Annotated in this window: 49 protein-coding genes and 2 tRNA genes (2 of these 51 only partly in view); 30 read left to right on the forward strand and 21 right to left on the reverse strand. The window is 66.9% G+C overall.

The features are described 5' to 3' along the window. Positions 1 to 609: the 5' portion of a LacI family DNA-binding transcriptional regulator gene (locus tag H9L16_RS04435; protein WP_187553358.1), read on the reverse strand. 465 nt of this gene lie to the left of the window's left edge; 609 of the gene's 1,074 nt are visible here — the first part of the coding sequence; its start codon is at positions 607 to 609; the stop codon falls past the left edge of the window. A 396-nt stretch (positions 610 to 1,005) separates the two neighbouring features. Between H9L16_RS04435 and H9L16_RS04440 the strand changes: the two genes are divergently transcribed. The 3 genes from H9L16_RS04440 to H9L16_RS04450 all read left to right on the forward strand — a co-directional run bounded on the left by H9L16_RS04440 (position 1,006) and on the right by H9L16_RS04450 (position 5,252). Then, a complete protein-coding gene (locus H9L16_RS04440; RefSeq protein WP_187553359.1) occupies positions 1,006 to 3,366 on the forward strand; it encodes a glycoside hydrolase family 3 protein in 2,361 nt (786 codons plus the stop codon). Positions 3,367 to 3,368: 2 nt separating this feature from the next. After that, positions 3,369 to 4,391, forward strand: a complete 1,023-nt coding sequence (locus H9L16_RS04445) for a glycoside hydrolase family 16 protein (RefSeq protein WP_187553360.1) — start codon at positions 3,369 to 3,371, stop codon at positions 4,389 to 4,391. Positions 4,392 to 4,517: 126 nt separating this feature from the next. Next, positions 4,518 to 5,252 (forward strand): glutathione binding-like protein, encoded by a 735-nt coding sequence (locus H9L16_RS04450; RefSeq protein ID WP_187553361.1) that lies wholly within the window; start codon positions 4,518 to 4,520, stop codon positions 5,250 to 5,252. 85 nt (positions 5,253 to 5,337) lie between these two features. Here H9L16_RS04450 and H9L16_RS04455 read toward each other — a convergent pair whose 3' ends face one another. Further along, positions 5,338 to 7,659: a S9 family peptidase gene (locus H9L16_RS04455; protein ID WP_187553362.1), complete on the reverse strand. Its 2,322-nt coding sequence runs from the start codon at positions 7,657 to 7,659 to the stop codon at positions 5,338 to 5,340. A 117-nt stretch (positions 7,660 to 7,776) separates the two neighbouring features. Here H9L16_RS04455 and H9L16_RS04460 point away from each other — a divergent pair, with 117 nt between their 5' ends. The 5 genes from H9L16_RS04460 to aroE all read left to right on the forward strand — a co-directional run bounded on the left by H9L16_RS04460 (position 7,777) and on the right by aroE (position 11,954). Then, positions 7,777 to 8,604 (forward strand): glycosyltransferase family 2 protein, encoded by an 828-nt coding sequence (locus H9L16_RS04460; protein WP_187553363.1) that lies wholly within the window; start codon positions 7,777 to 7,779, stop codon positions 8,602 to 8,604. Positions 8,605 to 8,642: 38 nt separating this feature from the next. Further along, positions 8,643 to 9,644, forward strand: a complete 1,002-nt coding sequence (locus H9L16_RS04465; protein WP_187553364.1) for a chorismate transformation FkbO/Hyg5 family protein — start codon at positions 8,643 to 8,645, stop codon at positions 9,642 to 9,644. 48 nt (positions 9,645 to 9,692) lie between these two features. Then, positions 9,693 to 9,941: a hypothetical protein gene (locus H9L16_RS04470; protein WP_187553365.1), complete on the forward strand. Its 249-nt coding sequence runs from the start codon at positions 9,693 to 9,695 to the stop codon at positions 9,939 to 9,941. A 134-nt stretch (positions 9,942 to 10,075) separates the two neighbouring features. Continuing rightward, positions 10,076 to 11,083 carry a porphobilinogen synthase gene (hemB, locus tag H9L16_RS04475; protein WP_223158173.1) on the forward strand — a complete coding sequence of 336 codons (1,008 nt, stop codon included), beginning with the start codon at positions 10,076 to 10,078 and terminating at the stop codon, positions 11,081 to 11,083. A gap of 28 nt (positions 11,084 to 11,111) precedes the next feature. Further along, complete coding sequence (gene aroE, locus H9L16_RS04480) at positions 11,112 to 11,954, forward strand: shikimate dehydrogenase (RefSeq protein WP_187553366.1); 843 nt, start codon at positions 11,112 to 11,114, stop codon at positions 11,952 to 11,954. A 47-nt stretch (positions 11,955 to 12,001) separates the two neighbouring features. Here aroE and H9L16_RS04485 read toward each other — a convergent pair whose 3' ends face one another. The 7 genes from H9L16_RS04485 to H9L16_RS04515 are packed head-to-tail and all read right to left on the reverse strand — an operon-like array spanning position 12,002 to position 19,214. Then, the gene (locus tag H9L16_RS04485; protein ID WP_187553367.1) at positions 12,002 to 13,303 is read right to left on the reverse strand and encodes a DUF58 domain-containing protein; all 1,302 of its coding nucleotides are present in this window, start codon (positions 13,301 to 13,303) and stop codon (positions 12,002 to 12,004) included. Beyond that, positions 13,300 to 14,292, reverse strand: coding sequence for an AAA family ATPase (locus H9L16_RS04490; RefSeq protein ID WP_187553368.1), 993 nt, complete (start codon positions 14,290 to 14,292; stop codon positions 13,300 to 13,302). The genes H9L16_RS04485 and H9L16_RS04490 overlap by 4 nt, the downstream gene beginning before the upstream one ends. After that, on the reverse strand, positions 14,289 to 15,410 hold the full coding sequence (locus H9L16_RS04495) for a DUF4350 domain-containing protein (RefSeq protein WP_229796543.1): 1,122 nt from the start codon (positions 15,408 to 15,410) through the stop codon (positions 14,289 to 14,291). Before H9L16_RS04495 ends, H9L16_RS04490 begins: the two co-directional genes overlap by 4 nt. Continuing rightward, positions 15,407 to 16,993 carry a DUF4129 domain-containing protein gene (locus tag H9L16_RS04500; RefSeq protein ID WP_187553370.1) on the reverse strand — a complete coding sequence of 529 codons (1,587 nt, stop codon included), beginning with the start codon at positions 16,991 to 16,993 and terminating at the stop codon, positions 15,407 to 15,409. The genes H9L16_RS04495 and H9L16_RS04500 overlap by 4 nt, the downstream gene beginning before the upstream one ends. Continuing rightward, positions 16,983 to 17,972 (reverse strand): stage II sporulation protein M, encoded by a 990-nt coding sequence (locus H9L16_RS04505; protein WP_187554050.1) that lies wholly within the window; start codon positions 17,970 to 17,972, stop codon positions 16,983 to 16,985. Before H9L16_RS04505 ends, H9L16_RS04500 begins: the two co-directional genes overlap by 11 nt. Positions 17,973 to 17,979: 7 nt before the next feature. After that, positions 17,980 to 18,660 carry an RDD family protein gene (locus tag H9L16_RS04510; RefSeq protein WP_187553371.1) on the reverse strand — a complete coding sequence of 227 codons (681 nt, stop codon included), beginning with the start codon at positions 18,658 to 18,660 and terminating at the stop codon, positions 17,980 to 17,982. Beyond that, complete coding sequence (locus H9L16_RS04515; RefSeq protein ID WP_187553372.1) at positions 18,660 to 19,214, reverse strand: gamma carbonic anhydrase family protein; 555 nt, start codon at positions 19,212 to 19,214, stop codon at positions 18,660 to 18,662. The genes H9L16_RS04510 and H9L16_RS04515 overlap by 1 nt, the downstream gene beginning before the upstream one ends. Positions 19,215 to 19,261: 47 nt before the next feature. Here H9L16_RS04515 and H9L16_RS04520 point away from each other — a divergent pair, with 47 nt between their 5' ends. Further along, on the forward strand, positions 19,262 to 20,782 hold the full coding sequence (locus tag H9L16_RS04520; protein WP_187553373.1) for a coniferyl aldehyde dehydrogenase: 1,521 nt from the start codon (positions 19,262 to 19,264) through the stop codon (positions 20,780 to 20,782). A gap of 7 nt (positions 20,783 to 20,789) precedes the next feature. Further along, positions 20,790 to 21,563, forward strand: coding sequence for an exodeoxyribonuclease III (gene xth / locus H9L16_RS04525; RefSeq protein WP_187553374.1), 774 nt, complete (start codon positions 20,790 to 20,792; stop codon positions 21,561 to 21,563). An 80-nt stretch (positions 21,564 to 21,643) separates the two neighbouring features. Here the strand turns inward: xth and H9L16_RS04530 are convergent, their stop codons facing one another. Next, positions 21,644 to 21,898 (reverse strand): GlsB/YeaQ/YmgE family stress response membrane protein, encoded by a 255-nt coding sequence (locus H9L16_RS04530; protein ID WP_187553375.1) that lies wholly within the window; start codon positions 21,896 to 21,898, stop codon positions 21,644 to 21,646. A 183-nt stretch (positions 21,899 to 22,081) separates the two neighbouring features. Between H9L16_RS04530 and rsmG the strand changes: the two genes are divergently transcribed. The 16 genes from rsmG (at position 22,082) to H9L16_RS04610 (ending at position 39,797) form a co-directional block, all read left to right on the forward strand. After that, entirely contained in the window at positions 22,082 to 22,729 is a 648-nt protein-coding gene (gene rsmG, locus H9L16_RS04535; RefSeq protein ID WP_187553376.1) for a 16S rRNA (guanine(527)-N(7))-methyltransferase RsmG, read from the forward strand. A gap of 51 nt (positions 22,730 to 22,780) precedes the next feature. Further along, complete coding sequence (locus H9L16_RS04540; RefSeq protein WP_187553377.1) at positions 22,781 to 23,575, forward strand: ParA family protein; 795 nt, start codon at positions 22,781 to 22,783, stop codon at positions 23,573 to 23,575. Continuing rightward, the gene (locus H9L16_RS04545) at positions 23,572 to 24,510 is read left to right on the forward strand and encodes a ParB/RepB/Spo0J family partition protein (protein ID WP_187553378.1); all 939 of its coding nucleotides are present in this window, start codon (positions 23,572 to 23,574) and stop codon (positions 24,508 to 24,510) included. Before H9L16_RS04540 ends, H9L16_RS04545 begins: the two co-directional genes overlap by 4 nt. 13 nt (positions 24,511 to 24,523) lie before the next feature. Then, positions 24,524 to 25,285: a glycosyltransferase family 2 protein gene (locus H9L16_RS04550; RefSeq protein ID WP_187553379.1), complete on the forward strand. Its 762-nt coding sequence runs from the start codon at positions 24,524 to 24,526 to the stop codon at positions 25,283 to 25,285. A gap of 20 nt (positions 25,286 to 25,305) precedes the next feature. Next, the gene (locus H9L16_RS04555; protein WP_187554051.1) at positions 25,306 to 25,629 is read left to right on the forward strand and encodes a lipid-A-disaccharide synthase N-terminal domain-containing protein; all 324 of its coding nucleotides are present in this window, start codon (positions 25,306 to 25,308) and stop codon (positions 25,627 to 25,629) included. A gap of 48 nt (positions 25,630 to 25,677) precedes the next feature. Beyond that, positions 25,678 to 27,480, forward strand: a complete 1,803-nt coding sequence (locus H9L16_RS04560) for a DUF885 domain-containing protein (RefSeq protein WP_187554052.1) — start codon at positions 25,678 to 25,680, stop codon at positions 27,478 to 27,480. Between the two features lie 461 nt (positions 27,481 to 27,941). Then, a complete protein-coding gene (rpmB, locus tag H9L16_RS04565; RefSeq protein WP_187553380.1) occupies positions 27,942 to 28,178 on the forward strand; it encodes a 50S ribosomal protein L28 in 237 nt (78 codons plus the stop codon). A gap of 10 nt (positions 28,179 to 28,188) precedes the next feature. Further along, entirely contained in the window at positions 28,189 to 28,356 is a 168-nt protein-coding gene (rpmG, locus tag H9L16_RS04570) for a 50S ribosomal protein L33 (protein WP_187554053.1), read from the forward strand. A 362-nt stretch (positions 28,357 to 28,718) separates the two neighbouring features. Next, positions 28,719 to 28,856, forward strand: a complete 138-nt coding sequence (locus H9L16_RS04575; RefSeq protein WP_187553381.1) for a hypothetical protein — start codon at positions 28,719 to 28,721, stop codon at positions 28,854 to 28,856. Positions 28,857 to 29,242: 386 nt separating this feature from the next. Beyond that, a tRNA-OTHER gene (locus H9L16_RS04580) sits at positions 29,243 to 29,312 on the forward strand. Position 29,313: 1 nt separating this feature from the next. After that, positions 29,314 to 29,381 (forward strand) — tRNA-Met (locus H9L16_RS04585). A 414-nt stretch (positions 29,382 to 29,795) separates the two neighbouring features. Further along, on the forward strand, positions 29,796 to 30,917 hold the full coding sequence (locus tag H9L16_RS04590; protein WP_187553382.1) for a slipin family protein: 1,122 nt from the start codon (positions 29,796 to 29,798) through the stop codon (positions 30,915 to 30,917). Between the two features lie 56 nt (positions 30,918 to 30,973). Beyond that, positions 30,974 to 31,738, forward strand: a complete 765-nt coding sequence (locus H9L16_RS04595; protein WP_187553383.1) for a hypothetical protein — start codon at positions 30,974 to 30,976, stop codon at positions 31,736 to 31,738. Between the two features lie 58 nt (positions 31,739 to 31,796). Then, positions 31,797 to 33,014 (forward strand): RtcB family protein, encoded by a 1,218-nt coding sequence (locus tag H9L16_RS04600; protein WP_187553384.1) that lies wholly within the window; start codon positions 31,797 to 31,799, stop codon positions 33,012 to 33,014. Between the two features lie 96 nt (positions 33,015 to 33,110). Further along, complete coding sequence (locus H9L16_RS04605; RefSeq protein ID WP_187553385.1) at positions 33,111 to 36,542, forward strand: hybrid sensor histidine kinase/response regulator; 3,432 nt, start codon at positions 33,111 to 33,113, stop codon at positions 36,540 to 36,542. 132 nt (positions 36,543 to 36,674) lie between these two features. Then, positions 36,675 to 39,797: a TonB-dependent receptor gene (locus H9L16_RS04610; protein WP_187553386.1), complete on the forward strand. Its 3,123-nt coding sequence runs from the start codon at positions 36,675 to 36,677 to the stop codon at positions 39,795 to 39,797. Positions 39,798 to 40,067: 270 nt separating this feature from the next. On the opposite strand, the gene H9L16_RS04615 is transcribed toward H9L16_RS04610, so the two are convergent. Next, on the reverse strand, positions 40,068 to 40,730 hold the full coding sequence (locus H9L16_RS04615; RefSeq protein WP_187553387.1) for a response regulator transcription factor: 663 nt from the start codon (positions 40,728 to 40,730) through the stop codon (positions 40,068 to 40,070). A 10-nt stretch (positions 40,731 to 40,740) separates the two neighbouring features. Next, positions 40,741 to 42,678, reverse strand: coding sequence for an acetate--CoA ligase (gene acs, locus H9L16_RS04620; protein WP_187553388.1), 1,938 nt, complete (start codon positions 42,676 to 42,678; stop codon positions 40,741 to 40,743). A gap of 206 nt (positions 42,679 to 42,884) precedes the next feature. Here acs and H9L16_RS04625 point away from each other — a divergent pair, with 206 nt between their 5' ends. The 3 genes from H9L16_RS04625 (at position 42,885) to H9L16_RS04635 (ending at position 46,280) form a co-directional block, all read left to right on the forward strand. Next, complete coding sequence (locus H9L16_RS04625) at positions 42,885 to 44,255, forward strand: DcaP family trimeric outer membrane transporter (protein ID WP_187553389.1); 1,371 nt, start codon at positions 42,885 to 42,887, stop codon at positions 44,253 to 44,255. Positions 44,256 to 44,265: 10 nt separating this feature from the next. After that, positions 44,266 to 45,927: an MFS transporter gene (locus H9L16_RS04630; RefSeq protein ID WP_187553390.1), complete on the forward strand. Its 1,662-nt coding sequence runs from the start codon at positions 44,266 to 44,268 to the stop codon at positions 45,925 to 45,927. A gap of 131 nt (positions 45,928 to 46,058) precedes the next feature. Continuing rightward, the gene (locus H9L16_RS04635; protein ID WP_187553391.1) at positions 46,059 to 46,280 is read left to right on the forward strand and encodes a hypothetical protein; all 222 of its coding nucleotides are present in this window, start codon (positions 46,059 to 46,061) and stop codon (positions 46,278 to 46,280) included. A gap of 233 nt (positions 46,281 to 46,513) precedes the next feature. On the opposite strand, the gene H9L16_RS04640 is transcribed toward H9L16_RS04635, so the two are convergent. Together H9L16_RS04640 and H9L16_RS16600 are read right to left on the reverse strand one after the other, a co-directional pair. Further along, a complete protein-coding gene (locus H9L16_RS04640) occupies positions 46,514 to 48,091 on the reverse strand; it encodes a tetratricopeptide repeat-containing sulfotransferase family protein (RefSeq protein WP_187553392.1) in 1,578 nt (525 codons plus the stop codon). Between the two features lie 47 nt (positions 48,092 to 48,138). Next, entirely contained in the window at positions 48,139 to 48,255 is a 117-nt protein-coding gene (locus tag H9L16_RS16600) for an HU family DNA-binding protein (RefSeq protein ID WP_484600442.1), read from the reverse strand. Positions 48,256 to 48,526: 271 nt separating this feature from the next. Here H9L16_RS16600 and H9L16_RS04650 point away from each other — a divergent pair, with 271 nt between their 5' ends. Beyond that, the gene (locus H9L16_RS04650; protein ID WP_187553393.1) at positions 48,527 to 50,617 is read left to right on the forward strand and encodes a M13 family metallopeptidase; all 2,091 of its coding nucleotides are present in this window, start codon (positions 48,527 to 48,529) and stop codon (positions 50,615 to 50,617) included. Between the two features lie 102 nt (positions 50,618 to 50,719). On the opposite strand, the gene H9L16_RS04655 is transcribed toward H9L16_RS04650, so the two are convergent. The 7 genes from H9L16_RS04655 to H9L16_RS04685 form a co-directional block, all read right to left on the reverse strand. After that, positions 50,720 to 51,370, reverse strand: a complete 651-nt coding sequence (locus H9L16_RS04655) for a YadA-like family protein (RefSeq protein WP_187553394.1) — start codon at positions 51,368 to 51,370, stop codon at positions 50,720 to 50,722. Between the two features lie 118 nt (positions 51,371 to 51,488). Then, entirely contained in the window at positions 51,489 to 53,915 is a 2,427-nt protein-coding gene (locus H9L16_RS04660; RefSeq protein WP_187553395.1) for a serine/threonine-protein kinase, read from the reverse strand. Positions 53,916 to 53,980: 65 nt separating this feature from the next. Beyond that, positions 53,981 to 54,544, reverse strand: coding sequence for an ECF-type sigma factor (locus tag H9L16_RS04665; protein ID WP_187553396.1), 564 nt, complete (start codon positions 54,542 to 54,544; stop codon positions 53,981 to 53,983). Positions 54,545 to 54,603: 59 nt separating this feature from the next. After that, positions 54,604 to 55,020: a lysozyme inhibitor LprI family protein gene (locus H9L16_RS04670; RefSeq protein WP_187553397.1), complete on the reverse strand. Its 417-nt coding sequence runs from the start codon at positions 55,018 to 55,020 to the stop codon at positions 54,604 to 54,606. Beyond that, positions 55,017 to 55,334, reverse strand: coding sequence for a hypothetical protein (locus H9L16_RS04675; RefSeq protein ID WP_187553398.1), 318 nt, complete (start codon positions 55,332 to 55,334; stop codon positions 55,017 to 55,019). Before H9L16_RS04675 ends, H9L16_RS04670 begins: the two co-directional genes overlap by 4 nt. Further along, positions 55,331 to 57,022 carry a TPM domain-containing protein gene (locus tag H9L16_RS04680; protein ID WP_187553399.1) on the reverse strand — a complete coding sequence of 564 codons (1,692 nt, stop codon included), beginning with the start codon at positions 57,020 to 57,022 and terminating at the stop codon, positions 55,331 to 55,333. Before H9L16_RS04680 ends, H9L16_RS04675 begins: the two co-directional genes overlap by 4 nt. Positions 57,023 to 57,076: 54 nt before the next feature. Next, positions 57,077 to 57,671, reverse strand: the 3' portion of a protein-coding gene (locus H9L16_RS04685; RefSeq protein WP_187553400.1) for a DUF3667 domain-containing protein. Its footprint extends 296 nt past the window's final position; only the last 595 of its 891 coding nucleotides appear in the window; the start codon falls outside the window, past its right edge; its stop codon occupies positions 57,077 to 57,079.

Genomic DNA, 57,671 nt, shown 5'->3' on the forward strand with positions numbered 1-57,671 from the left:
ATGGGCGATGCGCCGATGACCGAGCGAGGCGAGGTGCGCCATCATCGAACAGACCGCGCCGTGCTCGTCCACCACCACGCCCACATGCCGGTTCTGCTCTTTCGCCGAGATGCTGGCGTACGGAATCCCCAGCTCCTCCAGGCGGCGCAGCAGGGCCACGTCGTCGGTGATCGGCGGGGTCAGGATCACCCCGTCCAGTTGCGCCTGCACCACCAGCGCCTCGACCTTGTCGATGATGTCGTCGGCGTTGTAGACCAGCGGTGCCAACATCAGGTTGTAGTGCTGCGCCTGGCAGGCATCCAGCACGCCCAGCTCGATCTCCATCAGGTAGTTGTTCGACGGGTTGTCGAACAGCATCGCCACCAGGTACGAGCGCCGCCCGGCGAGCACCCGCGCCGATGGCAACGGCCGGTAGCGCAGCTTCTCGACCGCGGCCTCGACCAGGCCGCGGGTGCGCGGGGAGACGTTGGGTTCGTTGTTGAGCACGCGCGACACCGTCTTCATCGAGACACCGGCCGCTTCCGCCACGTCCTCGATCCGCACGCGCCCGGCCTTCGCACGCACCTGTTCGCTCGCGGCCTCGTCTGCCGCAGGTTTCGTGTCGCCCATTGACTGTTCCCCGCACCGGCTCGCCGACCGCATCGAAAGTGTGCGGCCTTGCCACGCAGCGAAGGCTTGCCGCTTTGCAGCAAGCCTTCGCCGGTCGTACCCGCTATTGTGCGCTGGTGCTGACAACGCTGTCATTGCGCTCCGCACCAATTTAATCCTACCGCCCCGCCGTCGTCCAGGAAACGCAGACATGCCGTTGCATACCTCGAAGCCACGCCTCCCCGCCATGCTTTCCGCCGCAGCCTGCTGGCCATCGCGCTGCTGACCGCGACTGCCGCCTTCGCCGCGGATCAGCGTGCCGCGTCGCCGGCCGCCGCCATCGATCCCGCGCACTGGCCGCAACCGACCTGGCCGCTGCCGGCCGACGCCGCGCTGGAGCGGAAGATCGATGCCTTGATGGCGAAGATGACGATCGAGGAAAAAGTCGGGCAGACCATCCAGGGCGACATCTCCACGATCACCCCGGCCGACCTGCGCAATTACCGGCTTGGCTCGATCCTCGCCGGCGGCGGTTCCGATCCGGGCAACGTCTACAACGCCGCGCCCAAGGCCTGGCTGGATCTGGCCGATGCGTTCTGGGAGGAGTCGATGGACACCTCGCGCGGCGGCAAGGCGATCCCGGTGATCTGGGGCATCGACGCCGTGCATGGCCAGAGCAACATCGTCGGCGCCACGTTGTTCCCGCACAACATCGGCCTGGGCGCCACCCGCAACCCCGACCTGATCCGCGAGATCGGCCGCATCACCGCGGTGGAAACCCGCACCACCGGCATGGAATGGACCTTCGCGCCGACTGTCGCGGTGCCGCAGGATGACCGCTGGGGTCGCACCTACGAGGGCTATTCCGAAAATCCCGGGGTGGTCGCGATGCTCGCGCCGGCGATGGTCGAAGGCCTGCAGGGCAAGGCAGGCGCGAAGGACTTCCTCGACGACCACCACGTGATGACCACGGTCAAGCATTTCCTCGGCGATGGCGGCACCACCAACGGCAAGGACCAGGGCAATACCGAGGTCAGTGAAGCCGTGATGCGCGATGTGCATGCGGCCGGCTACGTGCCATCGATCGCCGCCGGTGCGCAGTCGGTGATGGCCTCGTACAACAGCTTCCACGGCGAGAAAATGCATGGCCACCAGGGCCTGCTCACCGGCGTGCTCAAGGAGCGGATGAACTTCGGCGGCTTCATCGTCGGCGACTGGAACGGCCACGGCCAGGTCAAGGGCTGCACCAACACCGATTGCGCGCAGACCTACATCGCCGGCCTGGACATGCCGATGGCCCCGGACAGCTGGAAGGGCCTGTACGAATCGACGCTGGCGCACGTGAAGTCCGGCGCGATCCCGATGGCGCGGCTGGATGACGCGGTGCGCCGGATCCTGCGCACGAAATTCCGCATGGGCCTGTTCGAGAAGCCCAAGCCCTCGCAGCGCGCGCTGGGCGGCAAGTTCGAATTGCTCGGCGCGCCGGCGCATCGCGCGGTCGCACGGCAGGCCGTGCGCGAATCGCTGGTGCTGCTGAAGAACCAGGGCGGCCTGCTGCCGCTGTCGCCGAACGCGAAGATCCTGCTCGCAGGCGACGGCGCGGACAACCTGACCAAGCAGACCGGTGGCTGGACGCTCACCTGGCAGGGCGATGGCACCAAGCGCGCGGACTTCCCGAATGCCGATTCGATCTGGGACGGTTTCCGCCAGCAGGTCTCGGCTGCCGGCGGCAAGAGTGAGTTGGCGAAGGACGGCAAGTACACGACGAAGCCCGATGTCGCCGTCGTCGTGTTCGGCGAGGATCCGTATGCCGAATTCCAGGGCGACCTGCCCAACCTGATGTTCAAGGCCGGCAAGTCCGGCGACCTCGAACTCATCAAGAAACTCAAGGCCGATGGCATCCCGGTGGTCGCGGTGTTCCTGAGCGGGCGACCGCTGTGGATGAACCGCGAACTCAACGCCGCCGATGCGTTCGTCGCCGCATGGCTGCCTGGCTCCGAAGGCGCGGGCGTCGCCGACGTGTTGTTGCGCGGCAAGGACGGCAAGACACAGCACGACTTCCACGGCAAGCTCAGCTACTCGTGGCCGAAACGCGCCGACCAGAACGACAACAATTTCGGGCAAAGGAACTACGACCCGCTGTTTCCGTTCGGCTTCGGCCTGCGCTATGCCGACAAGGGCGAGCTTGCAGCGTTGAGCGAGGATCCGGGCATCGATCCGGATGCCGCGCGCACCAACCTGTGGTTCGACAACGGCGTCGCCACCACCGGTTCGACCCTGCGCCTGGTCGGTGCCGACGGCAAGGCGATGGACATCGTGCATCCAATGGCGACCACCACCGACGGCTCGCTGGCGATGACCGCGATCAACACCACGATCCAGGAAGGCGCGCGCCAGTTCGTGTTCAAGGGCGACGGCGTGGTCGAGGTGCGCTCGAACACGCCGGTCGACCTGGGCCGCGAGACCAACGGCGATGTCTTCCTGGTCGCCACCGTGCGCGTCGATGCGCTGCCGGCCGGAGCCAAGGCCGCGATCGGCACCGGCTGCGGTGCGGCCTGCAAGGGCGAGGTGCAGATCGGCGACGCGCTGGCCAAGTTGCCGAAGGGCGAGTGGACGCGGCTTGGCGTGCAGCTGAAGTGCCTGCGCGTGGCCGGCGCGGACACCGGCAAGCTCGACATGCCGTTCTACCTGCGCGGCAGCAACGGCGTGCAGTTGGCGCTGTCGAAGGTCGTCGCCAGCACCGATTTCGACTACAAGGTCGAGTGCCCGATCCGCTGAGCATGCACGCCATCGCACTCACCTCGATGTTGTTGCTGGGCAACGATCCCGCCGCCGGTGCCATCGCGCCGGCGCGATGGGAACTTGCGTGGAAGGATGAGTTCGACGGCGACACCATCGACCTGGCCAACTGGGACATCGAGGAGAACTGCTGGGGTGGTGGCAATGCCGAACAGCAGTGCTACACCCGCCGCCAGGGAAAGTTCGCCAACGCCTTCGTCGCCGACGGCCTGCTTTACATCGTCGCCAAGCGCGAGGCGTTCACCGCCAGCAACCAGCCGGAGGGTGGCGGTCGCCTGAAAGCCACCCTGCCCTACACCTCGGCGCGGCTGCGCACGAAGCACAAGCAGGAATGGACCTTCGGGCGCTTCGAGATCCGCGCACGCCTGCCGCACGGGCAAGGTGCGTGGCCGGCGATCTGGATGCTGCCCACCGATTCGTCCTACGGTACGTGGGCGGCGTCCGGCGAGATCGACATCATGGAAGCGGTCAACATCGGCACGCCGACCGATGAACCCGGCGCGGCGTCAGGCACCAGGGAAACACGCGTGCACGGCACCCTGCATTACGGCCGGCCGTCGCCGGGCAATGTGCATACCGGCACCTGGTTTCGGTTGCCGAATGGCGCGAGCCCTTCCGACGGTTTCCATGTGTATGCGCTGGAGTGGGAGGAAGGCGAGATCCGCTGGTACGTGGACGGTGTGCACTACGCGACGCAGCGTGCGGACGGCTGGTTCTCGCAGGTGCGCAAGGGCGGCGATTGGGTCGACTCTCCGCCGGGCGCACCGTTCGACCGCGCTTCGAAGTACCACCTGCTGCTGAACCTCGCGGTGGGCGGCAACTGGGCCGGCAAGGTGAACGCGACCGGCATCGACGAAGCCGCGTTCCCGCAGGGCATGCTGGTCGATTACGTGCGGGTGTATCGCTGCAGCGCCGGCACGCCCGATGGCCACGGCTGCGCGACCGTCGGCTCCGATGCAAAGCTGGTGGTACCGGAAGCCGCGCAAAAGCGCCCCGCGCTGTAACGGGTTCGCTCTTGCTCGTCATTCCCGCGAAGGCGGGAATGACGGATCGGAGCGCAACACTGCGTTGCCGGCACCTGCATCACGCCGGGGCTAGAGTGGCGCTCCCACGTTGGCGGAGCTTCCACGATGATCGACCTCTACTACTGGCCCACCCCGAACGGGCACAAGGTCACGCTCTTTCTTGAAGAGCTTGCCGAGCAAGGGCACGGCCTCGATTACACGATCAAGCCGGTGAACATCGGCAAGGGCGCGCAGTTCGAACCCGACTTCCTGCGCATCTCGCCGAACAACAAGATGCCGGCGATCGTCGACCATGCACCTGCCGATGGCGGCGCGCCGATCAACGTGTTCGAGTCCGGCGCGATCCTGCTCTACCTGGCCAACAAGACCGGGCGTTTCCTCGGCATCCCCGATGGTGCCGACGCAGGTACCGCATTGCGCCAGCGCATCCTGGTCAACGAATGGCTGTTCTGGCAGATGGGCGGACTGGGTCCGATGACCGGACAGTACGGGCACTTCCACGTCTACGCGCCCGAGGACATCGCGTATGCGAAGGACCGCTACCGCAAGGAAGCCGAGCGCCTGCTGGGCGTGCTCGACACGCAGCTGGAGGGCCGCGCCTTCATCGCCGGCGCGGACTACAGCATTGCCGACATGGCCAGCTATCCGTGGATCAGCCCGTACGACAAGGCGCCGCTGGACCTCGCGCCTTTCGCCAACGTCCGACACTGGCAGGCGGCGATCCGCGAACGTCCTGCGACCCGTCGCGCGTATGCGCTGACGAAGCAGGTCAGCCCCGACGCCGGCAAGCCGATGAGCGACGAGCAGAAGAAGATCCTGTTCGGGCAGGGCGCGCGCTGACGCAAAAAAGGCGAGGCCGGGTGCATTCGCTACGCGACTCGAGATGTCGCTGCGCGAACGCCCCCGGCCTCGCCTCTGGCAGACCTCACATCTTCGGCTTCAGCTCGAATTCCTTCGGCGGCGTCGCGCCGAGCAGGTGTTCGACGAAATAGTCCCAGCGCCGACGCATGACGTAGTAGCTGTCCTTGCCGTAGCCGTGGCGCGCATTCGGCAGCAGCAGCAGGTCGAAATCCTTGTTCGCCTTCATCAACGCATCCACCACCAGCAGGGTGGATTGCGGCGGCACGTTGTCGTCCATCAGGCCATGCAACAGGAACAGCTTGCCCTTCAGGTTCTTCGCGTAGGCCGCATTGTCCTGGCCGGTGTAGTTGCTGGTGCCGTCGGCGTTGGTTTCCATCAGGCCGTGGTAACGCTCGCCCCAGTCGTCCTCGTAGCTGAGGTTGTCGTGGTTGCCGGATTCGGCGATGCCGACCTTGTAGACCTCCGGGTAGCGGAACATCGCGGTGGCGGTGGCATTGCCGCCGCCGGAATGGCCCCACATGCCGGCGCGGGTGGCGTCGATCCACGGATATTTCGCCGCGAGTTCCTTCAGCGCGGCGACCTGGTCCGGCAACGTGTTGTCGGCCATGTCGCCGTACCACGCGTCCTGGAACGCCTTGCTGCGCATCGGCGTGCCCATGCCATCAACGGCGATCACGATGAAGCCCAGTTCGGCCAACGCCTGGTGGTCGCCGTGCGCGGGCGTGAAGCTGCGCGAGCGCACCGAACCGACCTGCGGGCCGGGGTAGATGTAGGTGACGATCGGATACTTCTTCGATGCATCGAAGTTGGACGGCTTGAACATCTGGCCATAGAGATCGGTCTTGCCGTCGCGCGCCTTCACGGTGAACGACTCCGGGGCGACCCAACCCGCTGCCTTCAGCCGCGAAATATCCGTGCGCGCGAGTTCGGCGACCTGTTTGCCATCGGCATCGCGCACCAACGCGACCGGCGCGGTGTCGATCGTCGAATACACATCGACGAAGCGCTTGCCGTCTTCGGACACGGTAATCGCGTGGTTGGCGTTTTCCGGCGTGAGCAACTGCACGTCGCCGCCGTCCATGCCGACCTTGTAGTAGTGGACGAAATACGGATCTCGGTCGGCTTCGCGGCCGACGCCCTCGAACCAGAGCGTGCGCGACGCGGTGTCGAGGTGAGCAACCTTGGCCACGTTCCAGTCACCGCTGGTGAGTTGGCGCTTTTCCTTGCCGCTGGCCAGGTCGTGCAGGTACAGGTGGCCCCAGTCGGATTTCTGGCTGAACCACAGGAACTCGTTGCTCTCCGGCAGGTAGCGCCAGTTGACCGAGTCCAGCGCCGGTGCGCTCTGGTACTGGGTGGCCACGGTTTCCACGAACACGTCGCGGACCTTGCCGGTGGCGGCTTCGGCCACGCGCAGGGTCGCGGACTTGTGGCCGCGGTCGGTGCTGACGAAGGCCAGGGTCTTGCCGTCCTTCGCCCACTGCACGTCTTCCCAGCCTTCGCTGCAGACGATGTCGTCGCTGCAGGTCGAACGATGCTGGTCCGGCGGCATTTGCAGGCGGATGGTCTTCGGCTTGGCTCCGGACAGGTCGATGATGACCCGCTCGATCATGGTGACGTCCTTGTCGCCGACGAACGGGTACTTCCACTGCTCGACCTTCGGCACGCCGACATTGGTTGCGACCATGGTCATCGTGCTGGTCTTGCGCTGGTCCTGCTGGAACGTGGCGATCTGCTTGCCATCCGGCGACCACACCAGGATCGCGTTGTCGGTGTGCTTCCAGCCGGCGTTGTCGGTGGCGTAGCCATAGTCCGGCTTGCCGTCGAAGGTGAGCTGGGTTTCCTTGCCGCTGCCGAGGTCGCGCAGCCACAGGTTCCAGTCGCGGATGAAGGCCTCGCGGCTGCCGTCGGGCGATGGCGCGCCGGGCTCCTCACCCGAGGCAGGCTTGGACAACACGCCGCAGCCGTCGGCGTCGCAGCGGAACTCGCCCTGCATGCCGGCCAGGCGCAGGCTGCCATCGGCATTGCGGGAGACCTGAAGCGGCGGCAGTTTGCCGGCATCCACCGGCCGTCCCTTGCCGGCGGCGGCCAGGTTCATCGCATCGGCCAACGCCTGCGCATTGAACGCCGGCGTGGTCTTGCCGGTGGCCGGGTCGAAGCGCAGGACTCGCTCCACGCCAGCGGTGCGCTCGCGGTAGACCAGGGTGCCGTCGTCCAGCCAGCCGATGCCGCTGGTTGCGCGATCCATCAGCGGGCCGGTGCGGTCGCCCAGCATCGACGCGGCGCGCTCGTAATCGGCGGCGGTCAACGCCCGCGCCTGCGCCATCGCATCACCCATGCCGATACCGGTCACCAGCATCGCCCCCAGCCACGCCTGCTTCGCATTCATGCGCCCCATCTGTCCCGTCCCGTTTTCCGACTACTGCCTGAACGCGGATGCTAGCGCGCCGCGTTGGTCGCGGCCCGTGACGAATGGCATGGGAAACCGGCTGCCATAATTCCACGCATGAACGACCAGCCCCAGCCGCTGACCCCCGGGCGGATCGCCGTGGTCGTCCCGGCCCTCAACGAAGCACTGCGCATCCGGGGCGTGGTCCAAGGCGCGCTGCACCACTGCCCGAACGTGATCGTGGTCGACGACGGCTCCGATGACGGCACCGCGGACGCCATCGCCGACCTGCCGGTCGTGCTGTTGCGCCATGCAACCCGCATGGGCAAGGGCGCCGGCCTGCGCACGGGGTTCGCCGAGGCCTTGCGTCGCGGCCTGGACGCGGTGGTGACGATGGACGGCGACGGCCAGCACAGTGCCGACGACATCCCCCGCCTGCTCGCCGCGGCCAACCGCCGCCCGGGCTGGATCGTGATCGGCGCGCGCCTGCGCAAGCGTGCCAACCAGCCGCTGTACCGGCGACTGGCCAACGAATTCGGCGACTGGGGCATCGCCTGGGGCACCGGCTACCAGGTCGCCGACAGCCAGAGCGGGCAGCGCCTGTATCCGGCCGAGGTCTGCCGGCTGGCCTGCACCGGCGTGCCCGGCGAGGACTTCGTGTTCGAGGCGCAGGTGGTGATGTCGGCCGCGCAGGGACTCGGCACGCGATGCGTGTCGATCCCGATCGAAGCCCGCTACAACCTGGTTCACGCGGCACCGGATTTCCGCCCCAGTCACTTCCGCCCGCTCCGCGACCTGTGGCGGATCACCAGCCATATCGTCCTGCAGTGCGTGCGCCGCGGCGGCTTGTGGCAGGTCCACCGGCGCGTCCGCGCGCACCCGCCGGTGATCGACGATCCGGCAGGCGAGTTCGCCACCGACGCGCATGCGGCGCAGCCACGCTGACCGGCGGCGGCGGCCTGCGCGTTATGATCCGCGCCCCGATGCCATCACTTCCCGAGCCCCTGCCGCACGCTGCCGCCACGCTCGCCGTGGACTATCGGCACGATCCGCTGGAGGCCGTGCTGGCCGATCGGCGGCTGCTGGCGGTGTTCGGCTTCGGTGACCAGGCCCCGGCGACGCACGCGGATCCGCGCTATCTGCGGGTAAACCTGCCCGTGCATGGCGGCGCGCCATTCGAATGCTGGCGGGTGCAAGACGAGGTCCGCGATGGCCGCAGCGACGACATCGCCTGGAGCGAGGACGGTCACCTGCAGTTCGGCGCGCTGGACGTGGCCGATGCCGGCGACGGCGACATCGAACAGGCCGCCGAACAGGCCTACGCGCGCCTGCAGGCCTGGCTGGCCGCCGGCGACTATCCGCATCCACTGCGGATCTGGAATTACCTCGACGCGATCACCGCCGGCGAAGGCGACGAGGAACGCTATCGACGCTTCTGCGTGGGCCGCGCACGCGGCATCGGTCGCGTGCTGGGACCCGCGGAATTGCCGGCCGCCACCGCGATCGGCCATCCGCAGGCCACCGGACGGTTGCAGCTGTACTGGCTGGCGGCGAAAACACCCGGCAGCCCGCTGGAGAACCCGCGGCAGGTGCAGGCCTGGCGCTATCCGCGCCAATACGGCCCGCAAGCCCCCGGCTTCGCCCGCGCGATGCTGCCGGCGTCGGCGGCCATGCCGCTGCTGGTGTCCGGCACCGCGGCGGTGGTCGGCCATGCCTCGCTGCACGGCGACTCGCTCGAGGCGCAATTCGAGGAAGTGCTGGCCAATCTGGGCAGCCTGGTCGAGCGCGCGCGCGCAATCCGGCCCGACGTGCCGGATCGCCCCGGCAACGGCACTCGCCTGAAGGTCTACGTGCGCGACGCCGACGCCCTGCCGGCAGTCGATGCACTCTTGCGGCAACGCCTGCCCGGCGTACCCACGCTGTTGCTGCACGGCCACGTCTGCCGGCGCGAGCTGGCGGTCGAGATCGACGGCGTGCATGCTTGAGCCATCCGCCCTTGCAGGGCAACGCGACACAACCGGAGACGCATCGCGATGGGACTGATCAGCATCCTGTGGGGCATCGTGGCGATGGTATGGATGGTGCTGGCGCTGATCCCGCTGGTCGGCATCACCAACTGGCTGCTGATCCCGTTCGCCGCGATCGGCGCGATCGTTGCCGCCATCGGCATGGCCGTCACTTCGGCCGGCAAGCGTGGCCGCGCCAAGACCGGCTTGGTGCTCAATTGCGTGGTCATCGTGGTCGCGACCTGGCGACTGGGTCTGGGCGGCGGCTTGATCTGAAGCCGACGCACAATCTCGCGCTTGTGAATGTCCGATGCATTCGGATTTGGCGCGAACCCGATCGGTCGATGATGCAACATCCCGACCGGCGTCTTCGGGCGCCGGTTTTTTTTGGCCGGCGTAAACTGATGCGCATGACCACGACACCCGCCAGACACTTCCCGATCCGTCCGCGACGGATGCGCCACGACGAGTTCTCGCGCCGGCTGATGCGCGAGCACGTGCTCACGGCGAACGACCTGATCTATCCGGTATTCGTGCACGAGGGCCAGGGCCGCGTGCCGGTGGCCTCGATGCCGGGCGTGGATCGGCTGTCGATCGAGGAATTGCTGAAGGTCGGCGAACAGGCGCTGGAGCTCGGCGTGCCGGTGCTGGACTTGTTCGGGGTGCCGGAGGCATCGGCGAAGACCGCCGACGGGCGCATCGCCTGGGCCGAGGACGGCATCATCCAGCGCGCGATCCGCGCACTGAAGGCGCGCTTCCCCGAACTCGGGGTGATGAGCGACCAGGCGCTGGATCCGTACACCACGCACGGCCAGGACGGGCTGATCGACGAGAGCGGCTACATCCTCAACGACGAAACCATCGAAGCACTGGTGAAGCAGTCGCTGTCGCACGCTGCAGCCGGTGCCGACATTCTTTCGCCCAGCGACATGATGGACGGGCGCATCGGCGCGATCCGCGCCGCGCTGGAAGCCGCGGGCTTCATCCATACCCGGATCATGGCCTACAGCGCCAAGTACGCCAGCGCGTTCTACGGCCCGTTCCGCAGCGCGGTGGGCAGCGCCGCCAGCCTGGGCAAAGGCAACAAGTACAGCTACCAGATGGATCCCGCGAATTCAGACGAGGCCCTGCACGAAGTCGGGCTGGACCTGGCCGAGGGCGCGGACATGGTGATGGTGAAGCCGGGCCTGCCGTATCTGGACATCGTGTATCGGGTGAAGCAGCAGTTCCGCCGCCCGACCTACGTGTACCAGGTGAGTGGCGAGTACGCGATGATCAAGGCGGCCGCGCAGAACGGCTGGCTGGACGAACGAGCGGTGGCGATGGAGTCGCTGCTGGCGTTCAAGCGCGCCGGCGCGGACGGCATCCTCACCTACTTCGCGCTGGACGCCGCACGCTGGTTGCGGGAAACGCGTTGACGGCATTTCCGACCCGATGGAGTCTTCGATGAGCAGGCACTTCGCCGTCTTCGGCACGCCGATCGCGCACTCGCTGTCGCCGCGCATCCACGCAGCCTTCGCCAGGCAGACCGGGATCGCGCTGGATTACGTGGCGATCGAGGCTGGCCATGACGATTTCGCAATGCATCTGGCCGCGTTCGCCGACAACGGCGGCCACGGTGCCAATGTCACCCTGCCGCTGAAGGAATCCGCATTCGCCTTGTGCAGCAACACGAGCGAGCGGGCGCTTCGCGCCGGTGCAGTCAACACGCTGCTGCGCGATGGCGATGGCTGGCGCGGCGACAACACCGATGGCGCGGGCCTGCTGCGCGACCTCACGCAACGCAACGGACTGGATCTGCGCGGACGCCGGACGTTGATGCTCGGTGCGGGCGGCGCGGCGCGCGGGATCGCGCCGACCCTGCTGGATGCCGGCATCGATGCGCTGTACATCGTCAATCGCACGGCACAGAACGCCGACGCGCTGGCCGACCTGCTCGGCGATCCGAAGCGCGTGCATGCGCGCTATCTGGACGACCTGCCCGCGCTGGGCGAATTCGACCTGATCGTCAACGCGACATCGGCCACCCGCGGCGGCGAACTGCCGCATTTGCCGATGTCGATGGTCGGTCGTCGCACCGCCGCGGTCGACCTGAGCTACGGCGAGGCGGCGATCCCGTTCCTCGCCTGGGCGCGGGCGAACCGCTGCCATGACGCGATCGACGGGCTCGGCATGCTGGTCGAACAGGCCGCCGGGAGTTTCGAGGTCTGGCACGGCGTGCGCCCGGACACCGACCTCGTGTACGCCGACCTGCGCGCGCATACCGATTCGCTGGTCACCGCCGACTGAAAGCGGTCGAGCCGCCTGCTGCAGCATGTCGTCTTGCAAGAATCGTCTTACAGCAAGCCGTCGCGCTTGACCGCCAGGTAGCGCTCCACCAGCGCGCCGGGCAATTGCTCGCAGGTCACGTCGAGCACACCGACTCGATGCGAGCGCAGGGCATCGTGCACGGCGGTGCGCTGGGCGATGTAGCGGGCCGCCGCACTCGCGCGCAATGCGCCGCGCAGGTCGCGTACGTCCTCGTCCAGTACGGCGTCCAGGGCTTCCTCGCGCAGGCTGGCGACCACCACGTGGTGGCGCTGCTGGAGCACGCGCACCGCGCCCAGCAGATCGTCGCTGTCCTCGTCGCGCAGGTTGGTGACCAGCATCACCAGACTGCGCCGGCGATGCCGCTGCGACAGTTCGGTGGCGGCAGCGAGATAGTCGGTCGCCACTGGCCGTGGCTGCAGGTCATAAGTGCTGCGCAGGAACACGTCGATCGCGCCCATCCCGCGCTGCGGGGCGACCCAGCGACGCTCGCCGCCGCTGGCCAGCAGGCCCACCGCGTCGCCCTGGCGCAGGGCCAGGTAGGACACCACCAACGCGGCGTTGAGGACATGGTCGAAATGGCTGAGGTCGCCGTCGCGGGCGAGCATCCGGCGGCCGGTGTCGATCACCATCAGCAGGTGCTGGTTGCGTTCGTCCTGGTATTCGCGCGAGATCAGCCGGCGCATGCGCGCGGTGGCCTTCCAGTCGACCTGGCGCAGGCTGTCGCCGACCCGGTAGTCGCGCATCTGGTGGAAGTCGGTGCCTTCGCCGCGACGCCGCTTCACGTGCGCGCCGACCGCGCGCGAGGCGGTTTCCGCACCCAGCAAGGCCAGCCGCGCCAGCGGCGCGAAATCCGGATACACCCGCACCGTGCGTTCCGCACCGACCACGCGCGCGCGCGTCCACAAGCGCCACGGCGAATGCAGGCGCAGGTGCACGCCCTCGAAGCGCGCATCGCCGCGTTCGGTCGGCCGCAACCCGTAGTCGAAGCGCGTGCTGGCGTCGGCCGCCAGCTGCAACCGGCGCGGCAAGCCGGTGGCGATCCAGCCGACCGGATGCAGGTCGTGCACATCGACCCGCTGCGCACGCGCGCCGGCATCCAGCACCAGGGTCACGTTGCGCTCCACGCCCAGCGGCAACGCGTCCGGCAGGCTGCGCGTCATCTCCGGCATCGGCTGGCGGACGATGCGCGCGGCATCGACCAGGGCGACCAGCAACAGCGACGCGCCGGCCGCCCACCATGCCGCCACCGGCAGCACGCGGAAACTGGTCGCCAGACCCAGCAAGGCCCATCCCACGCAGCACAGCACCAGGGGCAGCGTCGGCCTCACTGACGCGGCGCGTCCACCTTGGCCAGCAACGCATGCAACACATCGTCGGTCGACTGGCCCTCGATCTGCAGTTCCGGTGCCAGCGACACGCGATGGCGCAGCACCGGCTTGGCGATCTCGCGCAGGTCGTCCGGGGTGACGAAGTCGCGCCCGCCCAGCACCGCCTGCGCACGCGCGGCACGCACCAGCCCGATGCTGCCGCGCGGGCCCGCACCCAGCGAAATACCTGGCCATTTGCGCGTGGCCGCGGCGATCCGCACCGCGTAGTCGAGCACCGCCGCATCCACCCGCACCAGCGCAGTGCCGAGCTGCATGCCCAGCACCTCGTCATGGCTGGCGACGCGCTGTACCTGGCCGAGGTCGAAGTCCGAGGCCATGCGACCCTCGCTGACCGCGGCGACCATCCGCGTCTCGTCCGCCAGACTGGGGTAACCGATCAATACCTTCAGCAGGAAGCGGTCGAGCTGCGCCTCCGGCAACGGATAGGTGCCTTCCAGCTCCAACGGATTCTGCGTCGCCAGACACAGGAACGGCGGCGGCAGCGGGAAGCTTTTGCCTTCGATGGTCACCTGGCCTTCCTGCATCGCTTCCAGCAACGCGGACTGGGTCTTGGCCGGCGCGCGATTGATCTCGTCGGCCAGCAGGATGTTGGTGAACACCGGGCCCCTGCGCACCTCGAAGCGTTCCAGCTTGGGGTCGAACACGGCATGGCCGCTGATGTCGCTGGGCATCAGGTCGGGAGTGAACTGCACGCGCGCGTGCGCGCAGCCCAGCGCCTGCGACAACGCGCGCACCAGCAGGGTCTTGCCCAGCCCGGGCACGCCTTCCAGCAACACATGGCCGCCGGCGAGCAGCGCCACCATCACCTGGTCGAGGGTGTCCTCCTGGCCGATGAAGGCCTTGCCGACTTCGGCGCGGATCGCGCTGGCGCGTTCGCCCAGCGCCTCGCCGACGAGCGGTGCGATGGACGGGGCGATGTCGATGCTCATAAGCGTTTCCTCAGGTCGATCAGGCGGGCAATGCGATGACGGAATTCATTGGTGTCCACCGGCGGACGCGTATCCAGGGTGGCGCGCACCTGCGCGGCAGGAAGCTCGATGCGCGCTGCCAGCAGGGACGCCTGGGTCTCGCCGTCCTGCGCGGCGGCGAGCGGGTCGCGGCGACGCAGATGGGCCAGCACGGCATCGCGCAGCGCGCGATGCAGCACGCCCAGCTTGCCGTAGCGCAGCAGTTGCTCGCCGCTGGCCTCGACATGCTCCAGCAGCGAGCGTCGCGGCGGCATCGGCGATGGCTGCAGCGGACCGAAGCGCTGCATGCGCATCCACAACCAGGCCAGCAATGCCAGCAGCAGCGGCAGCAGGAACGCCCACGCATGCGTCAGCAGCCAGCGCCACAGCGGCGGCATGTCCGCGGCATACACCAGATGGAAGCGGCCCTTGCCCCAGTTCGGTGCCAGCAACTGGCGGGCGAAGGCCAGGTGCGGGCCTTCGTCCAGGCTGCTGTTGTCGATCATGTCCATGTCGCCGAGCAGGTCGACGCTGCCGTCGCCATACGGGAAACGCGCGAACACGTGGTGGCCGTCGCGGGTACGCCAGGCCGCGGAGACCTCGGCGTCCTCGGCCAGTTCGAAACGCGGCGCGCGGCAGAACTCCACGTGGTCGTCCTGGCGGGGCACGAACAGATCCATGCAATGCGGATCGAGCAGTTCCGGTTCGATCGGCAGCCAGTCCGCCAGGTCGCCGGCAAAGGATTCTTCCGGTTGCCACGACGGCAGCCGCAGCACCAGATGCCCGCCGTCTTCAGCGAACCGGAACAGCGCTTCCAACTGGTCGTAACCGAGCAAACGCGGATCGCTGTAGACCAGCAGGGTGTCGCCGGCGGCCAGGGCCATCTCGTCCAGTTGCAGGCGCTGGCGCGATTCCACGCGTTGTCCCTCGGCGCGCAGGGCCAGCTTGAGCCCGTACAGCGGGTTGTAGCTGGCCTCGCCGCGTGGCGGCAGCGGGATGGTCGTCTCCACGCGGTGGTGGGTGACCAGGAACCAGGCCACGCCGGCGGCGATGATGGCGAGCGCCAGCAACCACGGCAACGCGGTGCGTGTGCGGCTCATGCGGCCCACCCGAAGCGCCCGCCCAGGCCCGCCAGCAGGCCCTCGAAATCACCGTCATCCGGCAAACGCTCGGCATAGGCCGCGTACTGCCACACGCGGACCATCCGGCCGAAGGCATCGCGGTCCTCCTGGTCGCGCAGGCCGCGCGCGGCGCGCAGGCATTCGGCCTCGGTGGCGCCCGGCACCAGCACCGCGCCGGTGCGCGCGACCATGCCGGCCACGCTGGCGCGATACAGCAGCGCCAATGCGCGACGCTTGCGGCCGTCCTGCCAGAGCTGGCGCGCGGCCCCTGCGATGTCGTCCGGCAATGCATCTGGCGAGAGATGCGGTTCGCTGGCCACCGGCGTGGCCGCACTGCGCGGCGGCGGCGCGATCCCGCGCAGCCACGGCCACCACTGCCGATGGCTGACCACGACCAGGCCGACCAGCAAGGCCGCCAGCAACCACAGCCCGTATTCGCCGATCGCCGCGATGATCTTGCCGAAGATGGCCGGGAACTTGCCCGGTTTGCGCGGCTCGCCGGGCTTCGCCGGCTTGCGTCGCTCCCAGTGCTTGTCGGTGCGCTTCGGCGACAGCAACGGATCGGCATACGCGCGTTCGACCGCCTTGTCGAAGCGGGCCGGATCCTGCACCTGCGGGAACACCATCGGCAGCGTGGGCGGCTGGGTGGCGCTGGACTTCTTGTTGTCGGTCTTGGCTGCTGGCTTGGGCGCGTGCTTTGGTGTGGGCGTGGGTGCGGCATCAGCCGGCGTGGTCGGCGCCTGCTGCGCCTGTGCGGCCTTCGGCATCGACAGGCCCAGCACGCAGGCCACCAGCAACAACGGCAGCAGCGCCTGCAGGCGACGACGCATCCGCCGGAACGCGATTTCGATATCCCAGCCTTCGATCTGGGTGCGCCGGTCCAGGTACAGGCCGAAACCTGCACCCACGTAGAACGGCTCGATCAGGCTGACCGCCAGCCACGCCACCGCATTGCCGGCCAGGTGCACCCACGGCGGCGGTTCCTCGGTCAGCAGCGCCCACATGGCCCGCGCCGATTCCGACATGAATTCGACCGGCACGAACACCATCACCAGTGCGTACGCGCCGAACAGCAGCGCGGCCTCGAACCCGATGCACACCAGAGTCGACAGGAAGGCGGTGCCGCGCACCGAACCGCCGATCACCCGTCGTCGCGGGCCGGGATTGGCGCCGCCTTCGAGCAGGTCGACCGGCAGGTACAGCGCGCGGGTCGGTCCCAGCCGCCGCCAGGTCAGGTAGGCCGGCATCGCCCGCCAGGCCCATGTGCGTTGCGCGGCCAGGGTCGCGCGCACGCCGGGGGCTTCGCCGAACAGCGACTGCGACAGTACGAACAGCGGGATCCGGTCGAACACCGGCTTCAGCCACCACATCGCCAGTCCCATCCACGGCAACAACCCGGTGAACCAGCCGATCGCGTTCACCACCGCGAACACCGGCAGGGTCACCAGCAGCCACGGCAACCAGATGGCCCGCGCATGCGTGCGCACCAGCGCGGTGCCCAGCTCCATCGCCTCCCAAGGCGAGCGCGGGCGCAATTCCACCCGCGGCTGGTCAAGGCGCATGCCGGTCCCTCCCGCCGAACCACAGCCACGCGATCACCAGCGCCCACAGCGCGCCGCCCACCGAATACTTGCCCCAGGCCGGGATCCAGCCGATCGACGACCAGAACGCCTCGATGAAAGCCGCGGCCAGCAGCATCGCGAACACGCCCAGGCACAGCCGCGCGCCGCGACGGCCGCCCTCGACCAGCGCATCCACGCGGCGACGGCGACCGGGCGCGATCAGGTCCAGGCCCAGCCGCAGGCCCGCGCCACCGGCGATCACGATCGCGCTGAGCTCGAACGCGGAATGCCCGGCGACGAAGCGCCAGAACGGATCGCCATGTCCGGTCGCCTGCAGGTGCCCGGCCACGCCGCCGATGAACACCCCGTTGAAGGACAGCGCCAGCGCCGGACCCACGCCGGCCAGCAGGCCGCTGGCAAAGGTGCGCAGGCCGATGCTGATGTTGTTGAAGATGTAGTAGCCGAACATCATCAGGTCGGACTCGGCGGCGCGCCCCAGCGTGGCCTTGGCCGGGTCGTACATCGCCTCCATCTCCGCTACCTGCTGCGCGCCCATCAGGGTGTGGATCAGTTCCGGCTTGACCTGCACGCCGATGAAGCTGGCCACCAGCGGGATCGCGAACAGCGCCAGCGCGGCCCACATCACCCCGGCTTCCGCACGCACCAGCCGCGGCATGTCGGCCGCGAAAAACTCGAACGCGCGCTGCCAACGCGGCAGCGGCGGCCGGTACATCAGCGCATGGCCACGCTGCATCAGTTCCTGCAGGCGCGCGACCAGTTGCGGGCTGTAGCCGCGGCGACGGGCCAGGCCCAGTTGCTGGCAGACGCGGCGATACGCCGCCGGCACGTCTTCGTCCGCCAGTCCACGCCAGCTGCGATCGGCGCGCGCACGCCGCGGCCGCGCGCCGCGTGCATCCAGCCATTGCTCGAAGGCCTGCCATTCGGCCTCGTGGCGGACGATGAAGTGTTCCTGCCGGATCATCGCCTCAGCGCTTCCCGAGCAGCCAATGGGCGATGCCGGCCAGCCGGTGCACGCCCTCGCCACCCTGCGCGCCGGTGGCGGGCGCGGCGATGTCGGCCAGCTCCTGCTGGCGCTCCGGTGTCAACCGCGGCGCGCGCTCGGCAAAGGCGACGATCGCCGCCTGTTCCTCCGGGCGCAACGGCAGCACCGGTGCCATCACGCCGTCGGCGGCCATGACCGACAACGGGCGGGACTTCGGCACGTGCACGACCATGGTGCCGGCAACCAGGTCGCCCAGCCGCCGTCCCCACGGATCGAACAGCCCGCTCACCAGGCCGCAGGCGTAACCGAACGGCAGCATGTCCACCGTGCGCATCAAATTGCGCACGCACGCGGCCAGCCAGCCCACCGGCGCGCCGTCGCTGGAGACCACCCGCAGGTCCAGCGCGCGCTTGCCCGGCGTCTGTCCGTCGAACAGGCCCTCGCACAGGATCGGATACAGCCAGAACAGGGCGAACAGGATCAGCAGGTAAACGCCCATGCCGGCCTTGTCGAACGCGCCCAGCACCATCGACGCCGCCAGCAGCAACCCCATGCGAATGCCGAAGTCGATCAGCCACGCCAGCGCGCGCGGCACCGGCCCCGCCGCCGGCAGCCGCAGCGCCACGCCTTCGGGCGTATGCACCTCGCGGACGGTATCCAGCATCAGGCGTGCGCGGTCAGGTAGTGGTCCTTCAGGCGCACGTAGTGCCCGGCGCTGTAGTACAGCGCTTCGATCTCGGCATCACTGAGCATGCGGACTTTCTTGCCCGGGTTGCCCAGCCAGAGTTCGCCCTCGCCGACCACTTTTCCGGGGGCGATGAGCGCGCCGGCACCGACGAAGCCATGCTTCTTCACCACCGCGCCATCCAGCACGATCGCGCCCATGCCGATCAGCACCGCGTCCTCGATCCGGCAGGCGTGGATGATCGCCTTGTGGCCGATGGTCACATCCTCGCCGATCACCGTGGCAAAGCCGCCGAGCTTGGCGTGCGGGCCGTCGTGGCTGACGTGGATCACGCTGCCGTCCTGCACATTGGTGCGCGCGCCGATGCGGATGAAATTCACATCGCCGCGGACGATCGTGCCGGGCCAGATCGACACGTCATCGCCCAGCACCACGTCGCCGATCACGGTCGCGGCGGGATCGACATAGGCGCGCTGGCCCACGGTCGGCAGGATGTCGCGATACGGGCGCAGCACGGGCGTGTTCGAGGTCATGGCCCATTCTAGCGGCCACGCCCGCGGTGCCGGTCTACACTCGCCGCATGAATACCGCCGCCACCATTGCCGCGAATGCGGCCATCACCGCCGCCAACGCCGCCATCGCGGGTGCAGCGCGCCAGCAGGGATCGGGCAGCGCGGGCAGCAGCACGCCGCACCGCGGCGCGGATACCGCCGCGACAGACCTCGCGCCCACGTTGCAACGCCTGCGCGATGCCTGGCAGGCGAACAAACCGGACCACGCCCAGCGGCACGCCGACCTGCAACGCCTTCGCGATGCGTTGAAGCGCAAGCTCGATGCGATGGCCACCACCATCGCCGCCGACTTCGGCCATCGCTCGCGCGAGGAGAGCGTGATCGCCGACGGCATGACCGTGCTGAACGACATCGACCATCTGATCAAGCATCTTCGCGGCTGGATGAAGCCCAAGCGCATCGGCGTGGGCTGGCGCTTCCTGCCGGCGCGCGCGCAGCTGCGGCCCTCGCCGGTCGGCGTGGTCGGGGTGATCGCGCCGTGGAACTACCCGGTCAACCTGTCGCTGATCCCGTTGGCCACCGCGATCGCCGCCGGCAACCACGTGTACCTGAAGCCGTCCGAGCACACGCCGAAGACCAGCCAGTTCCTGCGCGAACTGCTGGCCGAAGTCTTCCCGCCCGATCGCGTCGCGGTGGCGACCGGCGGGGCGGAGATCGGCGCGGCCTTCGCGGGATTGCCGTTCGACCATCTGGTCTTTACCGGCTCTACTGCGGTCGGTCGCAAGGTGATGGCCGCAGCCGCGCCGAACCTGACCCCGTTGACCCTGGAACTGGGCGGCAAGTCGCCGGCACTGATCGCCGACGACTACCCGATCGAACGCGCCGCCGCACGCATCGCCACCGGCAAGTGGTTCAACGGCGGGCAGACCTGCATCGCCCCGGATTACGTGCTGGTGCCGAAGGGCAAGCGCGACGCGCTGGTCAAGGCGCTGCGGGCCGAAGTGATCGCACGCTACGGCGAGCACTTCGAGAACGTCGGCGACTACACCCGCATCATCAACGACGGCCAGTACGCACGGCTCAAGGGCTACCTGGACGATGCCAAGCAGCGCGGCATCGAGAAGGTGACGCTCGCCGGCCATGCCGATCCCGCGCAACGGATCATGCCGCCTACATTGCTGCTGGATCCGGGCGACGATGCCACGGTGATGCAGGAGGAAATCTTCGGGCCGCTGCTGTCGATCAAGAGTTACCGCACGCTCGATGACGCAATCGCCTACATCAACGCGCACGACCGACCGCTGGCGCTGTATCCCTTCAGCCACGACAACGCCGTGGTCGAGAAGATCCTGCACCACACCCTGGCCGGCGGCGTCTCGGTCAACGACACCCTGTTCCATTTCGCGATCACCGACCTGCCGTTCGGCGGCGTGGGGCCGAGCGGGATGGGCGCGTACCACGGCCGCGCCGGCTTCGATGCCATGAGCAAGCAATTGCCGGTGTTGTGGCAGGCACGGCGCACCGGCGGCGACCTGCTCAAGCCGCCGTATTCGAAGGCGAAATGGTTGCTCGACCTGATCGTGCGCTGAGGCCCGGATGAAAATCGCCAGCTGGAACGTCAACTCCCTCAACGTGCGCCTGCCGCACCTGCAGCAGTGGTTGCAGGACTTCGCGCCGGACGTGGTGGGCCTGCAGGAAACCAAGCTCGAGGACCACAAGTTCCCCGAGGACGCCTTGCTGGCCGCCGGCTATCGCAGCGCCTTCATCGGCCAGAAGACCTACAACGGCGTGGCGATCCTGGCGCGGCATTCGATCGGCGACGTGCAACTGGGCATTCCCGGCTTCGACGACGTGCAGGCGCGGGCGATCGCCGCGACGGTCAACGGCGTGCGCATCGTCAACCTATACGTGGTCAACGGCCAGGACATCGGCACCGACAAGTACGCCTACAAGCTGCGCTGGCTCGATGCCGTGCACGCATGGGTGGCCGATGAACTGCAGCGGCATCCGAAACTGGTGGTGATGGGCGATTTCAACATCGCCCCGGACGACCGCGACGTGCACGATCCTGTTGTCTGGAACGACGACCACATCCTCACCTCCACCGCCGAGCGCGACGCGCTGCGCGGGCTGCTCGGCCTGGGCCTGCACGATGCGTTCCGCCTGCACCACGACGACGCCGGCATCTTCAGCTGGTGGGACTACCGGCAGGCGGCATTCCGCCGCAATCTGGGACTGCGCATCGACCTGACCCTGGTCTCCGATGCGCTGAAGGCCGATGCCGTGCAAGCCGGCATCGACCGCACGCCGCGCACCTGGGAACGCGCCAGCGACCACACGCCGGCGTGGGTGCAACTGGCGGCGGGTTGATCTGCAGCCGCCGGTTGAAGCGCAAAGAAAAAGCCCGGCAAGCCGGGCTTTTTCTCACACATCCATGTGTGGATCGGCGCTTAGCGCGCGCGACCGCGGGTGAACAGGTTGACGATCAGCAGCAGCACGACCGCGCCGATGAAGGCGGTGATCAGGAAGCCGACGGTGCCACCGAAGCTCAGGCCGACCATCGGCAGCAGGAAGCCGCCCAGGAAACCGCCGATGATGCCGACGATGACGTTGAGGATGATGCCCTGCGAGCCATCGCGCTTCATCATGATGCTGGCCAGCCAACCTGCGATACCGCCGACGATCAGGTAGATGAGGAAATTCATGGTATTGGGCTCCTGGAAAATGTGGACATGACGCGGAAAGGTCGTTGGACTTCACGGCGCCCCTCGACGTGGGGCGCTCGGGGTGGGCGTAGTCTCCGCGCGCTTGCGTGACGGCGATGTCTGCAATCGCCGGCCTTTCCGCCGACGGTGCACGAACGCCGTGCAGGCCCGCATACTCCGCGCATGAGCGATGACACCGCCGCGCTGCGGCCCGAACTCGAAGCCGGCCTGGGCGCGCTGGGGCTGGATCCGGCACTGGCCACGCCGCTGCTCGACTACGTGGCCCTGCTCGCGCTGTGGAACGCGACCTACAACCTGACCGCGGTCCGCGACCCGCGCGAGATGATCGCCAAACACTTGCTGGATTCGCTGGCGATGCAGCCATACGTGCGCGGGCTGGCCACGCTGGCCGACCTGGGTACCGGTCCCGGCCTGCCCGGCATTCCGCTGGCGATCGCCACGCCCTCGCTGCATGTGACCCTGGTCGAGAGCAACGGCAAGAAGGCGCGCTTCCTGCGCGAAGCGATTCGCCAGCTCAAGCTGGGCAATGCCACGGTGGCCGAATCGCGGATCGAGGCATTCAAGCCGGCCACCACCTTCGATGCCATCACCGCACGTGCGTTGGCCACCCTGCCGCTGATCCTGCAACTTGGCGGCCATCTGCCTGGACCTGACGGACGCCTGCTGGCGATGAAGGGTGTGCTGCCCGTCGACGAGATCGCCGCCCTGCCCGGGGGCTGGCGGCTGGCCGCGGTGCATCCGCTGCGGGTGCCCGGGCTGGTGGGCGAGCGCCACCTCGTCGAAGTCGTGCGGGCGGGCTCTGAGGCATAATCGACCGCCCGGCGTCTCCTGCGCCGGACTCGCGAAGGACACCCACGCCGCATGGCCCGCATCATCGCCATCGCCAACCAGAAGGGCGGCGTCGGCAAGACCACCACCGCCGTCAACCTGGCCGCCGCGCTGGCGCGCACACCCAAGCGCGTCCTGCTGGTCGACCTGGACCCGCAAGGCAACGCGACCATGGGCAGCGGCATCGAGAAACGCGAGCTCGAGACCTCGATCACCAACGTGATGCTGGGCGAAGCGCAGGCGCGCGAGGCGATCGTGCGTTGCGGCGACGGTTACGACCTGTTGCCCGGCAACATCGACCTGACCGCCGCCGAGATCCAGTTGATGGACATGGCCGGCCGCGAGCAGAAGCTCAAGCAGGCCCTGGACACCGTGCGCGACGGCTACGACTTCGTGATCGTCGACTGCCCGCCCTCGCTGTCCCTGCTGACCCTCAATGCGCTCACCGCCAGCGATGCGGTGCTGGTGCCGATGCAGTGCGAGTACTACGCGCTGGAAGGCTTGAGCGCGCTGCTCGACACCATCGATGCGCTGAAGGGCCGGCTCAATCCCGCGCTGGAAATCGAAGGCGTGCTGCGGACCATGTTCGACGTGCGCAACAACCTGGCCAACGCGGTGTCGGCCGAACTCACCAATCACTTCGGTGATCTCGTGTTCCGCACGATCATTCCTCGCAACGTGCGCCTGGCCGAAGCGCCCAGCCATGGCCAGAGCATCATCGGTTACGACAAGGCCAGCCGCGGCGGCGTGGCCTATCTCGGGCTTGCGGGCGAGCTCTTGCGCCGGCAGCGCGAGCGCATGCAGAAATCCAAGGAGAAGGCGGCATGACGGCCGGCACCCAGCCCGCGAAAAGCGCGGCGAAGAAGCGCGGCCTCGGGCGCGGACTGGAAGCGTTGCTCGGCCCCAAGGCCGCTGCGGAAGCCCCTCCGATGCAGGCGATGCCGGGCGACACCCTGCGCACCCTGCCGATCGACGCGATGGTGCCGGGCAAGTACCAGCCGCGGCGTTCGATGGACGAGGCCAAGCTGGAGGAACTCGCCTCGTCGATCCGCTCGCAGGGCGTGATCCAGCCGATCGTGGTGCGCGAACACGTCGGCGCCGACGGCAAGGGCGGCCGTACCTACGAAATCATCGCCGGCGAACGTCGCTGGCGCGCCTCGCAGCGTGCGGGCCTGACCGAAGTGCCGGTGGTGGTGCGGGTGGTCGACGACCGCACCGTGGTGGCGATGGCGCTGATCGAGAACATCCAGCGCGAAGACCTCAATCCGCTGGAAGAAGCGCAGGCGCTGCAGCGGCTGATCGACGAATTCGACCTGACCCACGCCGCCGCCGCCGAAGCCGTGGGCCGTTCGCGCGCGGCCGTCAGCAACCTGTTGCGCCTGCTCGAATTGCCGGACGAGATCCGCGCGCTGGTACAGGCCGGCTCCATCGAAATGGGCCATGCCCGCGCATTGCTGCCGCTGGCCGCACCGATGGCGATCTCGCTGGCGAAGCAGGCCGCCGAACACGGCTGGTCGGTTCGCGAAGTCGAGCATCGCGTGCAGCAACTGGCGTCCGGCAAGGTCACCAGCTCGCCGAAAAAGGCCGCACCGAAGGCCAGGCCGCAGGCCGACATCGTCACCCTGGAACGCGAACTGTCGGAAACCCTGGGCAGCCGCGTGGACGTGGTCCAGGGCCGCGGCAAGAAGGGCAAGCTGGTCATCCACTACGCCGACTTCGACGTGCTGGACGGCGTGCTGGAACGCCTGCGCAACAAGACTTGAGAACGCCCGACGCATGAGCGCGAGCATTCATGGTCAGAGCCCGCAACTGTCGGTCGTGGTGCCGGTCCACAACGAGGAAGACAACGTCGCGCCGCTGATCGGCGAGATCACCAAGGCGTTGCGCGGGCACATCGCATTCGAGATCGTCTACGTCGACGACACCTCGCGCGATGCCACGCTGCAACGCCTGCGGGAGCTGCAGGCGAGCGTGCCGGAACTGCGCGTCATCCGTCACCTGAGCAATGCCGGGCAGAGCACCGCCGTGCGAAACGGGGTCAAGGCCGCGCGCGCGTCGTGGATCGCCACCCTCGACGGCGACGGCCAGAACGATCCGGCCGACATCCCGAAACTGCTGGCGCAACGCGATGCCGCCGCAGCCGAGATCAAGCTGTTCGCCGGTTGGCGGGTGAATCGCCAGGACAGCGGCAGCAAGCGCTGGGCATCGAAGTGGGCGAACGCGATCCGCGCACGCATGTTGCGCGACGACACGCCCGACACCGGCTGCGGGATCAAGCTGTTCGAGCGCGATGCCTTCCTTGACCTGCCCTACTTCGACCACATGCACCGCTACCTGCCGGCGCTGATGCAACGCGCGGGATGGAAGACGGTGAGCGTGCCGGTCAACCATCGCCATCGCACCGCCGGTGTGTCCAAGTACAACAACCTCAACCGCGCGATCGTCGGCATCCGCGACCTGCGCGGCGTGGCCTGGCTGATCGTGCGCAGCCGCCGCACTGCCGTCGAAGAGATGGTTTTCGAGAGCAAGACGCCGTGATCGAGTCCGCGCCGGACGTGATGAACACCGCCATTCCGTGGCTGGAATGGACCGGCATCCACATGAGCCCGTGGAAGCTGATCGGCCTGGTCGGCGCGCTGATGTTCGGCGGTCGCTGGCTGGTCCAGTTCATCGCCAGCAAGCGCCAGGGCAAACCGGTGATCCCGCGTGCGTTCTGGTACATGAGCATCATCGGCAGCCTGATGACGCTCAGCTATTTCATCTTCGGCAAGAACGACGCCGTCGGCATCCTGCAGAACCTGTTCCCCAGCTTCACCGCCTGCTACAGCCTTTACCTGGACATCAAGCATCGCGGCTGGGATCGCGACCGTAACGCGCATTAGTCCTCGCTCGTCATCCCGGCGAATGCTGGAATGACGAACCAAAGCACGATGCTACGATCCGGCCACTTCGATGCCGGATGCCGCCACGTGAAATCGCCCGCCCTTCGATCTCTGGCGCTCGCCTGCTGCCTGTTGCTGCCCGCACTTGCGCACGCGCAGTCGCCGCCGAGCGCCACCGACAAGAGCTTCGAGACTATCTACAAAGCCGAGTGGGACTGGCGCACGCAACAGGCACCCAGCTGGGACGAGGACAGCGACAACAGCGGCCGCACGCCGTCGACCACGCTGGCCGATGTGAGTCCCGCGGCACAGGCGAAGCGGCTGGCCTATCTCGATGGCGTGCTGAAACAGCTCGACGCCATCGAGGCCGGCAAACTCTCCGCGGCCAACCAGGTCAACTTCGCGGTCTATCGCCCGCAGATCCAGCACTTGGCTGCGGAACTGCGTTTCCGCGACTACGAGATGCCGTTCAACGCCGACAGCTCGTTCTGGTCGGATCTCGGTTTCATGGCCCGCGCCACCCCGCGCGATGCGGATGGCTATCGCGCCTATGCCTCGCGCTTGCGCGACGTGCCGCGCTATTTCGAGCAGCAGACCACGAACATGCGCGCAGGACTTGCGCGCGGTTTCTCGGTGCCGCGCGCGGTGCTGGACGGCCGCGACGTGTCGATCGCGATGGTTGCGGACCTGAAGGACATCGAGTCTTCCAACTTCTACGATCCGTATCGCAAGATGCCGTCGAGCATCCCCGCCGCCGAACAGGAAACGCTTCGCGCTGAAGGCCGCGCCGCGATCCGCGATGCGGTCGTGCCCGCGTTCGCGAAACTGCTGGTGTTCTTCCGCAGCGACTACATGCCGAAGGCGCGCACCACGCTCGCCGCCGAAGCGATGCCGGATGGCGAGGCCTGGTATCGCGAACAGATCCGCAAATACACCACGCTCGACCTCACGGCCGACGATATCCACGCGATCGGCCTGAAGGAAGTCGCGTCGATCCGCGCGGAGATGGACACGATCATCCGCGACGTGAAGTTCACCGGAAGCTTCGCCGACTTCCTCGCCTTCCTGCGCAGCGATCCGCAGTTCTATTCGAAGACGCCGCAGCAGTTGCTGGATCGCGCCGCTTGGATTTCCAAGCGGGTGGACGGCGAGATCGGCAAGATCATCGGCACCCTGCCGCGCGGCCGCTTCACCATCGTGCCGGTGCCGCCGGACATCGCGCCGTTCTGGACCGCCGGCCGCGGCGGCGCGGAGACCTACTGGGTCAACACCTACAACCTGCCCAGCCGCCCGCTGTACAACCTGCCGGCGCTGACCCTGCACGAGTCCTCGCCGGGCCACGCGCTGCAGGGTTCGCTGGTGCGCGAGCAGGGCGACGTACCCGACTTCCGCAAGGATTACATCAGCGCCTATGGCGAGGGTTGGGGCCTGTATTCGGAATGGCTGGGCAAGGAAATGGGCATCTACGAAACCCCTTACGAGGATTTCGGGCGCCTGACCTATGCGATGTGGCGGGCTTGCCGGCTGGTCATCGACACCGGCGTCCATCACAAGGGCTGGAGCCGCGAACAGGCCCTGGCCTACCTGCGCGACAACACCGCGCTGTCCGAGCATGAGGTCACCACCGAGGTCGACCGCTACATCAGCTGGCCGGGCCAGGCGCTCAGCTACAAGCTCGGCGAGCTGACGATCATGCGCCTGCGCCGCGAGGCCGAAGCCGCGCTGGGCCCGAAGTTCGACGTCCGCGCCTTCCACGACGCCGTGCTGGCGCAGGGCTCGGTGCCGCTGCCGGTGCTGGAGTCGCAGATCCGGGCGTATATCGCCGAGGCGAAAGCCGCCAAGAGCCGCTGACCTCTGCTCGGCTGGCTTGGTGGGTGTTCGGTACGCGGCTCGAAATGCCGCTGCGCGAACACCCACCAAGCCCGCTCTTGATTTTCCGCCGGCCCGCCAATAAGCGTCAGAGCCTCTTCGGCCCCGACGGGGTAGGGGTCGAGCGCGCCATGGACGGCGCGCGCCCGCGCATCGGAGCCGGATGCGGAGCCTAAGCGGCGACCCCTACCCCGTCGGGGTCGAAGAGGCTGACGACAGACCCCAAGTGCTTGCCCACAAAGGACTTTGTCGGCATAATGCGCGGCTCGCTGCGTCCGGCACCTCCTTTTGGCAGGTCCCGGGCGGAACCGGAACACGAATCCGGCCCGCCATTGGCAGCGCGACAACCTACCCGTTTCGTGTGCCGCGAACCCCCTGGGGAACGTGGCGGGGCCGCCGTCTCCCGGGCTACGGGCGACAATCAAACACCATCGAGGTGCACAGTGTCCAAAGTCTGCCAAGTTACCGGCAAGCGCACGATCTCCGGCAACAACGTCTCGCACTCCAACCGCAAGACCCGTCGCCGTTTCATGCCCAACCTCCACGAGCGCCGCTTCTGGGTCGCTTCGGAAAACCGTTGGGTCAAGCTCCGCGTTTCGGCTGCGGCCCTGCGCACCATCGACAAGAACGGCATCGATGCCATCCTGGCCGACCTGCGCAAGCAGGGCGAGAAGGTCTGAGGAGAACTGAATCATGGCTACCAAGCGCGACAAGATCCGCCTCATCTCTTCGGCCGGCACCGGCCACTTCTACACCACCGACAAGAACAAGAAGAACACGCCGGCGAAGATGGAGGTCAGCAAGTACGACCCCGTCGTCCGCAAGCACGTGATGTACAAGGAAGGCAAGATCAAGTGATGTGACGGCGCATTCGCGTTCATGCGAATGCCTGTGCCGGAACATCATCCCCGCGCAGGCGGGGATCCAGCTTTCGACAAGAAACCCGCCTCTCGGCGGGTTTCTTTTTGGTCGGTCGAATGGAACAAACGCCCGCAGCGATACAGGCTTTTTGTCTGTCGTCCCGAGCGAAGCAACGGGCCTGCTTTGCTTCGATCTGCTGCTCAGCATCGTTGTGAAAGCGCTCCGAATGTTTCGCACCGCTCGGCTGATGAAATCAAACCGCTCGTCGCTGATGTAAAAAATTTGTTGCGAAACGAAAAAAGCGCGCGTAAGGTGCGCCACCTTCGCCACTGCGGCGATCACGAGCCAATCGAATTCCCATGAAACTCGCCTTCGACATCGCAATCCAGACTGCCGCGCCCAAGCGCGATGCGGGCCTGCGCGCGTGCGAACGGCGCGATGCGCTCCTGCCCGCAAGCGGCAAGCGGCATTACTTCGGCAACACCCACATCGACTGATCCTTCTGCATCGCGGAGATCGGTCACCCCGATCTCCCGAGGCCACGCGAACGCCCTCGGGTTCCAGGACCCGGGGGCGTTTTGTTTTTGGCGTTCGCAAAAGGAAATCCACACGATCAAAACGCGATTGCATCGCGCTCCCGAAGCATCCGGACAGTGCTGGTCCGAGGCAGGGAAACCCGCGAAGGCGCAAGGATGCGCTGTGCCTGGATGCTTCGGCACGGGCGGCAAGCGGATGCGATCGCACACGGATTGGCGCTTTCGACGAGGCGCCAATGCGGAGCATCGACGAACGATCCACAGCGGTACGGGCTTGCATGCCCGTCCGGTGCGCGCGGCTCTGCCGTGGCGTATGCCGGGGGTCGGGAGACGGTGTCCCGCGAAGCGACGTTAGCTCAGTTGGGTAGAGCAGCAGCGAAAGCTGTCGGTCGCCGGTTCGACTCCGGCACGTCACCACTGGATAGCTCAGTCGGGTAGAGCATCGGTCCCATAAACCGAGTGTCGCGGGTTCGATTCCCGCTCCAACAAACGACCTGTCACGTCGTTGCACACGGGCGCAAGCCCGCACCAGGAAACGCCTCGTGCGTGTCCAGCATCGTTGCAGTGCATCGCAACGCCCATGGCCACGCAGCGGTGGTGTCGCCGGGCCGCCGCCCTCGACGCGCGCGGGCCTGCACGAATCGGACTCGCGATGGATTGCGATACCGAGGATTGCATCGCCCCTGCACGAAGAGCGCATGGGTTCCGCGGCATCGGCGTCAGGGGCGTTTCCACCTTTTCCGCTGTTTGTGGGAGGAGTGCTTCGATCGCAAACAGCAACCCCCTCCCAACCTCCCCCTTGCGCTACGCACAAAGGGGAGGAGCCAAACGCAAACGCGACACCCGATCCATCGCGCAACAATCGGATCGGACCACCAGAGCCAACAAGGAGAGTTCCCAATGTTCTGGACCAAGAGGGTCGTGATCGGCGACGGCGAGCGCGGCCTGGTGTATCGGAACCGTCAATTCGAGCGCGTGTTGTTCCCGGGCGTGTACCGCATGTTCGATCCGCTGAAGCGCGTCGAGGTGCGCACGTTCAACATCGCCGCGCCGGAGTACGCCGGCCACGACGTGGATGCGCTGATCGCGCGTCTCGGCGAGCGGTTGCACGAGACGTTCGTGCTCGCCGACATCGGTGCGGAGGACGTCGGCCTGGTGTCGAAGAACGGCAAGCTCGAGGACGTGCTGGCACCGGGGTCGCGCAGGCTGTACTGGCGTGGCCTGGTGAAGGTCGAGGTGGAGCGCGTGTCGCTGGCCGATGGCCTGGCCGTGCGCAGCGATGTCGCCAACCGCCTGCGCCAGCTCGGCACGCTGGGCAAGCTCGCGGTCGTCGCCGAGGTGCCAGCGGAGTCCGCGGGCCTGGTGTTCATCGACGGCAGGCTGGTGCAGGTGCTGGAGGCGGGCAGCCACGCGTTCTGGAATTTCCGCAAGAACGTGGCGGTCGACGTGATCGAGTTGCGCGTGCAGTCGCTGGAGGTCTCGGGCCAGGAATTGCTGACCCGCGACAAGGTCAGCCTGCGCGTCAACCTGGCCGCAAGCATCCGCGTCACCGACCCGGTGGCCGCGCGTACCAAGGTCGCGAAGTTCGGCGACTACGTGTACCGCGAGCTGCAGTTCGGCCTGCGCAAGGCGATCGCCGCCAAGACGCTGGACGAGTTGCTCGGCGACAAGGCATCGCTCGACGCCGACATCTTCGGCTACGTGCGCGGCCGCGTCGGCGAACTCGGCATCGAGGTGCTCGGCGTGGGCGTGAAGGACGTGATCCTGCCGGGCGAGATGAAGGACATCCTCAACGGCGTGGTGCAGGCAGAGAAGTTGGCGCAGGCCAACGTGATCCGTCGGCGCGAGGAGGCGAACGCGACGCGTTCCCTGCTCAACACCGCCAGGCTGATCGAGGAGAGCCCGGTGCTGATGCGCCTCAAGGAACTGGAGGCGCTGGAGAAGGTGACCGAGAAGATCGGCAACCTGACCGTGTTCGGCGGCCTGGACGGCGTCATGAAGCAGTTGGTGAGCCTGAAGTAGCAACCCCGCGTGGCGGACGGATCCGTCGCGCGGGACTTTTTCAAAGGAGCGAGATGATGCGCAAGGACATGTTCAAGGTGATCGTGGAGCGGCCGAGGCATGGCGGGAGCTATGACCGCGAACGATTCACGCCGATCGACGATGACAGCCCTGCGCGCGAGAGCCTGCGCTGGCGGCACCACGACCGGAAAGGGTTGAACGAGAACCTGCGTCCGCTGGAACGCTACCTGGAGAAACAGGTCGGCCGTCCGTGGGGCAAGGTGTACTCCGAAATCTGCGATGGCATCGATCGCCGCAGCACGGCGCAGGAACACATCCATCAGCATGTCGGCGATTTCGTCGCGGTGACGGTGGTGGTGATCGATGGTGAGCCGCATTCGCCGTCGCGCTGGGGCGCGCCGCAGTCGCTGGTCTCGGGCTGGGCACCGCGCTTCTACGTGGAGCCGCGCACCGGACTGTTGCAGATCAACAAATGGCGCGAGCGAATTCGACGCGAACGGAACCGCAAGCCACTTGGCGGCATCGACCATCGCCGCGAACTCGGTCCGTTCCTGCAGCTGCATCGGCTGGATGGACTCTGGTACGAGGTCGATTTGGCAGCGATTCCGGTGGGCGCGGACGGCAGCGGCGTATTCGATGTGGTAGCACGCCAACGTGTTGTAGCCGCGGAGCGGCTTGTCAGAAGCAAGCAGCCCGATGGCAGTCGGGTCACCCGTTGCGACAAGGCCTGGTACGGCAAGGGCGATGTGTATGCATGGCGGAAACGCCAGTTGGGCGCGCCGGAACTCCGGCACCACGGACTGGCCAACGACACGCACTGAACAAGACCATGGAAAGGACAACGGATGCCCATGACACGGGCATCGAAGGAAGAAGGACATGAGCAACCAATTCGAACTGCTGCACGCCGAGGGCAGCGCCACCCCGATCAAGGGCTGGGTGCGCGGCGTGCCGCTGGAACCGCAGGCGCACGAGCAGTTGCGCAACATCGCATCGATCCCGTTCGTGGGACCGTGGGTCGCGGTGATGCCGGACGTGCACCTGGGCAAGGGCGCGACCGTGGGTTCGGTGATCCCGACCCGCGGCGCGATCATCCCGGCTGCGGTCGGCGTGGACATCGGCTGCGGCATGGCCGCGGTGCGCACCACCCTGCGCGCCAGCGACTTGCCCGACGACCTCGGCCCGTTGCGCAACTCCATCGAGCGCAGCGTGCCGGTCGGGAACGGCCGCGGCGGCGAGCACTGGAAGTTGCCGGACAGCATCCAGACCCGCGTCGCCGAATCGGGACTGGTCGCGCGGCTGGACGCGATCAAGCAGAAGCACCGAAAGATCCGCACCGACAAGCTCGACCGGCAGATCGGCACACTCGGCGGCGGCAACCACTTCATCGAGCTCTGCCTCGACGAAAGCGATGCGGTGTGGGTGATGCTGCACAGCGGGTCGCGTGGCACCGGCAACCTGATCGGCAGCTACTTCATCGAGCGTGCGCGCGAGGAGCTGGGCAAGCGCGTGCTCGGTTTCCACGTGCCGGACAAGGACCTGGCCTTCTTCATGCAGGGCGAGCCGTTGTTCGACGACTACGTGGAAGCGGTGTCGTGGGCGCAGGACTACGCGCGCGAGAACCGCGAGGCGATGATGGCGCGGGTGCTGCACGAGATGCGCCATCGCCTGCCGAAGTTCCAGTTGGAGAAGATGGCGGTGAACTGCCACCACAACTACGTGCAGCAGGAGACGCACGCTGGCGTCGAATTGCTGGTGACGCGAAAGGGTGCGGTGAGCGCGCGTGCGGGCGAGCTCGGGATCATCCCGGGCAGCATGGGCGCGAAGAGCTTCATCGTGCGCGGCCTCGGCAACCCGGACAGCTTCCACAGCTGCAGCCATGGTGCCGGCCGGGTGATGAGCCGCACAAGGGCACGCCAGCAGATCACCCTGGCGCAGCATCGAGAGGCCACCGCCCACGTCGAGTGCCGCAAGGATGCCGGGGTGATCGACGAGTCGCCGGCCGCGTACAAGGACATCGACGCGGTGATGGCGGCGCAGTCCGACCTGGTCGAGATCGTGCACACGCTGCGGCAGGTGGTTTGTATTAAAGGCTGAAGCCACACCGGCCAGGGATGGCCGCGAAACCCGCCGCAAGGCGGGTTTCCTTTTTCCTTACACTCGACGCTCCGCAACCCAGGACACACTCACGCGATGATGCCCGGCTGGCTCCTGCTGCTGGTGGCGCTGGCCTACGTGGGCCTGCTGTTCACCGTGGCCTGGCTGGGCGAACGCCATCCGGGACTCGCGCAGGGGCCGCGCCTGCGGCCGGCGGTGTATGCGCTGGCGCTCGCGGTGTATTGCTCGTCGTGGACGTTCTACGGTGCGGTCGGCACCGCCGCGCGCACCGGCCTGGGCTTCCTGCCGATCTACCTGGGACCGATCCTGTTGCTGCTGTTCGGTTGGCGGCTGCTGGAGCGATTGGTGCTGGCCTCGGGCAAGCATCGCATCGTTTCCATCGCCGATTTCCTGTCGTCGCGCTACGGTCGTGCACGCGGCCTCGCTGCGGTGGTGGCGGTCCTCGCGGTGATCGCTGCGATCCCGTATTTCGCGCTGCAGTTCAAGGCCGTGGGCATGAGCGTGGGCGTGCTCAGCGGGCGACCGCTCGCTGCCCAGTGGTACGCCGATCCGGCGCTGTACGTGGCGCTGATGCTGGCGGTGTTCGCGATCCTGTTCGGCACGCGCCGCATCGATGCCACCGAACATCATCGCGGCATGGTCCTGGCGATCGCGCTGGAGTCGCTGGTCAAGCTGGTGGCGTTCGTGGCGATCGGCGTGTTCGCGCTGTGGTACCTGCCCGGTGAGGGCAGCATCGCAGCGCGGGTGATGGGCAGCGCGCAAGCGTTCGCAAGCCCGCAACTGCCAGCGGGTTTCCTGGCGCAAACGCTGCTCGCATTCACCGCGATCATCTGCCTGCCGCGGCAATTCCACGTCGCGGTGGTCGAATGCCAGGATCCGGCCGACCTGCGACCGGCGCGCTGGATGTTCATCGGCTACCTCGCGTTGATCAGCGTGCTGGTGTTGCCGATCGCATTGGCGGGACAGGCGATGCCCGGTGCGGACCCGATGGCAGCCGACAGTTACGTGCTCGCATTGCCGCTCGCGCATGGCCACGAATGGTTGGCGCTGGCCGCCTACATCGGCGGCTTGTCGGCGGCCACCGGCATGGTGATCGTGGCCAGCGTGGCGCTGTCGACGATGGTCAGCAACGACCTCGTCGTGCCGCTGCTGCTGCGTCGCGGCTTCCTGCATCACGGCACCGATATCGAACAGCGGGTGCTGCTGATCCGCCGCATCGCGATCATCGTGCTCGCACTGCTGGCATTCGCGTATCACCGCCACGCACTCGGCCAGCAGGTGCTTGCGCAACACGGCCTGCTCGCTTTCGCCGCGGTCGTGCAATTCGCGCCGGCACTGATCGGCGGCCTGTACTGGCGCGGTGCCAGCCGCGCGGGCGCGTACGCCGGCGTGCTCACCGGCGCGGTGTTGTGGGTCTGGTGCCTGCTGCTGCCGGCGTTGCTGCAGACGGAGGGACCGCCACCCGCGTGGATGCTGGAAGGCCCGCTCGGCCAGCGCTGGTTGCGGCCGGAATCGCTGTTCGGATTGAGCGGCTGGGATCCGCTGACGCATGGCGTGTTCTGGTCGCTGCTCGGCAACGTCGCGGCGTTCGTGTTCATGTCGATGCGGCATCGGCCGCTACTGCAGGATCAGCTTGCCGCCGCCGATTATCTCGATCCATACGCACACCGACCGATGCTGGCGCCCGGCGGCTGGGCCGGCAAGGTGCGCAGCAGCGAACTGCTCACGCTGGCCGAACGCATCCTCGGCGAACAGCACGCGCGCCGTGCGTTCCAGGACTACACCTCGCAACAGCAACATCCCTGGGATCCGCAGCAACCTGCCGACCGCGCACTCGTGCAATTCAGCGAGCGCCTGTTGGCCTCGGCGCTCGGCGCCGCCTCGGCGCGCAGCGCATTGACCTCGGTGCTGCGCGGCTCCGGCATGGAGCTCGGCGAAGTGGTCAGCCTGCTCGACGAAACCAGCCACGCGCTGCGCTTCAACCGCGAGATCCTCACCACCACGCTGGAGAACATCCCGCATGGCGTCAGCGTGGTGGATAGCGACATGCGACTGGTCGCGTGGAATGGCCGTTACCAGCAGTTGTTCGATTATCCGGACGGCATGCTCTACGTCGGCCGCCCGGTCGCGGACCTGCTGCGCTGGAATGCCGAACGCGGCGAGATGGGCGCGGGCGACATCGATGCGCACGTCGATCGTCGCCTGGAGCATCTGCGTGCGGGCCTGCCGCATGTGTTCGAGCGCGTTCGCGCGAATGGCCAGGTGATCGAACTGTTGGGTCGCGCCCTGCCCGGCGGCGGCTACGTCACCAGCTACAGCGACATCACCGACTACAAGCGCGTCGAGCGCGAACTGCGCGAGATCAACGAGACGCTGGAGCAACGCGTCGAACTGCGCACCCGCGAGGCCGAGGCCGCGCAGCAGAGCAAGACGCGCTTCCTGGCCGCGATCAGCCATGACGTGCTGCAGCCGCTGCATGCGGCGCGCCTGTTCACTTCGGCGATGCACGAAGGCGGCGACGCGGAGGAACAAGCGCGGCTGGCCTCGCGCGTGGATGCGTCGCTGCGCGCCGCCGAGGAATTGCTGGACGGCTTGCTGGATGTGTCGCGGCTCGATGCCGGCGTGCTGCAGCCGCAATGGACGGACTTCGACGCCGCCGAACTGCTGCGCGAACTGCAGGCGCAATACGCGCCCACCGCTGCGCAACGCGGGCTGGCGTTGCGCATCCACGCACCCGATGTCATGCCGGTGCGCAGCGATCGCCGCCTGCTGCGACGTGCGTTGCAGAACTTCATCGGCAACGCGCTGCGCTACGCACAAAGCGGCGGCGTGCTGCTGGCGGCACGGCGGCGCGGCGATGGCATTTCTCTGGAAGTCTGGGACACCGGCCCCGGCATCCCCGCCAATCACCTGGAACAGATCTTCGAGGAGTTCCATCGCTACGACCAACCCGGAGAGCGCGGCGAACGCGGCCTGGGCCTGGGCCTGTCGATCTGCCAGCGCATCTCCGCCGTGCTGGACCATCCGTTGCACGTGCGCTCCACCGTGGGCCGCGGCAGCGTGTTCGGCATCCGCGTGCCGCGTGCCAGCGCACCGCTGCGACACGACACCTCACCGCGCGCGTCGATGGAAACGCACGACGCCGCCCTGCACGGCCTGCGCGTGCTGTGCGTGGACAACGATCCGGAAATCCTGGCGGGCATGCGCGCGCTGCTCGGTCGCTGGGGCGTGGAGGTCACCTGCGCGTCGACAGTCGACGATGCGCTGTTGCTCACCAGCGAGCGCCCCGACGTGCTGCTGGTCGATTACCACCTTCACGACCGCCTCGACGGACTCGACACGCTGGATGCGTTGCGTGCCGCCTGCGGCGAGGTGCGCGGTGCGTTGCTCACCGCGGATGGCAGCGATGCGCTCAAGCGCAACGCGCGCTTGCGTGGTTATCGCGTACTGACGAAGCCGATCAAGCCGGCGTCGCTGCGGGCGTTTTTGGCGTCGGTGCGGACCTGAAAGAGCGCCCTCCAAAACCACCCCAGATTTGTTAACGATTTGTGATTGCCCTATAGTCGGCCGGTCATGACCGATTCAGGTCAGGCATTGGGGCGTCTTGATTTTCACTTTTCTTAATGGGGACTCATCGCAATGGCTTCCAAATATTTCGCCAAAGGCTTGAAGCGGAGCGCGCTTACCGTCGCGCTCGGCATGTGCTTCGCCGGCGGCATCCATGCGCAAAGCACATCAGGTGCCATCTACGGCAAGGCCGAAGCCGGCCAGACCGTCACCATCGTCAGTGACACGGGCCTGACCCGCACCGTCACCGCGGACGCGAACGGCCGATACAGCGCGCCGTCCCTGCCCGCCGGTCGCTACAAGGTGACCGCCGGCAGCGACGCCCGCGACGTCACGGTATTGGTGTCATCAGGTGCCCAAGTCGACTTCGGCGACGCTACGACGACCTTGGGCACCGTGACCGTGAACGCCAGCCAGATCGCAACCATCGACGTCTCCCAGACGGATAGCCGGACGGTATTCACCGCCGAGCAACTCCAGGAACTCGCCGTTGCCCGCGATATCAATGCCGTGGCGCTGCTGGCACCGGGCGTGATCAATTCCACCGCCTACAACAGCCGCTCCTCCAGCGTCGGCAGTTTCGGTGGCGCGGCCGCCTCCGAGAACGCCTACTACATCAACGGCTTCCCGGTCACCAACCCGCTCACCAACATCGGTTCGACGACGCTGGGCTTCGACTCCATCGCGCAGCAACAGGTCCTGCTGGGTGGCTACGGCGCCGAGTTCGGCCGCAGCACGGGTGGCGTGATCAGCATCATCACCAAGCGCGGCACCAACGAGTGGAAGGGCGGCGTGTACGCCATCTACACCCCGGCGTCCCTGCGCAGCGACTACAAGGACATCTATTACCCGGAAACGGGTTTCTGGAACGCCACGACCCACTACAACACCACGGCCGGCAATAATCCGGCCAACTGGACTGACGGCAAGCTGTACGACCTCAACCGTTTCAACAAGTCCGGTACGCAGGTCTACGGTTTTTACGTGGGTGGCCCGATCATCAAGGATCGACTGTTCATCTATGCCAATGCCGAACAGAGCCAGACCGACCAGGAAATTTCCCGCTATTCGGCCAACCTGACGGGCAAGACCGCCGCGGGCGCTCCGGCACTCGCTGCGACGAGCCGTGCCCAAGCGTGGGGTGTCACCAAGTTCACCGATCCGCGCTGGACGGTGAAACTGGACTGGAACATCAATGACGACCACATCATCGAGCTGACCGGGATCCAGGACAACGGCAAGGTCGATTCCGAGTACTACGGTTACAACTACGAGACCAACGAGCGCGACAATGTCTTGTTCAACACCAACAAGACGGAATCGAACACACGCCTGTACATCGGCAGGTACACCGGCTACCTGACCGACAACCTGAGCGTTTCTGCCATGTTCGGCCAGCAGAAGATCGACACCTTGGCCAATCCGCTCGAGGGCTACGACTCAAGCAAGACCTACGTCAGCATCTCGCCAACGGTGGTGCCCACGGCGTTTGCGGGCATCAGCAACCCGCAGAAATTCGGACCGACGTACAACTACGACGGTTTGGACGAAACCAAGGCACGCCGTTTCGACATCAACTACACCATTGGTGACCACGAATTGCGTGCGGGCTACGACTACTTCGAGGCTTACTCCTACCGTGGCGACAACGTGGTCGGCCCGACCGGCTACTACTGGTCCTACGGCCTTGCCAGCAACCCGAACGCCGCGCTTGATGCCAGCCACTATGTCGGCTCGCCCGCTTCGGGTGGCGGCCTGGGCGCCAATGGCTACTACGTGACCAAGAACTATTCCGAGCATGGCGGTGGCACGACCGTGAAGCAGAAGGCCATGTTCATCGAAGACCGCTGGCACATCACCGAGAACTTCCTGTTGAGCCTGGGCCTGCGCAACGACGGATTCACGAATTACAACGGCAATGGCGAAGCCTATGTGGAGCAGAAGAACAACTGGGCGCCGCGCATCGGTTTCAGCTGGGACGTGAACGGCGATTCCACGTTCAAGGTCTTCGGCAACATGGGCCGGTACCACTTGGCCCTGCCGAACAACGTGTCGGTGCGTGGTTCCAACCCCTCGTTGAGTTCCGCGCAATACTTCACGTACACCGGCATCGCGGCCGACGGCACGCCGACCGGCCTGACCGCGATTCCGTATACCAACCCGAACAGCGTCTACACCTGCGACAACGGTGGCATGTCCTCGAACGTGGAATGCGGTTACGACAAGGATCCGCGCACGATCGCCCAGATCGACCTGAAGCCGCACTATCAGGACGAGTTCCTGATCGGCATGGAGCGCAACGAGACCGACGCGTTCTCGTGGGGCGTCAAGGCCACGTACCGCGACCTGAAGAGCGCCATCGACGATATCTGCCCCAGCGAATGCTTCATCTTCAACGCGGGCGCCAACGTGGCAACCTTCTGGGAAGACGACGGCACCGGCAACCTGGTCCAGGTGACGCACGACTTCTCCGTCGACTTCGGTACCGCGTTCCCGGCGCTGAAGCGCAAATACGTCGCATTGGACATGTACGCCCAGTACCGCAAGGGCAAGTTCTTCGGCAAGGTGGACTACACCCTGTCGCACAACTGGGGCAACGCGGAAGGCCAGTTGAACTCCTCCGTGGACACGGGCGCTGGCGGCCAGGGCGACGTCTCCGTCACCCAGGACTGGGACTTGCCGGAACTGATGTTCGGCGTGAACGGCTCACTGCCGAACAACCGCACGCACCAGATCAAGATGATCGGCACGTACCGCTTCACCGACGAATGGCGCATGGGTGGTTCGGCCATCGTGCAGAGCGGACGTCCGCGTAGCTGCTACAGCTACTGGCCGTACGCGAAGCCGGGCTTGTACAACAACGCCTACTACAGCTACTGCGGCGTGCCGGGTGCACAGACGGCGGTCAACAATCCGAACGTGACTCCGAACCCGGAGTACGTGTTCTCGCCGCGCGGCAGCCTGGGTGAAACACCGTGGACCGCAACGTTCAACGTCAACGTGGCCTACACGCCGAAATGGCTGGATGGCCTGACCCTGTCGATGGACGTGCTGAACCTGTTCAACACCCAGACCGCAACCGGCTATTACGAGCGTTCGGCCAGCAGCCGCACGACCGTCAATCCGCGCTTCGGCCAGGAGCTGTACTACTCCGCACCGCGCAGCTTCCGCTTCAGCGCTCGCTACGATTTCTGATCCGCTGATCCGCGCTTCGTGATGCAAGAAGACCGGCCCCGCGAGGGGCCGGTTTTTTTGCGAACGAGATATCAGCGAAGGAATCGCGGCAAGGCCGATGTCGATAAGCCAATCCGGCATGCGCGGGCTGCTCGGCCGCTGGGGCGTGCAGGGCAGTTGCGCCCTGATGGCCCATTACGTTTTCCCAACATCTTAGATAATTGATGCACCGTAGATGTAAGGTCGAAAGCATCTGCCTCCAAAGGATTTTCCGAACACGCGCGATTGCCCTCAATCGCCCTCCGGCGCCACCACCTTGTCCGGATCCACCGCCAGCTTGCCGGCGAGCAACACGGCCTGGGTGCGGTTGTTGGCGCCGAGCTTGCGCAGGATGGCGCTCATGTGCGCCTTGATGGTCGCTTCCGACACGCCGAGTTCGTAGCCGATCTGCTTGTTGAGCAGGCCGGTGCCGAGCATCTGCAGCACGCGGAACTGTTGCGGGGTGAGTTCGCGTACCCGCGCGGCGATGGCGCGTTCGTCGTCGGCGATGGGCGCCGCGTTGAGCGCCGCGTCGGGCACCCAACGTTCGCCGTCGAGCACCTGCTGCAACGCGGTGGCCAGCGTCGCGGCATCGGAAGATTTCGGGATGAAGCCCATCGCACCGTGGTCCAGCGCGCGACGCATCACCTCGGGTTCCTCGCGCGCGGAGACCATCGCCACCGGCAGTTGCGGATGCGCGGCGCGCAGGTGCACCAGCGCGGAGAAGCCCTGCGTGCCGGGCATGTTGAGGTCGAGTAGCAGCAGGTCGGCATCCGGTTCGGCATCGACCATCGCGTATAGCGCGTCGGCGTTCTCCGCCTCGCGGATCTGCGCGCCAGGCAGCAGGCGCAACGCCACGCCGCGCAGTGCCTCGCGGAACAGCGGGTGGTCGTCGGCGATGAGGATGGTGGTCATGGCGCGCGGGTCAGCCGCCCTTGCGGTTCCTGACCAGGGAGTCGACCACCGACGGATCCGCCAGCGTGCTGGTGTCGCCCAGTTGGTCCGGCGCGTCCTCGGCGATCTTGCGCAGGATGCGGCGCATGATCTTTCCGCTTCGCGTCTTCGGCAGGCCCGGCGCCCATTGCAGGTGGTCGGGCGAGGCGATCGGCCCGATCTCCTTGCGCACCCACGCCACCAGTTCCTTGCGCAGTTCTTCCGATTCGGTTTCGCCGGCCAGCAGGGTCACGTAGGCGTAGATGCCCTGGCCCTTGATGTCGTGCGGGAAGCCGACCACCGCTGCTTCCGCGACCCTGGGGTGCGAGACCAGCGCGCTCTCCACTTCCGCGGTGCCGATGCGGTGGCCGCTGACGTTGATCACGTCGTCGACGCGGCCGGTGATCCAGTAGTAACCGTCTTCGTCGCGGCGGCAACCGTCGCCGGTGAAGTACATGCCGGGATAGGTCTTGAAGTAGGTGTCGATGAAACGCTGGTGGTCGCCGTAGACGCTGCGCATCTGCCCGGGCCAGGAATCCAGCAGGACCAGGTTGCCTTCGGTCGCGCCGTCGAGGATGCCGCCGTTCGCATCGACCAGTGCAGGTATCACGCCGGGCAGCGGCTTGGTCGCGGAACCGGGCTTGAGGTCGATGGCGCCGGGCAGCGGCGAGATGAGGATGCCGCCGGTCTCGGTCTGCCACCAGGTATCGACCACCGGGCAGCGGCTGTCGCCGACGGTCTCGTAATACCAGCGCCATGCTTCCGGATTGATCGGTTCGCCGACGCTGCCGAGCAGGCGCAGCGACGCGCGCGAGGTGCGCTTCACCGGCGCGTCGCCTTCGCGCATCAGCGCGCGGATCGCGGTCGGCGCGGTGTAGAAGATCGTGACCTGGTGCTTGTCGATGACCTCCCAGAAGCGCGACACGTTCGGATAGTTCGGCACGCCCTCGAACATCACTTCGGTCGCGCCGTTCGCCAGCGGCCCATAGACGATGTAGCTGTGGCCGGTGACCCAACCCACGTCCGCGGTGCACCAGTAGACATCGCCCGGCCGCAGGTCGAACACCAGTTCATGCGTGTACGCGGCCCACAACAAGTAGCCGCCGGTGGTGTGCAGTACACCCTTCGGCTTGCCGGTGCTGCCGGAGGTGTAGAGGATGAACAGCGGATCTTCCGCGTTCATGCGTTCGGGCTCGCAGGTGTCGGGCTGGCCATCGACCACCGCATCGAACCAGCGGTCGCGCGGCATCTGCATGTCCACCGCGCCGCCGGTGTGGCGCACGACCAAAACGGTTTCAACGGTATTGGTGCCGGGCAGCTTCAACGCTTCATCGACATTCGCCTTCAGCGGGATCTTCTTGCCGCCGCGCAGGCCGTCATCGGCGGTGATTATCAATTTCGTTCCGCAGTCCTGCACGCGGTCGGCGATCGATTGCGGGGCGAAGCCGCCGAACACCACGGAATGCACCGCGCCGATGCGCGCGCAGGCGAGCATGGCGACGGCCGCGTCGGGGATCATCGGCAAATAGATCGTGACGCGGTCGCCCTTCTGCACGCCGAGGTTGCGCAGCGCGTTGGCCAGCTTGCAGGTGCGCGCATGCAGTTCGCGATAGGTGATGCGTTGCGACGGTGCGTCGGGGCTGTCCGGTTCGAAGATCAGCGCGACCTGGTCGCCGCGCGATGCCAGATGGCGATCCAGGCAATTGACGCTTGCGTTGAGCTCGCCATCGGCGAACCAGCGGATGTGGAAATCCTTGAGGTCGTAGCTGACGTCCTTGATCTGCGTCGGCGCGCGATACCAGTCGAGGCGCTTGGCGGCATCGCGCCAGAAGCTTTCGGGATCGGCGGCCGCATCGGCGCACATGCGCGCGTAGGCATCGCTGCCGATGGCGGCACCGAACGCGGGGTCCACCGGATATACATCGCCCATGTCGTCACTCCGTTGCATGTCTCGCGCGGCCTGTGCCGCCCTGCGTGCAAGTGTGCCGCATCCCTCCTGCTGCATTGCCGCAGGCGGCTTAGACGATGGTCGTAAGCGGGCCCGTTTGCGACCAAAGGCGAATGGTCGCGCCACCATGTGCACGCGCACCCTCCAGCTTCCGTGGACATCCACGGATGCCCTGGGAGGGGATCACGATGGCAACGAACGCACCGCGCAAACGGTTGGCGCTGGCGATGACGCTGGCCCTGCTGGCGCCCGGCATGGCGATGGCGCAGACCGCGAAAGAGAAAGAACTGGAAGCGCGCATCGCGCAACTGGAAGCGCAGGTGCAGGCACTGATCGGCGCGCAGCAACAGCAACAGGCCAGCATCGTCGATACCAAGGCGCTGTTGGACCAGGTCAAGGTCGCGCAGGCCGCGCCCGCTGCGGATCCGGCCAAGTCGATCCAGGGCACGCCCATTCTCACCGCCGGCAATCCGAATGGCCGCTTCAGCTTTGGTGGCTTCATCAAGGTCGATGCGATGGCGACCGACACCAACGCCGGCGAGATCGCCGACGGCAGCGCCGGGCGCATGTTCTACCTGCCCAGCGCGATCCCGGTCGGCGGTGCCGACGAATCGCACGTCGACACCGACACCCATGCGCAGTTCTCGCGCTTCTGGTTCGCCGCCGATGGCGAGATGCAGGGCCACAAGACCCGCGCCTACCTGGAGTTCGACCTGTTCGGCGGCGGCAGCAACCAGATCGGCAACGAGGCCGCGACCAACACCCACGCGCTCGCCCTGCGCCAGGCCTACGTGACCTGGGACAAGTGGCTGGCCGGCCAGGCCTGGTCGAACTTCCAGGACACCGCGGCGTTGCCGGATGCGGTGGACTTCGTCGGCCCGACCGAAGGCACCACCTTCGTGCGGCAGACACAGTTGCGCTACACCAGCGGCGCGTTCTCGGTGTCGCTGGAGAACCCGCAGACCGTGGTCACCGCGTACCGCAGCACCACCCGCAGCAACAGCGACGACGGGGTGATGCCGGACGTCACCGCGCGCTGGACCAGGAAGGGCGAGTGGGGCCACTTCAGCGTCGCCGGCCTGGCGCGCCAGCTGCGTTACGAAACCGCCACCACCAGCGCCGACGGCAGCGGCTTCGGCGTGAGCGTGTCGGGCAAATACAACATCGGCAAGAACGACGACATCCGCTACATGCTCACCGGCGGCCAGGGCATCGGCCGCTATGTCGGCTTCGCGCTGGGTGCGGATGGCGCGCTGGATGCGACCGGCTCCGACATCGAAGGCACCGGCGTGCTGGCCGGCTTCGTCGCGTGGCGACACGTGTTCGACCCGAAGCTGCGCGGCAACCTGATGTTCTCCCGCGCGCAGCTGGACAACGACACCGACTGGACCGGTTTTGGGGTCACCAGGTCCGCGCAATCGGTGCACGCCAACCTGATCTACAGTCCGTTCCCGAAACTCGACATCGGCGCGGAACTGATCTGGGGCAATCGCGAGGTGGAGAGCGGCGCCGATGGCGACCTGCGCCGCCTGCACACCTCCGTCAAGTACAGCTTCTAAGGGGAATCACATGAGTTCCACGACCGCGCAACCTGCACCCGCGGGCGACCTGACCAAGGGCCACAAGAAGGTCATCTTCGCCTCCAGCCTCGGCACCGTGTTCGAGTGGTACGACTTCTATCTCTACGGCTCGCTGGCGGTGATCATCGCCAAGCAGTTCTTCAGCGGCGTCAACGAAACCACCGGCATGATCTTCGCGCTGCTGGCCTTCGCCGCGGGCTTCTTCGTGCGGCCGTTCGGCGCGGCGTTCTTCGGCAGCCTGGGCGACCGCATCGGCCGCAAGTACACCTTCCTGGTCACCATCCTGATCATGGGCATCTCGACCTTCCTGGTCGGCGTGTTGCCCAACTACGCGAGCATCGGCATCGCCGCGCCGGTGATCCTGATCGTGCTGCGACTGGCCCAGGGCCTGGCGATGGGCGGCGAGTACGGCGGCGCGGCGACCTACGTGGCCGAACACGCACCGCCTGGCAAGCGCGGGTTGTACACCGCCTTCATCCAGACCACGGCGACGCTGGGCCTGTTCCTGTCGCTGGCGGTGATCCTGGCCTGCCGGTTGACCCTGGGCACGGAAGCGTTCGAGGACTGGGGCTGGCGCATCCCGTTCCTGGGCTCGATCGTGCTGCTCGGCGTGTCGGTGTGGATCCGCCTGCAACTGGCGGAGTCGCCGTTGTTCCAGCAGATGAAGGCCGAGGGCAAGGGCTCGAAGCAGCCGTTCCGCGATTCGCTCAAGGGCGGCAACCTGAAGCTGATGCTGCTGGTGCTGTTCGGCGCCACCGCGGGCCAGGCGGTGGTCTGGTACGGCGGCCAGTTCTACGCGCTGTTCTTCCTGCAGAGCATGATCAAGGTCGACCCGACCGTGTCCTACCTGCTGATCGCCGGCGCGCTGCTGCTGGCCACGCCGTTCTTCCTGTTCTTCGGCTGGCTGTCGGACAAGATCGGCCGCAAGAAGATCATCATGGCCGGCTGCCTGCTGGCGGCGATCACCTACTTCCCGATCTTCAAGGGCATCACCCACTACGCCAATCCGGCGATCGAGGAAGCGCGCACGTCGTCGCCGGCGGTGGTCATCGCCGATCCCGCGACCTGCAGCTTCCAGTTCGATCCGGTCGGCATCCGCAAGTTCACCAGCTCCTGCGACATGGCTACCGCCGCACTGACCAAGGCCGGCGTGCCGCATGACATCCAGCCGGGCCCGGCAGGTGCGCTGGCGCAGGTGCAGGTGGGCGGCAACACGGTGGTGTCGTACGAAGCCGCCGGCCTGGGCAAGGACGAAGTGAAGGCGAAGGCGGGCGAGTTCGGCGCTGCGTTGAAGGCGGCGCTGACCAGCGCCGGCTATCCGGAAAAGGCGGACACCGCGCGCATCAACATCCCGATGACGCTGTTCCTGCTGTGGGTGCTGGTGATCTACGTGACCATGGTCTACGGCCCGATCGCCGCGTTCCTGGTCGAGCTGTTCCCGACCCGCATCCGCTACACCTCGATGTCGCTGCCGTACCACATCGGCAACGGCTGGTTCGGTGGCTTCCTGCCGGCGATCTCGTTCGCGCTGGTCGCGGGTACCGGCAACCTCTACTACGGCCTGTGGTATCCGATCGGCATCGCGTTGATGACACTGGTCATCGGCACCCTGTTCCTGCGCGAAACCAGGAACGTGGACATCACCCAGTAACCACGCCCTCCCCCGTGGTTCGCAGGCGCCGGCAACCCGGCGCCTGTTTTTTTGTGCGGCTGCCGCGTCGCCGAATGACCTCCTGCACATGACCTCGCCGAGGGGCGCAACGACGACTGGGGCGTTGGGCGATGCTGGTGCTGGACGATTGCCGGATCATGGTGGATGAATCGATCAATCCGCCGCCCGACGCGGCGCGGACCTCGGTGGTCTACCTCTGCCTCGATGACATCTTCGCGTATCACCGCGAGGTGCGCAGGCGCGGGATCCATGCACCTTCGATTTCGCATACCTCCTGCGGCCAGCCACGGGCATCGTCCATCCATCGGTCCGTGCTCATGCCTTGCTCCTGACTCCGAACGCACGGCCAGCGGTCTCGTGGCTGTTGAGCGTCACGTCCACACGACCTTCCGAAGTTCCCTCGCGTCTCCCTCGGACCAGTGGACGGGCTCGACCGCGTCGTCCTTCGCATGGATCAGCAAGGTCTGCGCTATGCGCGTGGAAATGACGATGTCGGCATTCAGCTCCCGGTCCGCCGTTGCCCCTTGCGTTGTGTTCTTGTGTTCCCTGCTGGCAAGCGGAATCCTCACGGCTGCAGGGGGATTCCGGCGGCAGTCAATGTGTCCCTGAGGGATGAAAGCTGGTTCCAGTAGCGACGGGAGCTGTGAACTGAACGCAGATGGATGGGTTCACGCACTTGCGCTGCGCTGGCGGTGGCAAACACCTGACCGGCCTTCGGCAAATCCAGCGCCGCATCGTTCCACTCCAGCTGGCACCAGGCGTAGATGCGTCTTGCTTCGATTTCCGGCGTCGTCACCAGGTCTTCGTACTGCACGCTCAGGATTCGGTCTGGCATCGCCATGTGCCAATGACGCATGAATTGGTCATATGCAATGTAGTACCGGGCAAGATCCTCGAGGTCGCAGGCAAAATCGTACGCACCGAAGAACAAGGTCTTGAACAGCGCGTAGCAGTTGTCCAGGGGATCCCGCCAAAGGTGGATGATCTTGGCGCGGGGCAATGCCATTCGGATCGCGCCGCAGTAGAAAAAGTTCAGGGGCGCCTTGTCGATGAACACTCGATGCCCGCCAGCGGCTTCGCGCGCGCCGCGCATGTACTCGCGACCAAGGGCTGGAAAATCGATTCCCAGTGACGCTGCCGCGGGCGTCAGGTCGGCGCGGGTGTCGGCGATGTGCGCTACGGCTTCGGTCAGGAGGTTGGGGAAGTCAGGCAACTCACCCGCGGATCGTACCTGTCCGGACTGGGTCAGGAATCGCTCGACCAGCGTGGTTCCGCTGCGAGGCATCCCGAGGACGAAGATCGCACCTTCCCCGGCATCACCATCCGTTGCTTGTGTCTGAAACGCCTCAGCCGTGTATGCCGCCTGCATCGCACGCATCGCCGCGATGTCATGGCGCACGTCATATCGCAGGGTGCTTCGCTGCGCTGCTGCGCCGATGCGCAACGCGGAAAACGATTCATCGAACTCCCCGAGGTCCTCGAGTTCCTTCGCCAATGCGTAGTGCAGGGATGCCGTGTCCGCCTGGGTTCGGGTGCCTTGCCGGATCTTTTCGCGCAGATCCGCTACGTGGTTGCGCTGCGGTGTCTGCTTGCGCAGCGTCGCGCGCAGATACATCGCATACGCACTCTGGGGCGAGTTCGCTGGAATCCGGTCAAGATCGCGTTCAGCCTGCTCCGACGCACCGCTGAAGAAGCGCGCAAGCGCAAGCTCGTACACAAGGCCAGGCTCGTCGCCAATCAGTGTGCGCGCCGCATCGAAATAGCGGATGGCCTCGGATTGCATGTTGCAGCGATAGCAGAGGTTCCCGAGAAGCCAGAGAAGATTGCCATTGCTTGTCGCCTGGGTTGCCACGTCCTTGACGAGCGGTGGAATTTCCGCGCGTCTACGCATTTCCAGGAGCAGCCGACCCTTCTTGAGTTTGAGGATGGGGTTCCCGCCACTTGCAACGATGGCGCGCTCCATCAGCGCCAGGGCCTCGACTAGCTTCTCGTCCATCAGGTGCGCTTCGGCAGCAAGCACCAGCGCATGCGGATTCTCGGGCGAGGACCGAAGGATCTGGTCGCTCAACCGGAGTGCGTCCAATGGTCGCCCCTGGCGCAGCAGTTGATAGCCCAGCTTGACTTGCGCCGGCGATTCGGTCATCCCTCGAGCACCCCTGCCATTCGCGATATCTCCCGTCGCCGGCAAGATCAGGTAGCAGCGTCCTTGAGCTTCTCAAGCGGACGAACGCACAGCTTCATCGAGGCAGGCTTGGCTGCAAACGATAATTCTTCCATGGCGAACGGAGCCGGTTGCTTGGTTGCCATTCGTGTTCTTCCTCAGGATCTTTGACTGCGCGCGAGGCCCCGATTGGATCATCGTTGGGGTGGAATGTCACCTCACGATTCCTGCCAGGGGAAGTGGTCTCAGGCGTCCAGGATCGTCCTCCCGCGCGCGCCATGGCGATCCGATTCTCGCAGTTGCCTCCACATTCGATCTTCGCCGCATGAGGGGGTGACTGACTTCCTGCACATGTTCCTGCGCCGGATCGGCGCAGGATGCGCGAGTCATCCACGCGAGGCTTCGCCCATGTCGTCCATGTCCCTTCGCCGCGCCGTGCTCGCGCTGGCCATCCTTGCATCGCTCGCCGCCTGCGACCGCGGCACGACCTCGACGCAACCCACGCCTGCTGCCACCGCTGCAGCTGTGGCAGCGACGTCCGGCATCGACCTGGCCGGCATCGACAAGGCCGTGCAGCCGGGCGACGACTTCGACGCGTACGCCAACGGCGCGTGGAAGCAAGCGACAGAAATCCCGGAGGATCGGGCCAACGTGAGCACGTTCTTCTACATCGCCGAGCGCGGCGAGAAGCGCCTGGCCGACCTCATCCAGGGCCTGGACAAATCCGAAGCGGCGGCGGGCAGCAACGAGCGCAAGATCGCCGACTACTACGCCGCGTTCATGGACGAGGCCGGCATCGAGTCGCGCGGTTTGGCACCGCTGCAGCCGACGCTGGACAAGGTGTCCGCGATCAGCGACCGCACTTCGCTCTCGCGCTACCTGGGCGGGCAGGTGCGCGCGGACACCGATCCGCTCAACGACACGAATTTCCACACCGACAATCTGTTCGGCCTGTTCGTGGCGCAGGGACTGGAAGATCCGTCGAAGAACGTGGGCTACCTGATGCAGGGCGGCCTGGGCATGCCGGACCGCGAGTACTACCTGGCCAGCGGTCCCGGCATGGACGCCAACCGTGCCGCCTACCAGGCCTACATCGCGTCGCTCCTCACGCTCGCCGGCGATGCCGATGCGGACCGCAAGGCGAAGACGATCTTCGACCTGGAGATGAAGATCGCGAAGGCGCACGCCAACGTGATCGACAGCCAGGACGTGCACAAGGCCAACAATCCCTGGCCCACGGCGGATCTGGCGAAGCAGGCACCCGGCATCGACTGGAGCGCATTCCTCGATGGCGCCGGGCTGGCCAGCCAGCAGACGATCTTCGCGTGGCAACCGCAGGCGATCAGCAAGCTCTCCGCGCTGGTCGCCAGCGAGCCCTTGCAGACGTGGAAGGACTACCTGCAGTTCCGTGCGATCGACCACAGCGCAAGCCTGTTGCCGAAAGCCTACGCAGACCTCAAGTTCGCCTTCTACAACACGCAGTTGCAGGGCACCGTCCAGCAGCGCGACCGCTGGAAGCGCGCGATCGCCGACACCAACGGCGCACTGGGCGATGCCATCGGCCAGTTGTACGTGAAGCAGTATTTCCCGGCCTCGTCCAAGGCACGGGTCGAGGCGATGGTCAGCAACATCCTGGCTGCATTCCGCGACGGCGTGGACCAGCTGGCGTGGATGTCGCCGGAGACCAGGCAGATCGCCAAGACCAAGGCCGAGACGATGCTGGTCGGCGTGGGCTATCCGGACAGCTGGCGCGACTACTCGGCCTACGAAGTGAAGCGCGATGATCCGCTGGGCAATGCGCTGCGCGCGGAGCAGGCAGAGTATCGCCACCAGACCGCCAAGCTCGGCAAGGCACCGGATCGCAAAGAATGGTGGATGACGCCGCAGCGGGTCAATGCCGTGCAATTGCCGCTGCAGAACGCGATGAATTTCCCGGCCGCGATCCTGGAAGCACCGTTCTTCGATCCCAAGGCCGACGATGCCGCGAACTACGGCGCGATCGGCGCGGTGATCGGCCACGAGGTCAGCCACGGCTTCGACAACCTCGGATCCGCGTTCGATGCCGAAGGTCGCCTGCGCAACTGGTGGACGAAGGACGATGCCGCGCATTTCAAGGCCGCCACCGACAAGCTCGTCGCGCAATACAACAGCTACGAGGCATTGCCGGGCCTGACGCTCAATGGCGAACAGACGCTGGGCGAGAACATCGCCGATGTCGCCGGGCTGCAGGCGGCGTACACCGCGTACCGCGCGTCCTTGGGCGGCAAGCCGGCACCGGTGATCGACGGGCTCACGGGCGACGAACGTTTCTTCCTTGCCTTCGGCCAGGCATGGCGGGCGAAATTCCGCGACGAATCGCTGCGTGCGCAGGTGATCGGCGGTGGCCATTCGCCGGCACGCTGGCGCGCACTGACCGTGCGCAACATCGACGCCTGGTACGAGACCTTCAAGGTCAAGGACGGCCAGAAGCTGTATCTCAAGCCCGAGGATCGGGTGAAGATCTGGTAATCCGGGGCATCGCAACGGGAACTGAAACGCCGGCAGCTGCCGGCGTTTCCTTGTCGAGGCGTCGTGCCGGACGGAGGTGGCACGTCCCTGTGCCGTGTCGAATCAGAGGTCGAAGCCGAAACCGCCGCCGACGGCGGATTCGCCATTGCTGAAACTCGCGCCGAACGAGAACGATCCGCGGTCGCCGATGCGCTTGCCGTAGCCGATCGACACCGCGCCCTGCCCGCCCTGCGCGCCGACGCCAAGCGCGATGCGGCCCTTCGCGGAATCGCCGTTCGCCGCGTTCACCGCCATGTGGGTCATCGCGCTGCCCATCGCGCCGATCTGGTCGATGCGCCTGTCGGTCTGCGCGAAGCGGCGGTCCACTTGCTGCTGGTATTGGGTGAAGGTGTCGTTCCAGGCGGCGAACTTCACGTCTGTATGGGCTTTCGCCGAGTTCAGCGTCTGCGTGGCAGTGGTGTCGGTGTACGCCTTCGATGCGGTGAGCGTCGCCGCGTCACCTGCATTGGCATGCGCCTTCGCGGCGGCGAGGGTCGCGTCGTCGCCGATCTCCGCATGCTTTTGCGCGGCCGCCAGCACCTGCTGGTCGCGGCTTTCCATCTGCGCGACATTCACCGCATCGGAGGGGTCGGTGCCCGCGGCGACATTCTTGATCTGCTGGTTCTGCGCGTCATGGGCGATGGCCAGCGGTGGCAGCAAGAGGGCCAGCAGGAGGGTGGCGGCGAGCGGAACAGGACGGTGGCGAAGGCGCATCGGGGGATCTCCGGGAAAAGCGCCTGACTGGCGCGGTTCCGGGGATACGCGGCGATGCGGCAAAGGCTGACATCGATATGACCGATCCGCATGCGTCGCAAGCGCCTGTGCTGCTCGATCAGCTGCGCGAATGCGCGCGCGCGCATTCGCCGAGCCACCGCTGTCCGAGCCGCTGCTGCCAGGGCTCGGCCCGCCTGGAGTCCGTGAACTGCGCCACCTTGTCCTGCAATCCTGCATCGCAGGTGCTGCGCGCCATCGCAACCTGCTCCAGGTCACCCCGGACCTCGGGCGTATAGCCGGCGCCCCGCACGCTGCGTGCACGAGCCAGCGCAACGCGTGCCTGGTCCGGCTTGCCCAGCATCAGCAGGGCAACACCGCGAAGTCCGGCAAGGTCGGCATGGGTGCTGTGCCCGGCGCTGAAGGCATGCGCGGCCAACCGCTCCAGTTCGTCGATGCGGGCCAGTGCCTGTTCGGGGCGATCCTGGGCGAGGTCGAGCGCGGCCAGCTCCAGTTGCGCGAAAGCCAGGCGCGGATGACCCAGGCCATAATGCTGGCGCGCGCGCGCGACCATCGGTTCGAGGCGCGCGCGTGCTTCCGGCAGGCGGTCGAGCCGGCGCAGGGTGACGCCCAGTTGCGCGCCGACCATCAATTCGCTGTCGGTGTTGCGCGGTCGCAGTTGCATCGCGGTGGCTTCGGCTTCGGCCAGCCAGGCATAGGCACGCGCGTGCTCGCTGGCTTCGTTCGCGGCGGCAATGGCGTTCAGCAGGTTCTTGATGTGCGCGTCGGCCGCGTTCGGGCCCAGCTTGCGGCCCAGCGCGACTGACGCATCGAACTGCAGCCAGGCGCGATCGGGCTGGCCGTTGACGAAATACGCCAACCCCAGGGCCGATGACGTCTTCGCGAACGTCGGGCCATCGGCAAGTCCGGCGCTGACCAGGAGACGGTGCGATGCCTGCGCGTGCTCGAGGAAATGGCGCGGGTCGTCCTGGAAATAGTGCGCCCATGCCTGCACCCGCAGCGCTTCGGCCAGCGCCTGCGGATTGCCGTCGCGACGCAGCTGGGCGACGGCGCGCTGCTGCAGTTCCAGCGCGCGCGGGTATTCGCCGAGCTCGTTGTGCACCTGCGCCAACGCCTGCCAGATCGCGCCGACCGCAGGCGGCGATTGCGCGCCGGCGACGGCCTCCTCCAGTTGCGTCTCGCCCTTGCGCAAGAGCTCCCGTGCGCTGATCTCGCCGCCGCGGGTGGCGGCCGGGCTTGCGGCGCGGAACAGGGTGACCAGGTAGCCGCTGACCGCCTGCGCGGCGTCGCGCTCGCGTTCCGCCTGCGCGCGATCGACGGCGGCCTGTCGCTCCGCGGTCACGGCGCGCGCGCGCGCGCGTTCGGTATGCCCGAGTGCGTTGCTCAGGCTGTGGAAGTGGAAGCCGAGGAATGCCAGGCCGGCGACGCCTGCGGCGAGCGCCGGCCACCAGCGGCGCGCGGCGCGGCGCAAGCGGTAGCCGCGCTCGTCGCGACGTGCCTGCACGGGATTGCCGCGGAGCCAGCCTCGCAGGTCATCCGCCAGGGCGCGCGCACTGGGATAGCGTTCGTCCGGATCGCGCGCGGTCGCCAGGGCGACGATGCTGTCCAGGTCACCACGCAACTGCCGCTGCAGGCCTTCAGGCGTGGTACCGCGCACACGCGCACGGACATCGGCAATCGCGGGGGCCTCGCGGCGCACGCGCGCATGCTCGGCCGACATGCGCCCGGCGCTGCCGGCGCGCGGCAGGCCGGAGAGCAGCGCACGCGCCACCAGGCCGAGCTGGTAGACGTCGCTCGCGGTAGTGACCGGATCGCCCTGCTGCTGTTCCGGTGCCGCCCAGGCCGGGGTCATTGCATGGGTCTGCGTGCGCTCGCCGTCGTGCTCGTCCAGCAGGCGGGCGATGCCGAAATCGAGCAGCTTGGCGTGCCCTTCCCCGTCCACCAGGATGTTCGACGGCTTGATGTCGCGATGCACGATCAGTTGCCGATGCGCATGGTCCACGGCATCGCAGGCCTGTGCCATCAGCTCCACACGACGGGCCAGCGATGCGCCCTGGGCGTCGCACCAGGTGGCGATGTCGTCGCCTCGCACCAGCTCCATCGCCAGCCAGGGCTTGCCGGCATCGTCGATGCCGCCGTCTAGCAACTGCGCGATGTGCGGGTGCTGCAGTCGCGCCAGCAACTGCCGCTCGCGCACGAAGCGCGCGGCCAGCGATGCATGGCCAGCCCAGATGCGCTTGATCGCCACGTCCTTTTCGAACGCGCCGTCGACGCGGCGTGCGCGGAACACTTCGCCCATCCCGCCCTGGCCGATGCGTTCGAGCAACTGGTAGGGACCGACGCGCTGGTCGAGCGGCGCGTCGTGCAGGTCGTCGTCCGCCACCCGCGACAGCAAGGTTTCCACCCGCGCCCGCAGTTCCGGCTCGATGCCAGCCAACGCCGTGGCGCGTGCCGATGCATCAATGTCCAGCAGGTCGCGGACCAGGTGCAGGGCGCGTTGTTCGAAGGTGGCGTCGGTCGCGGTCATGCCAGGGTCTGTCGATGCTGCGAGGGATACGCAATGCGATGCCGTTGCATGACATCGCCCATGCGTCAATCGCCCAGCCGATCCTTCAGCCATGCACGCGCGGCCGCCCAGTCCCGATACACGGTGCGTTCCTCCAGTTCCAGCATCGCCGCCACTTCGGCCACGCTCAGGCCGATGAAGTAGCGCAGCTCCACCACCTGCGCCATGCGCGGCTCCAGCACCGCGAGTTCGGTCAGCGCCGCGTCCAGCTCCGGCAGGCGGGTCTGCTCGGGGATCGGCAGGTCCAGCGCCCGGGTGAAGTCGTCGCGCAGCCAGCCGCCGCCGTGCTTGTCGGCATTCGCGCTGCGGGCGCGGTCCACCAGCAGCTGGCGCATCATCCGAGCGGCGGTGTTGTAGAGGTGTTCGCGGCTCTGCAGTCGCTGCGGGACGTCGCGGTCGATCAGCTTCAGCAGCACGTCGTTGACCAGCGCGGTGGCCTGCAAGGTGTCATGTCCCTGTTGCCTGCTCAACTGGATGCGTGCGAGCCGTCGCAGTTCTGCGTAGACCTTCGGCAGCAATGCGTCCAGCGCGCCGCCATCGCCCGCGCTCCATCGCTGCATCAATTGCGTGATGTCGTCCGTGGCTGACATGGAGGGCGGCTTTCAGGGGATCCCGGATGATCCATTGCCGCTGGCACAGGGTCAATTCGTCACGGTTCGCCCTGCATGTCGTGCAAGGTGCAGGCACGCGCGCGGCGACGCTGCGTCGCAAGGGCGGTCACCATCAGCGGACCGCTGCTGCCACCCTCTGCCTGTTGGGCCAGGTCGCTTCGTGTTTCGGCCCTGTCCCATGCCAGCCAGGCGCGCTGCGCGTCGCGCAGCGTGATGGCGCGCACGCCATCGCCGAACTGTTGCATCACGTTGCGATAGAGGCGGTTGAGTTCGGCATCCCAACCGTCGAAAGCCACGCCTTGCGCATCGTGCATGTCGACGGTGACACCGCCGCTGGCCTCCATCGCCACCGCCATCGCGGCATCGAGTGGATGCGCACGCGGCAGGTCACACCAATGGTCGTCGGCGTGGGCGGCACCCGCGAGCAGCAGGAGCAGCGTCGTGAAGGACTTCATCCTGCCAGCACGCCAAGCAACACGCCTGTCGCCAGCGCCAGCATGAGCACTGCCGCGAGCATCGAAGCGCCGATGCCTGCGATGGCAGCGAGTGGATCCGGCATCTTCAGCTGCAACGCGCGGGTCATCCGCAACGCCGACCACGGTGCCGCGAGCAACGCCACCAGCAGACACCCGCCCACGCCGCCCACCAGCACGTTGCCCTGTTCGGTGTTCAAGCCATTGCCGCCCAGCAGGGCGAGCATCATCCATGCCGGCGCCAGCGCCAGCGTGCTTGCGAACGTGATGCCGGCGGCGATGCGCGGCGCGCTCATTTCGCCTGCACGTAGCTGAGCAGGTCGAGGGACTGCGTGTCCTTCGGGTTCCACGACAGCCCAGCCTCGCGCGCGATGAAGACGTAGCGCTTGCCGGCCTGCAACGCGCCGCCGGGCATCAGCGCTTCGGTGCGCGGATCCAGGTAGACCATCGCGGTGAGCCCCTCGTCGCTGCGCACGTGCACCGCCTTGCGACCGTCTGCGACCTGCGCCGCGTTTACCCACGCCACCTTGTTGCCCGCTTGGGGTGCCAGGTCCACGACCGTGCCGCCGAAGCGGACGATCTTGTGCCAGGTCCCGCTGTCCTGCGGGCGAACGGTGCCGTTCTCGGCGGCCACCTGCGCCTGGATGTCGCCGAGCGACTGATAGCGCAAGGTCCATTCCCAGTCGTCGGTGTCCCGACGGATGTGGTCGGCGGCCAACAACATGTTTTCGGTCCAGTTGCCGCAGGCGTTCTTGCGCTTGCACTGCGGCCACGCCGACTCGATCCAGCGTTTCAGCTGGGCGCTTTTGTCATGCGAACCCATCTCCAGCGCTACGCCCGGTCCCATGACCGCCGCGGCCTGGCCCTGGTCGGGCGCTAGCACCAGCACCGCGCCGTTGCCGACGTCCAGCTTGCCCACGCGCAACTGCCGCATCATCGCCCAGCCGTATTGCTCGGCGGTCATGCCATGCAGGTCTTTCACCAGCATGGTCACGATCTCCACGCCGTGCTGTTTGGCGTGGTCATACATCTGCCGTTCCGCATCGGCCACGATCTTCGGATCGAGGATGCCGTACTCGTCGTAGACGAATTGCATGCCCTTGCTCGGCAGCGCCTTCGGATCGGGCGTGGGCAGCACCACCGCGGTGGAGGATGCGGATGCCGCCACGGGCGCTTGCGAAGGCGTGGCGGTCGGCGCGGCGGGCGCATCGCCGATGTCGATGGCCGATTCTTGCGCCACCGGCGATTGCACGACGGAGCCCACGATGCCGGGTGCTGGCGCGCTGCCAGGCGCGCCACTGGCGCAATCGCCACGGCCGGTCTGCCGGCACGCGGAATCCCAGCCGTCACCGACTGCCGCCGCGCGCTGGCTGCGTCCCGGGTGGGTGCTGTCGCCGGGCACCGCTTCCGGCACCAGCGTGTTGATCGCCTTCAGCGTGTCGCTGCGGCTCGCCCCCATCTTGTACAGCACGAAGCCGCTGAACTTGTCGGCCTCCAGTTCGATCGGCGGCTGGCTGCCGCCGGGCTGGATGGTGTGTCCGGCAAGGTGGTGGCCGGCTTCGTGGGCCATGATGCTGACCGCCGACCAGGGATTGCCGCCGGTTTCCCGACGCACCAGTTCGATGAACTGCGGATTGAAAGCGATCACCCGGTGCGGGAGCTTCTGCTGGTCGAGCAGGATCGCCGCCGCCGCGTTCGGCACGTCGGCTTCGGTCACGTCGAAGTTCTGCGGCAGCCCGGTGAACGCCATCACCTGTTCGATCATGTCGCGGCAATCGCGTGGCGCCGCGCCGCCCATGCCGAACTGCACGGGCCGGCCATCGTAGGAACAGGCCTGCAGGGTGTCGGCGATCTGCGCGGCGACCAGGTTGGCATCGGCCGTCGTGCGCGCCGCTTGCGGCGGACTGCCCGCCGCTTCGACTGCAGGGGCCTTGCCGCAGCCCACGGCTGCCAGCACCGCGAGGGCCAGGGAGGAAACACGCATGCGAGAAAGGTTCATGGAGATGTCCGATGCAATGAAAGAGGGAAAAGGAGCGGATCAGCCGGCGTGCGCAAGCACGACCCGCTGGATGAAATGCCCGTAGGCGAACAGCAGCGCCTTCTTGGCGAGGAAGAACAACGCGAGCACGGCGGCGATGCGCCATGCGTCGCGCCGCCAGTCGAGTCGGAAGAACTGCACGCAGGCGATGCCCACCAGCGCGAGTTCGAGCGGGGTCATGTAGTGCGCGGACGCCTGCCGCCACGGTGGCGCCCAAGCGGCCGCATCGAGGAACAACAGCGGCAGGAGGTTCAGCAGGTTCGCCACGATCACCACGAACTGCACGTACAACGCCAGCACCAGGTGCTCGACGAGGTTGTAGTCCAGACGCCGACGCAGCACCACGCGCGTCGCGATGATGATGGCGAACAGGCCCAGGCTGAACGACCAGCGCGCCCAGTCCGACACGAGCTGCATCTGCGCGGACAGCGTGGTCTGGCCTGCGGTGAGATAGCCGGTTCTGTCCAGCACCACGACCAACAGCGCCACCGCGAACAGCAGCAGCTTCAGGGGGTGCACATGCCGCTTGCGCGCCCCCAGCACATATTCGCGTGCCACCAGCCCGGGCGCGCGCACCAGCCGCAACGCCGCGTGC

The sequence above is a fragment of the Thermomonas carbonis genome (assembly GCF_014396975.1).
GTDB lineage: Bacteria > Pseudomonadota > Gammaproteobacteria > Xanthomonadales > Xanthomonadaceae > Thermomonas > Thermomonas carbonis.

Bases quoted from the DNA above. Each gene is read 5' to 3' on its own strand.
- H9L16_RS04540 (WP_187553377.1), top strand. From the start codon at position 22,781: ATGGCCCGCATCATCGCCATCGCCAACCAGAAGGGCGGCGTCGGCAAG.
- H9L16_RS04595 (WP_187553383.1), top strand. From the start codon at position 30,974: ATGCGCAAGGACATGTTCAAGGTGATCGTGGAGCGGCCGAGGCATGGC.
- H9L16_RS04625 (WP_187553389.1), top strand. From the start codon at position 42,885: ATGGCAACGAACGCACCGCGCAAACGGTTGGCGCTGGCGATGACGCTG.
- H9L16_RS04465 (WP_187553364.1), top strand. From the start codon at position 8,643: ATGCCATCACTTCCCGAGCCCCTGCCGCACGCTGCCGCCACGCTCGCC.
- H9L16_RS04675 (WP_187553398.1), bottom strand. From the start codon at position 55,334: ATGAGCGCGCCGCGCATCGCCGCCGGCATCACGTTCGCAAGCACGCTG.
- H9L16_RS04510 (WP_187553371.1), bottom strand. From the start codon at position 18,660: ATGCTGGATACCGTCCGCGAGGTGCATACGCCCGAAGGCGTGGCGCTG.
- acs (WP_187553388.1), bottom strand. From the start codon at position 42,678: ATGGGCGATGTATATCCGGTGGACCCCGCGTTCGGTGCCGCCATCGGC.
- H9L16_RS04550 (WP_187553379.1), top strand. From the start codon at position 24,524: ATGAGCGCGAGCATTCATGGTCAGAGCCCGCAACTGTCGGTCGTGGTG.
- H9L16_RS04445 (WP_187553360.1), top strand. From the start codon at position 3,369: ATGCACGCCATCGCACTCACCTCGATGTTGTTGCTGGGCAACGATCCC.
- H9L16_RS04655 (WP_187553394.1), bottom strand. From the start codon at position 51,370: ATGCGCCTTCGCCACCGTCCTGTTCCGCTCGCCGCCACCCTCCTGCTG.
- H9L16_RS04610 (WP_187553386.1), top strand. From the start codon at position 36,675: ATGGCTTCCAAATATTTCGCCAAAGGCTTGAAGCGGAGCGCGCTTACC.
- H9L16_RS04495 (WP_229796543.1), bottom strand. From the start codon at position 15,410: ATGAGCCGCACACGCACCGCGTTGCCGTGGTTGCTGGCGCTCGCCATC.
- H9L16_RS04640 (WP_187553392.1), bottom strand. From the start codon at position 48,091: ATGACCGAATCGCCGGCGCAAGTCAAGCTGGGCTATCAACTGCTGCGC.
- hemB (WP_223158173.1), top strand. From the start codon at position 10,076: ATGACCACGACACCCGCCAGACACTTCCCGATCCGTCCGCGACGGATG.
- H9L16_RS04490 (WP_187553368.1), bottom strand. From the start codon at position 14,292: ATGAGCATCGACATCGCCCCGTCCATCGCACCGCTCGTCGGCGAGGCG.
- H9L16_RS04560 (WP_187554052.1), top strand. From the start codon at position 25,678: ATGCTACGATCCGGCCACTTCGATGCCGGATGCCGCCACGTGAAATCG.
- H9L16_RS04575 (WP_187553381.1), top strand. From the start codon at position 28,719: ATGAAACTCGCCTTCGACATCGCAATCCAGACTGCCGCGCCCAAGCGC.
- H9L16_RS04530 (WP_187553375.1), bottom strand. From the start codon at position 21,898: ATGAATTTCCTCATCTACCTGATCGTCGGCGGTATCGCAGGTTGGCTG.
- H9L16_RS04615 (WP_187553387.1), bottom strand. From the start codon at position 40,730: ATGACCACCATCCTCATCGCCGACGACCACCCGCTGTTCCGCGAGGCA.
- H9L16_RS04545 (WP_187553378.1), top strand. From the start codon at position 23,572: ATGACGGCCGGCACCCAGCCCGCGAAAAGCGCGGCGAAGAAGCGCGGC.
- H9L16_RS04500 (WP_187553370.1), bottom strand. From the start codon at position 16,993: ATGCGCCTTGACCAGCCGCGGGTGGAATTGCGCCCGCGCTCGCCTTGG.
- H9L16_RS04460 (WP_187553363.1), top strand. From the start codon at position 7,777: ATGAACGACCAGCCCCAGCCGCTGACCCCCGGGCGGATCGCCGTGGTC.
- H9L16_RS04455 (WP_187553362.1), bottom strand. From the start codon at position 7,659: ATGAATGCGAAGCAGGCGTGGCTGGGGGCGATGCTGGTGACCGGTATC.
- H9L16_RS04515 (WP_187553372.1), bottom strand. From the start codon at position 19,214: ATGACCTCGAACACGCCCGTGCTGCGCCCGTATCGCGACATCCTGCCG.
- H9L16_RS04440 (WP_187553359.1), top strand. From the start codon at position 1,006: ATGGCGAAGATGACGATCGAGGAAAAAGTCGGGCAGACCATCCAGGGC.
- H9L16_RS04635 (WP_187553391.1), top strand. From the start codon at position 46,059: ATGCTGGTGCTGGACGATTGCCGGATCATGGTGGATGAATCGATCAAT.
- H9L16_RS04680 (WP_187553399.1), bottom strand. From the start codon at position 57,022: ATGCGTGTTTCCTCCCTGGCCCTCGCGGTGCTGGCAGCCGTGGGCTGC.
- H9L16_RS04600 (WP_187553384.1), top strand. From the start codon at position 31,797: ATGAGCAACCAATTCGAACTGCTGCACGCCGAGGGCAGCGCCACCCCG.
- H9L16_RS04470 (WP_187553365.1), top strand. From the start codon at position 9,693: ATGGGACTGATCAGCATCCTGTGGGGCATCGTGGCGATGGTATGGATG.
- H9L16_RS04520 (WP_187553373.1), top strand. From the start codon at position 19,262: ATGAATACCGCCGCCACCATTGCCGCGAATGCGGCCATCACCGCCGCC.
- H9L16_RS04590 (WP_187553382.1), top strand. From the start codon at position 29,796: ATGTTCTGGACCAAGAGGGTCGTGATCGGCGACGGCGAGCGCGGCCTG.
- rsmG (WP_187553376.1), top strand. From the start codon at position 22,082: ATGAGCGATGACACCGCCGCGCTGCGGCCCGAACTCGAAGCCGGCCTG.
- H9L16_RS16600 (WP_484600442.1), bottom strand. From the start codon at position 48,255: ATGGCAACCAAGCAACCGGCTCCGTTCGCCATGGAAGAATTATCGTTT.
- H9L16_RS04650 (WP_187553393.1), top strand. From the start codon at position 48,527: ATGTCCCTTCGCCGCGCCGTGCTCGCGCTGGCCATCCTTGCATCGCTC.
- H9L16_RS04555 (WP_187554051.1), top strand. From the start codon at position 25,306: ATGAACACCGCCATTCCGTGGCTGGAATGGACCGGCATCCACATGAGC.
- H9L16_RS04450 (WP_187553361.1), top strand. From the start codon at position 4,518: ATGATCGACCTCTACTACTGGCCCACCCCGAACGGGCACAAGGTCACG.
- aroE (WP_187553366.1), top strand. From the start codon at position 11,112: ATGAGCAGGCACTTCGCCGTCTTCGGCACGCCGATCGCGCACTCGCTG.
- H9L16_RS04630 (WP_187553390.1), top strand. From the start codon at position 44,266: ATGAGTTCCACGACCGCGCAACCTGCACCCGCGGGCGACCTGACCAAG.
- H9L16_RS04660 (WP_187553395.1), bottom strand. From the start codon at position 53,915: ATGACCGCGACCGACGCCACCTTCGAACAACGCGCCCTGCACCTGGTC.
- xth (WP_187553374.1), top strand. From the start codon at position 20,790: ATGAAAATCGCCAGCTGGAACGTCAACTCCCTCAACGTGCGCCTGCCG.
- H9L16_RS04670 (WP_187553397.1), bottom strand. From the start codon at position 55,020: ATGAAGTCCTTCACGACGCTGCTCCTGCTGCTCGCGGGTGCCGCCCAC.
- H9L16_RS04605 (WP_187553385.1), top strand. From the start codon at position 33,111: ATGATGCCCGGCTGGCTCCTGCTGCTGGTGGCGCTGGCCTACGTGGGC.
- H9L16_RS04665 (WP_187553396.1), bottom strand. From the start codon at position 54,544: ATGTCAGCCACGGACGACATCACGCAATTGATGCAGCGATGGAGCGCG.